The following is a 57,671-nucleotide window of genomic DNA, read 5'->3' on the forward strand; positions in this document are numbered from 1 at the left end:
GCAGGCGGAAGTTATCAGAATGTCCGTGCGTGGCCATTCGATCGCCGAGATCGCGCTCGCGCTTGGATGTCATCGTCGAACCATCAGTCGTCAAAAACGCGATGCAATGGCTAAACTCGGTGTCACCAACGATCCCGGCCTCTTTGCCTATATTCGTGTTCATGGAGTTCATGAAAGTTAAATCGCATAGCTAATCAATTATTAAAACGGTTCTCATCGGGCTATTTCGGAGCGATCTTATGTTTATCCTCCGAAATATGTTCAATGATCGCGACAGGGCCAGTTGCTTCGGAGAGAGCGACAGGGAATCTGGATACGGGGGAGAAAAAAGACAATGAACGATAACGCGGACTCAAGCACACCTGTTCGAACCATCATTGCGGACGATCATCCACTCGTTCTGTTGGCGATCGAGAATCTGATGGTGGGCTATCCGAATATGCAAATCGTCGGCCGTGCGGCCGACACCACAGAACTTTTCAATGAAGTCGATCGTATTCCATGCGACCTCGTTTTCATGGACCTCTACATGCCAGGAGGCATCCATGGCGACGGACTGGAAGCGGTCAGACAGTTCAAGGCACGCTATCCCGATGTTGCACTTGTTGTGCTCACCATGGAAACCGAAGCGGCCGCGCTGAGAAAGGTCGTCGCGCTCGGTGTCGACGGGCTGATCAGCAAACGCGACCGGATCGATCTGATTCACGTGGCCGCCGTCACGGCGTTGGCCCGCGAGTGCTATCTCGGGCCGGCGGTGCGCTCGCTGATTGCCGACGCAACGGTCGTGCAGCGGCTCGATTTTGTCCGGCAAATGCTGTCGCGCCGCGAACTGGAGGTGTTCACGCAATACGCTTCCGGGCTTGGCGTGACGGAGATTGCCGAGCGCTTCGGGCGCAGTGTCAAGACCATCAGCGCCCAGAAATGTACTGCGATGCGCAAGCTCGGCCTGCACAGCGACGCGGAATTGTTCCGCTTCGCCGTCGAGCATGGCGTGATCTCGGAGGATTGTTTGCAAAACCGGCGCTGAGCCGGCGAGGCGCCGCGCCGGTCTGGTGGCGTGGCGAACTGAAGATGCACCTGGCACATCCCGGGGAGGCACGTCGCGTGCAGGGAGTGCCAGTCGATAAGACAACAAAAAATGACACAAAAAATCCGAGTCATCGTGGCCGACGATCACGATTGCGTTCGTGTTGGCGTGATGCGCCTGCTGCAAGCGGCACCTCACATTGAGATAGTCGGCGAGGCACCGGATACCCAAACGCTGGCGGAGTTGCTCGACATCCATGTGTGCGACGTCGTCGTGTCGGATATCGGCATGCCGGGCATTGACGGTGCCAGCAACGCTGTCTCTTTTCTGCGCCGCCTGTTCCGGGAGCGGTCGCATCCCTGCGTCGTCGTGCTGACGATGATCTGTCATGCGCACCTGCTTTCGGGTTTATTGCACCTCGGCGTCGCAGGAATCGTCGACAAGCGCGATACCGCCGCGGCGTTGATCGAAGCGATCGAGGCAGCGGTTAGCGGCCGTATTTATCTATCGAATCAGGCGCGCGTCGCGATAAATGCAACCGATGCGCCGTCGCAGCCGCGCGCGGGCGTGCTGAGCGCGCGCGAATGGGAGGTCTTCCAACTTTATGTGCGAGGTCTGGCTGTTCACGAGATCGCGACACGTCTGCAACGCAGCGGCAAGACCATCAGCACTCAAAAGCGTAGCGCGATGCGCAAGCTCGGTCTCGAGACGGAAAACGATCTTATTGATTATGCGAGACAGATAGGGTTGGCCTGACAGCCGTGTGAGAGAACTGAACCTCGACCCAGGCGATGGTTCTCGGGATTTAGGAGTCTTCTGATTGGTTGGCCGACGCTGCCGTTTCATAGTTGTGAATTAACTGAGGCTCGACTTCCAATGCCCGTCTGGCGAATGCAGTCATTTCGCCAGACGCAGCAGTGACGAGCCTGGAAAATTCAGGCAGATGTCTAGCGGCTGGAGTGAGGCGCCGTCTGCCATTTGCACACGTGCAGGGAGGCGAGATGGTAGGGCTAGGCAAGCGGTTATGGGTCGAAGGGGTCGGGACGGCCTGGGTGGTGTTCATCGGCTGCGGCAGCATTGTATTGAACACCGGGGGCGCCCAGCAAGGTTACGGCGTGCTCGAGGTTTCACTCGCTTTCGGTCTTGCGCTCGTGACGGCGAGCTACGCATTCGGCGCCATCTCCGGCGCGCACTTCAACCCGGCTGTCACGATCGGCTTCACGGTCGCGCAGCGTTTTCCGGTTCGGGATCTGCTGCCTTACGTTGCCGCCCAGATTCTCGGGGCCGTCGGAGCCGCGGCGCTGCTTGCTTACGTGGCGAGCGGCCGCCCCGGCTTCGAACTGGCCGCGAGCGAATTTGCGGCGAACGGTTTCGGCGACCATTCTCCGGCCGACTATCAACTTCATTCTGCGCTGGTTGTCGAGCTGGCGCTGTCGTTCGCTTTCGTCATGGCGAGCCTGATGGTGGCCTGCCGGCGAAAGCTGCGGCCGATCGCGCCGCTGGTCGCCGGTGCGTGCCTGGCGATCGTGTACATGGTGTCGATTCCGGTTACCAACGGCTCGATCAATCCGGCTCGCTCCACCGGTCAGGCGCTGTTCGCCGGCGACTGGGCACTCGACCAACTCTGGCTGTTCTGGGCAGCGCCGTTGCTGGGTGGCGTCGCGGCCGGCGCACTGTTTTCCTTTCTCCTGGGCAAGTCCGGCCGTCACACCGTGTTGCTCGCTCGCGAGCAGGGCGAAGTCGCGTGAGCGCCGCCTGGTCTCATTTCATGATGCCCGCCATGAAACGCCAACGCCGCGCAGCAGTGTGGCGGATGGCACGACGTGTATCGCAGTGCCTGCTTGTTGTGTGCGCCCTTGCCCTCGCGCAGATGCAGCCAGCGGCGGCCCGGGCTTTTGCCGGCATGTCGCATCCGTCAGGCGGCGCCTTTCCTGCCAGGTTGACGGTCGGCGTTCTGGCTAATGGGTGGATGCCTTTCGACGGGCTTCAGAATGGTCAGCTAGCCGGTTTGAGCGCCGACTATCTGCGCGCGCTCGTTGGGCCGAACGTCGTAATTGAGTCCAAAGCGTATCCAGACATGCCGCAACTGTTGGCCGCGGCATGCGCAGGCAATGTCGACCTGGTCATGAGCCTCGCTCGTACACCCGAGCGGGAGCGCTGCCTCAGGTTCACTACGCCGTACTTTCGTGCATCCGCGTCGGTGGCGGTCCGCCGCGACGGGGATGCGTATGCGAGCGCCAGGCAGCTTGCCGGGGCGCGTCTCGCGATAGAGAAAGGCTTTGCGCTGGAACGCTCGTTGCGCGAGCGCTTTCCGCGCGCCCAGCTCGAAACTTTCGCGAGCACGCACGCGGCGCTCCAGGCAGTCGCGCAAGGCGATGCCGATGCCTATCTCGGTTTTACGCCGGCGGTTCAGTACGCGCTGGCCACGGAGGAATTCCGTGGGCTGCGCATCGCTTTCGAGGAAAGCGGCAGAATCGCTGACTTGCGCTTTGCGGTGCCGCGCAATCGGGCCGAGTTGCGCGACCAGTTCGACCGCGCGCTCGCGTCGATGAACCCGGTTGACGATACGGCCATTCGCGTGCGCTGGCTATCCGGCAGCTTCGACGCGCAAGCTGCGTCCACTGCGCGACGTCTCGTGCTGACACGGGAAGAGCAGGCCTGGCTCCGTTCGCTGCCACCGCTGCAGGTGGGTTTCGATAACGGCTGGCCGCCTTTCAGCTATGTCGACGACTCTGGCCATCCCGCCGGTATTGCCGCCGAATATCTCGACTATCTCAGCCGCGCGTTGGGCGTTGTGTTCAATCGTGCTAACACGGCCGACTGGCCTGCGACCATCGGCGCTTTCCAGCGCGGCGAACTGGCGATTCTAGCCACCTCCTCCAGCAACGATCCACGTCTGAAGAGCGCGCAGCACACCCGTGCCTACGAAACCTATCCGCTCGTGATCGTGGGGCGGGAAGACGAACCCGCCGCGCGCGCGCTCAGCGATTTCGCCTCGCGGCGCATTGTGGTCTCGTCGCATATCGCCGGCTCGATTCCGCTTGCGATCGACAATATTCCAGCCTCCAACATCGCTGTTGCCCCCAGTCTGGACGACGCGCTCAAGATGGTCGAGAAGGGCCAGGCAGACGTACTGGTTGGCAACGTCGCTGCCGTCGATATCTTGCTCAAGCAGCGCTATGCCGGTGTGCTCAAGATCCTCGGCACGGTCGGCGGGTCCGACGCGCTCGGCTTCGCCGTGCGCCCCGATCTCGGCCCGCTCGCGAGTTTGATCGACCGTGCATTGCTGGCCATGCCGCCGGCCGAGAAGCAGCGCATCCGGCAGAAATGGGTGACGGGCAGTACACGAGAGCAGGGAACATGGAGCGTTACCGCGGTACGCCTTTTGCCTTTGCTGATCGGCATCGGCCTCGTATTGCTGGTTACATTGCGCGCCTATCTGTTGCTGCAACGCGAAGTCAGGCTGCGCAAACAGACTGAACTCGAGCTGGCGCTCCAGCTGAACTTCCAGGAAACCATGATGGAGATGGTTCCCTATCCGCTCGTCGCCAAAGATCTGGATGGGCGTTACATCGCCATCAACCGGGCGTATGAAGAAGCCTGTGGTTTAAGCCGCGAAGCGGTGATCGGACGCATGGCCGTGGACGTCCAGGCATGGGGTGAAGCCAACAGTCACCTTCTGGATGACCTCACACGCAAGATGCTGATAAGCGGCGAACCGGCAAAGGCGGAACTCCAGTTTGACCGCGACACGGGCGATCTGCGGCACGGCCTGTTCTGGACACGGCTTTGTCGCGGCAGTGACGGCAAGCCGAGTTGCGTGCTCGGAACGATGGTCGACATAACCGATATCAGGCGTGCCGAAATGCTCGCACGTGAAACCGAGCGGCGCCTTTTCGACGTTACCCGCTCGTTGCCGGCTGTCGTATTTCAACTGCGCCGCACCGCAGACGGCGTCTATTCCTTTCCATACATCGGCGGCGATACGCGACATTTGCTGGGTGGCGACCACACCTCGCTGATGAGCCGCGAAGAGATCGATTTCAGACGTGTATGCGAAGAGGACCGGCCCTTTGTGCTGGCCGAACTTGAGCGATCGGCGCGTTGCGAAACGCCGGTGAACATGGAGTTTCGTTTCGATGTCGAGCTTGAACTCAAGTGGGCGCGCGCGGAACTGGTGCCGCGCCGCGAGAAGGATGGCAGCGTTGTGTGGAGCGGTTATTGGGTGGACGCAAGCGCCGAGCACGCACGGTCCGAGGAAATCGCGCGAGCGCGTGACGCGGCTGAAGCCGCCTCGCGCGCGAAAGATGATTTCGTCGCGATGATGAGTCACGAAATCCGCACGCCGATGAACGGCGTGCTCGGCCTCGTCGAAGTGCTGGAGCGCACGGCGCTCAACGCGGATCAAGGGGAAATGCTGAGCATGATCCACGAGTCGGCTGGGGCATTGCTGCAGATTCTGGACGACCTGCTCGATTATTCGAAGATCGAAGCGGGACGGCTAACGATCGAAGCCGAACCGATCGACATGCGCGAGCTGGTCGACAACGCCGTCGGCTTGCTCGCGGGCCGTGCCCACGAAAAGGGGCTGAAGGTGCGCGTGGATATCGCGCCCGAAGTTGCGGCTTCGCTACGCGGTGACAGCGTGCGATTGCGGCAGATCTTGTTCAATCTGCTCGGCAACGCCATCAAGTTCACGCCTGAGGGCGAGGTCGACGTGCAGCTTGCGATCGTCGATCAGACCGGCGACGCGCAGACGCTCGAGATAACTGTTCAGGACACCGGCATCGGCATTGCGCCGGACGTGCAGGCGCGCCTGTTCGAGCCCTTCGTGCAGGCGGAGTCGTCCACCACCCGCCGTTTCGGCGGCACGGGTCTGGGCCTGACGATCTGCCGCAAGCTGATCGACCTGATGAACGGCACCCTCGAATTGCGCAGCGAAGCTGGGGTCGGTACGCGCATTACGGTGCGCCTGACCATGCCTGTGGAGTCGCAGCGTTACTCTGCGAGCGCCTTGCGCGGCAAGCGCGCCGTCGTAGCGACGCGTGACGTACGGGTCGCGCAGGCGCTAATGCATTTCGGTCAGGCGCTCGGACTCGAGTTGCGCCGCGTGTCGCCCGACGTGGCCGCGCTCAGCGATCCGGCCGCGCTGACAGGAGTGGATATGATTTTCCTCGGTGAAGAGGTGGTGTTGCCCGCGAGCGTCGAGCCCGGAGCGCGGATCATCCGTCTGACAGAGAAGCCGAAGCCGACTGGCTACCGCATCCTCGATAACAACGTGCGCGTGAGCATCAATCCTATCTCGTGGCGCGGTCTCGGTGCGGCGTGCGCCGCGGCGGTGACGGGATTGTCTTCCGTGGCGCCGCGTTCCGCCGGCATGCCGCGTATTGCTGAAGGCACCGTCGTCCCGCCGGACCGCGAACGGGCCATTGCTACCGGAAGGCTGATCCTGGTTGCGGAAGACCATCCGGTCAATCAGGAGTTGATCCGTCACCAACTGGCCTTGCTCGGTTTTGCCTGCGACGTGACGAACGACGGCGTCGAGGCCTTGGCCGCGCTCGAACAAACCAGCTATGGATGTCTGATCACGGACTGCCATATGCCGAACCTGTCTGGCTATGAACTGGCGCGGCGCGTCCGGGAACGGGAACGGGAACAGGATGGCACGCAGCATCTGCCGATCTTGGGGATTACCGCAAACACCGCCCCGGAAGACCTGAAATTATGTCGAGACGCCGGCATGGACGATTGCCTCGTCAAGCCGACGCGGCTCGCTACGCTACGCGATTACCTGAGCCGTTGGTTCGGCACTGACAGCGCACGGCAAGCGGCACCCGCTGAAACGGCCAGCGCGCCGGCGGTTTCGGGGCCGGATGCACATGGCGCTCCCGAGCCATTCGTTCCCGTCGACCTCAGTCACATGACGCAGTTGTGGGGGAGCGAATCGACGGTTAAGGCATTGCTCGATTCGTTCGTTTCATCGGTGCGCGAAGATGTGCTGGCGTTGTCGCCGCTACTCGAGTGCGTGGAGGTCGAGCGTCTGCGCGAGTGGCATCATCGTGTGGCGGGGGCGGCGGGCGTGCTGCAGTACCCGCCGTTGCTCAGCGCGTTGGAAAACTATCGCCGGGACATCACCGTCAAGACGCGGGAGCGCTTGCGTAGCGATGGGCTGGTGTTGGCGCGCAAGTGCAACGCAATGTTGGACGGCATCGAGGAGCAGGCTGCATTGCTTGCATGACACTGTGTCGCAGTGCACTGCACTGCACTGCACGGCACCGCACCGCAGCTAGGCTAGACGGGACGGGACGAGACAACACGCGGCTGCAGCCTCGCTTGGGCAATCACGTTGGCACGAGCTCGCGAGCCAATCCAGGCGATGAATCGAGAGGGCAAAAAAAACGCGGCCGAAGCCGCGTTAAAGATTTGGAGACATCCCTCGATGAAGGAGTCACTTCTCGCACTTCGAATCATAACTGCGACTGCGCAAAAGATTCATTACGAATTGCGCAATTAACTTTTCGTAAATATCCATGAAAGCATCGCTCCGGCTCTGCTTCGGAAGCGTTTCCGTGGGAAGGAAACGCACCGAAGCACCGCTTGCGGTGCTTTTTTCCCTGGCACGCACGAGCGCCAGGCGCCGCGATGCCATTTGACCCCGACGCAAACCGCTGCAACGGATTTGCACTAGTATGTGGGGGCTCCGCGCGTGGCCGAAATGTCGGCGCGGCGGTGCGTCAAAGTCCGGAGAAGACCATGATTGCGCTTCGAAAACTGAATCTTGCCGTGGTGGTGTGGGCGTTGGCGTCGGGCGTTGCCTTTGCGGATGCGGTGGCGTTGAAGGCCGATCTCGAACCGTCGAGCGAAGTTCCGCCGCGCGTAAGTCACGGACACGGCATGTTGAACGCTACATTCGATACGTCGACCAAGTCCCTGCAGTGGACGATCACCTATGAAGGGCTGAGTGGTCCGGCAACCGCTGCGCACTTCCACGGTCCCGCGCCGGTCGGGCAGAACGCCAAGGTCCAGGTGCCGATCGGGAAGGACGCGCTCGCGAGCCCGATCAAAGGATCGGCGGCGCTCACCGAACAGCAGGTAACGGACCTGATGGCGGGACAGTGGTACTTCAACGTCCATACCGCCCAGAACCCGACGGGTGAGATTCGCGGGCAGGTTTTGCCGGCGAACTAGGCAAGAGGACAACGAAAAAAACGTTGCCCGATGACGCGGGCGTCTTTTCGAGATTAGAAGCCACCGTCCACCGGCGCGACGGCGAACGCACGTACCATGATGGGACACTATCGACGGAGCGTGTCCCAATGAGTTGGCAAAGTGCACTCGCGTGCTGGTATCTGCGCAGGCAGTTTCGACCGCAAACTCTCAAGCCGAGTATCAATGTCGACCAGGCGCGTGCGCTGACAGCCAAGCGCGTCTGGTCACCACGCGTGCCGGGAGGCTGGCGTCTGCGCGAGTCGTACGGACCAGACGATTGGCCGCTGCAGGGCGAGTGGATCGAGCGCGCTGACGGTGTGCCCGCTTCCGCTAACGGCCCGACTGTGCTGTATTGCCATGGTGGCGGCTACTATTTCTGTTCACCGCGTACGCATCGCTCGCTCGTATTCGGTCTCGCCACGCGTGCGAACGCACCGATCTTTTCCCTCGACTACCGTCTCGCCCCCGAGCATCGTTTTCCGGCCGCGCTCGACGATGCAACCGCGGCCTACCGTCAGCTGGTCGCGGACGGCACGCCTCCCGAGTCGATCGTCATCGCGGGGGACTCAGCGGGCGGCGGCCTTGCGCTCGCTACGCTGGTCGCCTTGCGCGACGCCGGTGATCCGCTGCCGGCAGGCGGCCTGCTGTTCTCGCCATGGACCGATCTGGCCGCTGCGGGCGCCACGATCCGCACCAACGACGGCCTGGATCCGATGTTCAGCGGTGCCGCGATTGCTCGGGCTGCGCAGGTTTATCTCGGCGACACGCCCGCGACGCATCCTTATGCGTCGCCCGTCTATGCCGACCTGCATGGTTTGCCGCCGCTCTTCATCGTGGCGGGCAGCACGGAGGTATTGCTCGACGACTCGCAACGCGTTGCCGACAACGCGCGCACGACGGGTGTCGACTGCGAATTCGAAGTGTGGAAGAAGATGCCACACGTCTGGCCCTTGTTCACGCCGTTCATCCCGGAAGGCGGCCGCGCGCTCGACCGCGCCGCGGCCTTCGTGCGGCGCGTGACGACAACGAGCGGGCGTGGCGTGACTGCTCAGCCGTCCAGGGTGACGTCGATCGCCTGATAGGCGGCTTCGACCGTATCCTGGCCGTATTGCCGCTCCAGCCGTCGCACGGTGAAGTGACCGTGTGCGACCTGCTGGAAGTGGTCGATGAACACCGTATTGACCATTGCGCCGAGCACCGCGCCGATCGCCGGAATCGACTTGGCGGCGATCTGCTCGCTCACTTGCACCGAAAAGCGTGCGGCAATGGTGTTGAGAAGGCGCAGCAAGGCCGCGGAGCCATGCGCGGTGAAGCCCTTCGTCGCGATTTCGGATGAAGCCTTCGATACCGCCTGCGCCAACGCGCCACGCATGATGAAGTAGCCCAGATCGGCGTCGTCGTCGGCTTTCGAGGTGCCGCCCATGCCGAGCACTGTCAGGCATTGCAACTGTGTGTCGATCGACGACAGATCCTCGCCCTCGCTGCGCGCGATGTCGCAGATCGAGCGAAACATCAACGTGGTTGTGACCGGCAACTCGACGGGTAGCGCGAACAGACCGAATGCGCCGCCCGCCGCGCCCGTGGTTGCCACGGCGAACTTGTGCAGGAGGTTGCTCGGCTTGTCGGGCACCACCAGGGGCGCGGCGCCAGCCTGCCGCCCCAGCGTGCGCAGCGCGATCGAGAGACACTTGCGCAACGCCAGTTCCGTCGCATCCGTGACCTTTTCGTTGGCAAAAGCCGGCATGCGCGAGAGCAGCTTCTCGAGCGGCGCGCCGACGATGCTCGCCAGTTTCATCGCCAGTGCGGGGCTCTCCAGTTCGTGCTTTGCGCGTCGCAGCGCGCTCAGGTCGTCGTCCGATAACGATTGTGCTGCGAGCGAACTCGGCTCCATGTGCCTCCCTGGCGTCATGTATTGTCGATTCTTCAGTCGATTGCCGACGCGATGAGCCGCATCGGCGGGCTCCAGCTTAGAGCATCGCCTCATGGTATGATTCCCAATCGTTTGACGAGTCAACTGTTGCTCCATCAAAAATGGCTGTCCATACCGCGGCCCACCACTCGAGTGGGCAAGTTCTACCTTTCCGCGAATCGCTCCTGGCGATGCTCGGCGTTTCCTTCGTTTCGATGCTGGTCGCTCTGGACCAGACCGTGGTCGGCACCGCGTTGCCCACCATCGTCGCGGAACTGAAGGGTTTCGAACTCTACGCGTGGGTCGCCACGTTGTATTTGCTGACCTCGGTGATCACCGTGCCGATCTTCGGCCGCCTTGGGGATTACTACGGGCGCAAGCCATTCGTGATCGCGTCGATCGTCGTGTTCACGGCGGCGTCGGTGCTCTGCGGCGCCGCCAACAACATGCTGTTCCTCGTGCTCGCGCGCGGCTTGCAGGGCATCGGCGGCGGCATGCTGGTCGGCACCGCCTTTGCGTGCATTCCTGATCTCTTTCCCGACTCGGTCATTCGACTGCGCTGGCAGGTGCTGATGAGTTCGGCGTTCGGGATTGCGAACGCGGTGGGGCCGTCGCTCGGTGGTTTTCTCACGCAGTACTACGGCTGGCGCTCGGTGTTTTATGTGAATCTGCCGGTCGGTCTGCTGTCGCTATTTTTCGTCTGGCGTTTCCTGCCGCATCTGCGGCACATCGAGCACAAAGGCAAGATGCGGCTCGATTGGCCGGGGGCGCTGTTGATCGCGGTGGCGCTCGGCTCGCTGCAATTGTTCGTCGAGATGCTGCCGAAGCACGGCGTCACGCTGGGCGCGTTCGTGTTGCTGGCCCTGAGCGTTGCCTCGGCATACGGCTTGTGGCAGTGGGAAAAGCGTTGCCCGACGGCGATTTTGCCGGTGGATATGTTTCGCAATCGCAGTCTGGCTGCGCTCTTCACGCTCGCCGTGCTGGGCGGCTTCACGATGTTCTCGTTGCTGTTCTACGCACCGTTGCTATTTCAGGGCGGCTTCGGGATGTCGCCGAAAGAAGCGGGGCTCGTCATTACGCCGCTTGTCGTGTTCATCACGATCGGCAGTATCGCCAACGGACGCATCGTCTCGCGTGTGCGCAATCCGAATCTGATGCTGTACGTCGGCTTCGCGCTGCTGGCGCTGGCGTGCCTCGGCGCGGTCGTCGCGACGCGCGCCATGCCGCAATGGCTGCTGATGTCGTTCATGGTGCTCGGCGGCCTCGGCCTCGGTTTCGTGATGCCGAATCTGACGATCTTCGCGCAACAGACAGCCGGGCGCGAACACCTTGGCATCGCCACCGCGCTGCTGCAGTCGCTGCGGATGATAGGCGGGATGATCGGCACGGCGCTTACCGGCACGCTGGTCAGCCATATGTACGCGAGCGGTGTGCGCAGTGCGCTGGAAAACGATCATGCGTCGCCATGGTTCGCCGATCTCGGCGACCCGCAAATCCTCATCAATCGCGACGCGCAAGCCACCTTGCTCGGCCAGCTGGCGCATGCGGGCCACAACGGCGCGATGCTGCTCGAGAGCGCGCGCGAGGCGCTCGTTGCCGCGATCCATCTGGGTCTCGCGCTGGCGGCGCTCATCGCTGTGGTGTCCGTGTGGCAGAGCCGCCGCGTGCCGCCGATCAAGCTTCAACGCAAGCTCGAGCCGGTGATTCACGCGGATTGATTTTTTAGCCTTACCGTTTTACTGACAGATCATGGAAGAACAGGACCGCGTCGCCGTCATGCAGCAATTCGGCCGCACTTATCGGGCGTTCATGTCGGCGTTCGAGGCCCAGGTGGGCCACCCGTTGCCGCGCTGGCGCATTCTGCTCGCGCTGCACGAACAGGACGGCGAATCGTCGCAGAAGCGGCTGGTCGAGCGCTTGCGCGTCGATCCGGGCGCGCTGACGCGGCAGTTGAAAACGCTGGAGGGTTTAGGCTGGATTGCTCGCAGCATGGACGCGCGCGACAACCGCGTGACCAACGTGCGGTTGACCGAAGCGGGGCAATCAGCGACCGAAGCCAGCCTGCCGCGCCGCAACGCATTTTTGCACGACACGATGGCGGCATTGCCGGACGAAGCGCTGAGCGCATTGTCGGGGGCGTTGAAAATGCTGGAAGTGCGGATCGGCGAAGTCGTGGCCGCAGCCGCTTCCCAGGTGCCCGACACGGCAGAGGCCGACCCGGCTCGCCAGGCTTAAGCCCGGTTCATCATGCCGGCGATTGCCGGAGCGCCCTGCGCGGAACCATTCAAACTTCGGCATGCGCCAAGACGCGCGCAGCGGCCAGAATTCGACGGAGATCGAGCAAGCCTATCAAGTGGGAAGGCCGCAACAAACGGCGCGCCACCTCGCGGTGAAGCGCGCCGTTTGCGTCAAGATCAGAAGAACGTTTCGATCACTTCGGTGACGCGATACGACGGATCGACCACCAGCACCTGGCGCCACTTGTCGAACGTCAGGCACGGATGCGAGATGTCGAACGCGATCATGTCGCCCACCTTCAGATCGGCGCCCACGGGAATCCGCAGATACGCGTGCTGATCCATCAAGCCGAAAATCTCCCAGCCTTCGCTTGCGGCGATGTCGCGCGGCGCTTCGGTGCCCGGACGATAGTGGCGCGACGGCTCCGGCATACCTGCGTCGAAAGCGGAATCGCGTTTTCCGAGGCCGATGATCGCGCGATCCGGTTCTGGAATCGATTGCACATACGCCCACAGTTGCAGCGCCGGAAGCAAGCCTTCGCCCATTTTTTTCGCGACCGGATTGCGCGCGAAGATGTCCGTCTGCGCCTTGCGGTAGATGCCGACGTCATGCGTCAGATAGCAGCCCGGTCGAAGCACGACCTCGACCTTGCCGGCCTCCGAGGCCTTCGCGAATTCTTCCGCGACCACGTCGTACCAGGCCGAGCCGGCGCCTGACAGAACGGCCGGCGTGCGGGCAAAACGTCCTTCATCGACAAGCGTGCGCGTCACAGCGACGGCGCTCTGCAGGAACTCGCGTACTTCGTGCTCTTCTTTCAGCACCCCTTCATACAGCTCGACACCCGCCAGCTTCAAAATATCCGGATAGCGCGCGATCGCCTCGAGCACCGCGTTGCGCTGCGCGTCGTCGCGCACGCCGGTGCGGCCGCCCGGCACACCGAGCTCGAGCAACACTTGCAGCGGCTTGCGTACCGACGTGAAAAACTGACCCAGCTGCTCGACGCCTTCGGCCGAATCGACGAGGCAGAAGAACTCGAAATCAGGGTCGCTCAGCAACTCGGCGATCATCATCATGTTGCGGCGGCCAACCAGCTGGTTGGCCATCAGGATCCGCGAAACACCGCCGTGATAGGCCGCGCGCACCTGATGCGCGGTGGCGAGCGTGAGACCCCATGCGCCGGTTTCGAGCTGGCGGCGAAACAGTTGCGGCGCCATGGTGGTTTTGCCGTGCGGCGCGAGCTTGACGCCGTATTCCGCGACGAACGCCTGCATCCACTTCAGGTTGTGTTCCACACGATCCGCGTACAGCACGGCGGCAGGCAGGCTCACGTCTTCATTCAGCAGGTTCCACTCGAGGCGCGCGGCATCCGTGAGTTGGATACTGGTGCCCGGAACCATGCCCAAGCCCTTGCTATAAGGATCAATCGTTGCGCCCTGATAGTTTGTAACTTTCATGTCTCCCAGCTCCATCGTCCAGTTAAATTGAATCAAAGTTGACTTTACCATGTTACAGAAAGTACGATGGTCGAAGAAATGTTATTTAGTACCACGGCTCGCACAGCGGCTCACATGAGCGATTGCGCGGTGTCTTACGATCTGCAATGAACTCTACCGCCGAACCGCTGGCCTTCGATATCGTCGCGCGCATCGCCGAGTGCGCGCCGGAACTGCGTTCGGCCGAACGCAAGGTTGCGGCGCTGATTCTCGACGATCTGACTGGCGCGTCGCGCGCCAGCATTGGCGCGCTCGCCCAGCAGGCGGAGGTGAGCGTCGCGACCGTAACGCGCTTTGCCAAGGCGGTCGGTTGCCGTGACGTACGGGAATTGAAGCTGCGGCTCGCGCAGGCGGCCGCGGTCGGTCAGCGCTTCCTGCAGGCGGCCGGACCCACCGACGCGCCCGAGCCGATCGCCACCCGCGTATTCGACGAGCTGCAGACCGCGCTTGCGCATAACCATCAACTGCTGCGGCAGGCGCCGTTGGACGAAGCGGCGGCCGCGTTGCGCGCCGCGCGGATGATCTACGTGTTCGGCATGGGCGGCGGCTCGACCGCGCTCGCCGACGAGATGCGCTTCAGGCTCGTGCGCCTCGGCCGGCCGGTTGCGACCTATCAGGACGGCTTGTTGCAGCGCATGGTGGCGAGCACCGTGTCGCGCGAGTGCGTGGTGATCGCGCTGTCCACCACCGGGCGCGTGCCCGAGATGGTCGAGAACTGCAAGATCGCGCACAGCTACGGCGCGACCGTGATCGCCCTGACCGCGCCGGCTTCGCCGCTGGCCAAACTGGCCGATTGGGTGATTCCGATCGTCGCCTTTGAAACGGATTTCATTTACAAACCGTCGTCGTCGCGCTACGCGATGATGATGGCGCTCGATGTGCTCGTCACCGAACTTGCCGTCAGCCAGAGTGACGAGAGCCGCGAATTGCTGCGCCGCATGAAGCACGCGCTCGACGCGCACCGCGGTGGTGGCGATCGACAACCGTTAGGAGACTGATCCATGCATTCGCATCCCGAAGCCGCCGATACGCTGATCGTCGGCGCGCAACTGTACGACGGCACGGGCGCGCCGCCGGTCGAACGCGACGTAGCGATCCGCGACGGCCGCATCGCTGCAATCGGCAATCTGTCGAACTGGCTTGCTGAAGAAGTGATCGAAGCCAACGGCCGCGCGTTGGCGCCGGGCTTCATCGACGTTCATACGCATGACGACACGCATGTGATCCAGTCGCCGCAAATGTTGCCGAAGATCACCCAGGGCGTCACGACAGTGATCGTCGGCAATTGTGGGATCAGCGCGGCGCCGGTGTCGTTGAAGGGCGATCCGCCTGATCCGATGAATCTGCTTGGCGAGCGCGACGCGTTCCAGTACCCGACTTTCGCTGCGTACGTCGAAGCGGTGAACGCCGCGCGTCCGGCGGTGAATGTCGGCGCGCTGATCGGGCACACGGCACTGCGCAGCAATCAGATGGACCGGCTCGATCGCGCGGCGACCGCGGCGGAAATCGACGGAATGCGCACGCAACTCGAAGAGGCGTTGTCGAATGGCGCGTTGGGTTTGAGTTCGGGACTCGCATACGGCTCCGCGTTCTCCGCGCCGACCGAAGAAGTGATGGCGCTGGCCGAACCGCTTGCCGCCGCCGGCGCGTTGTACACGACGCACATGCGCACCGAGTTCGACGCGATTCTCGACGCGATGGACGAAGCGTATCGGGTGGGCCGTCATGCGCATGTGCCGGTGGTCATTTCGCATCTGAAGTGCGCGGGGCCGTCGAACTGGGGGCGCAGTGTCGAGGTGCTGGAGTCGCTGGAAGGCGCACGTCGTCTGCAGCCGATCGGTTGCGACTGCTATCCGTACAACCGCAGTTCGTCGACGCTCGACGTGAAGCAGGTGACGGGCGACATCGACATTACGATCACGTGGTCCGAGCCGCATCCCGAGATGGCGGGCAAGCTGATCAAGGACATTGCCGCCGAGTGGCGTGTCACGCAGCAGGAGGCGGGCAAGCGTCTGCAGCCTGCGGGAGCGGTGTATCACAACATGTCCGAGGACGACGTGCGGCGCATTCTGTCGCATCCCGCGACGATGGTCGGCTCGGATGGTTTGCCGAACGATCCGCTGCCGCATCCGCGGTTATGGGGCGCGTTTCCGCGTGTGCTCGGCCACTACGCGCGCGATGCGAATCTGTTGCCGCTCGAAGAGGCGGTGCGCAAGATGACCAGCTTGTCGGCGCACCGGTTCGGTTTGGCGCAGCGAGGCGAGGTGCATATCGGTTATCACGCGGATCTGGTGTTGTTCGACCCGGCCAGGGTTCGGGACGCGGCGACGTTCGAGAATCCGCAACAGGCGGCCGACGGCATCGACGCGGTGTGGGTGAACGGCGTGTTGACCTACCGCGATGGCGCCGTGACCGGCGAGCGGGCAGGGCATTTCGTGGCACGCGGTGCGGCGTCGAAGGGTGATGCGCACGGCGCGTTTTGATTTCTTGTTTTCTGATTGATGTGGCAGGCGGTTGTGGCATTGCTCGCGCCGCGTGCCGGACTTTTTAAGGAGTTGGATGATGAAGCGATATGGCGTTGAAGGCGGCAAGGGTACCGGTGGTCAACATATGCCGTTTGCTCGGGCTGTCGAAGCGGATGGCTGGTTGTTCGTTTCCGGGCAGACGCCGATGGAAAACGGCGAGGTGATCAACGGCGGTATCGTTGAGCAATCGCACAAGGCGATTCAGAACGTCTTCGCTATCTTGAAGGAAGCCGGCTACGGGGCGGAGCATGTTGTTCGCTGTGGCGTGTGGCTCGACGATCCGCGTGATTTCGCTTCGTTCAACAAGGTGTTCCGGGAGTACTTCGGCGAGAATCCGCCGGCTCGGGCTTGCGTGGTTTCTTCGATGGTGATCGATTGCCGGGTCGAGGTTGATTGCGTGGCTTATAAGAAGCCTTCGGCGTAAAGTTTTCCGGTTCGCCGCAGGCGCTGTTTGATGCCTGCGGCGAAAAAACACGCTGCTATTTATTGACGCGCCAGCCGCATATTGTCCGGCATGGGCAAATTGTAGTTAGTGCGGAACGGATTGATATCCAATCCACCGCGCCGCGTGTACCGCGCATAAACCGCCAGCTTGACCGGCTTACAGGCCTTCATCACATCGATAAAAATCCTCTCGACACACTGCTCGTGAAACCCGGTGTGATTCCGATAGGAAATGATGTACCTCAGCAAGCCCGCATGATCGATCTGCGGCCCAACGTAATGAATCTGCACGCTGCCCCAGTCAGGCTGTCCGGTCACCGGACAATTCGACTTCAGCAAATTGGAGAACAACGTCTCCTCAACCGGCGCTTCGTCAAGCGCTGCCTTGAGCAACGAAGCATCCGGCTGATAGACATCGGCATCCAGATCGAGCCGATCCAGCGACAAACCCTCAAACTCTTCCATCTGCAGCTTGCCGAACTCGTGCGGCGCAGCCAGGTGAACAGACACCGTCGCGCCGCAAGAAGCGGAAACATCGCGCTTGATCGTGTCACGCACCATGTCCATCGACTCGAACGACGTCTGCGCAAATGAGCCCAGGTAAAGCTTGAACGACTTCGACTCGACGATATTCGGCGAATCGGCCGGCACGAAGAAAGTCGCCACCGCAATCTGCGGCTTGCCGCGCGCATTCAACCAGGAAAGCTCGTAGGCATTCCAGATGTCCGTGCCGAAAAACGGCAACTGCGCGCCAATCCCAATCGCTTCGCGGGCATTCTTCCGGGCAATCGGAAAGAGCAGCGAAGCGTCATAGTGTTCGGTGTAAGCGGAAGCCTTACCCAGCGGTGATTGTTCGGGTGTCATGATGCGTTCACGATGCCACTCAGCACGTGCCCCGTCGCCGTCACGACGCGGGCCGATTCGCAATGGCCAATTTGGTCGTCGAAGAAAAAGTCCGGCTCGAACTCGCGCAAAAACGCGCTCTTGTCGAGGCCGCCGAGGAACATCGCTTCGTCGATTTCGATGTTCCACGCCATTAATGTGCGGATTGCGCGCTCATGCGCCGGGGCCGAGCGGGCCGTCACCAAGGCCGTACGAATATGCATCGGTGCGGCTTCGTCCGCGAGTTTCTGCAGCCGGTGCAGTGCTTCGAGCAACGGCTTCAAAGGCCCATCCGCGAGCGGCAAATCCTTGTTGTGAATCTCGTGGCCGACGAACGCCCGCAGGCCATCTTTCTGAAACACGCGCTCGGCTTCGTCGGAAAACAGCACGGCGTCGCCGTCGAAGGCAATCCGGATCTCGTCCGGATACTTGCTCGCCATTTTCGCCGATTCGGGCAAGACGCGCGCGGCCGGAAATCCGGCGGCCAACGCGTCGCGCACGTCGTCCTGATTCGCGGACAAAAACAGCGAGGCGTTCAAGGGCTTCAGATAGCCGAATGGCGCGCGCCCACGCGTAAACACGCCACGCTCGATCGCCAGTCCGTACTCCCTGCACGAATGGAACGCGCGCAACCCGCTGATCGGATCGCTGCGCGACAGAATCACCACTTCGACTCGATGACCGCCGGCATTCAAGGCGAGCAGCTTGCGGATCAGCGGAAACGCGACACCCGGCTTGGCGGGCACGGCCAGCCGCTCGCGCTGCAACGCTTCATACGCCTGCAGGTTGCCTTTCTCGTACACGCAGTTCTCTTCCTCGAAGTCGAACAGCGCGCGCGACGAGATTGCCACCACCAGTTTGTCGACAAGCGAAAGAGCCATCTGCGCGTTTCAGTCCTGAGAGTTCAAGCGAGGAACAAGCGATAAACAGGGTTCTGCGTCTCTTCCCAGTACGGATACCCAAGCGTCGCGAGAAAGCGGTCGAACTCGCTGTTCTCGCTCTCCGGCACCTGGATGCCGACCAGAATCGAGCTGTAGTCCGCGCCCTGGTTGCGGTAGTGGAACAGGCTGATATTCCAGTTCGGCGCCATCGACGACAGAAACTTCATCAGCGCGCCCGGCCGCTCGGGAAACTCGAAACGGAACAGCCGTTCGTCGTGCGCCAGCGGCGAGCGGCCGCCGACCATGTAGCGGATGTGCTGCTTCGACAGTTCATCGAAGGTCAGATCGACGGTGGCAAAGCCGTGTGCTTCGAATGCGCCCGCGATCTGCGCCGATTCGCTGCGGTTGCGGATCTGCACGCCGACGAAGATATGCGCTGAATTCGCGTCCGCGATGCGGTAGTTGAACTCGGTGACGCTGCGCGTGCCGACCAGTTCGCAGAAGCGGCGGAAACTGCCGCGCTCTTCCGGAATCGTCACGGCGAACACCGCTTCACGCGCTTCCCCGACTTCGGCGCGCTCCGCCACGAAACGCATGCGGTCGAAGTTCATGTTCGCGCCGGACGTGATCGCAATCAGCGTCTGGTTCTCGATGCCTTCGCGCTCGGCATACTGTTTGGCGCCGGCCACGGCCAGCGCGCCCGCGGGTTCCAGCACGCTGCGGGTGTCCTGGAACACGTCCTTGATCGCGGCGCACAGCGCGTCGGTGTTCACGAGCAGCACGTCGTCGAGATATTCGCGGCACAGGCGGAAGGTTTCTTCGCCCACGAGCTTCACCGCGGTGCCATCCGAGAACAGCCCGACTTCGTTTAGCGTGACCCGTTCGCCTGCCTGTAAAGAAGCGGCCATCGCGCACGAGTCGTCGGTCTGTACGCCGATCACCCGGATCTCCGGGCGCACCGATTTCACGTACGCGGCCACGCCCGCGGCCAGCCCACCGCCGCCGATCGGCACGAAGATCGCGTGGATCGGGCCCTGGTGCTGGCTGAGAATTTCCATCGCGACCGTGCCCTGGCCGGCGATCACGTACGGATCGTCGAACGGGTGAACGAACGTCAGGCCGCGCTCTTCCTGCAGCTTCACTGCGTGCCCGTACGCGTCGCTATAGGACTCGCCGAACTGCACCACCTCGACCGTCGCTCCGCCATGCGCGCGCACGGCGTCGACCTTCACCTGCGGGGTCGTCACCGGCACCACGATGATCGCCTTCACGCCCATGCGGGCCGCCGACAGCGCCACACCCTGCGCATGATTGCCCGCCGACGCGGTGATCACACCCCGCTCCAGCGCATCCGCCGGAATATGCGCCATCTTGTTGTACGCGCCGCGCACCTTGAACGAGAACACCGGCTGGTTGTCCTCGCGCTTCAGATAAACCCGGTTGGAGAGCCGTGCCGACAGATTCGGCGCGCGTTCGAGTTCGGTCTCGCGGGCCACGTCGTAGACGCGCGCGGTCAGGGTTTTCTTCAGGTAGTCGTGGGAAGCCATGCGGGTGGCGCGGTGCGCGTTGTGAGACGGGAAAGGATCAATGATAGCGCCAACGGTGTGCACGCTGGACCTCGGTGAACCTTCGGCGTGCCCCGGGTGTCGCCCGCGAAGGCCCGCCCGACCGTTCGGTCGGAAAATTCTTCGCATGGACTGGCGGACGCTGTTCAAGCCGAAAACATCCAAAGTCCCGCCGCAGCCCCGATTTCAGGCGTCAACGCGCCGCTGGATCATGGGGTAGAATTCCATTTTGGAATAAGGATCGGAAGATGCACTGGCAGCCTCGGATCGCCCATTTGATGCCCGTCCCGCGTGAGTCTTGCCCCGCGGCGGAGCGTCACGTCCGTCACGCACGATCGTGTAGCTGTCTCTGAGCGCCGTGAAGCGACCGATGTGGGTAGGCCGTCGGTTGCGCTTCGCTCCCCAAGAAGATTTCCAGCATTGCGCTCCACGCGCACCGTCCGCCGACGCCTCACCCGTGAGCGCGCCTGGTTGACCCACCGAGTCGTCCGAACATGAACGCACCTCAAGTTTTCGATCCGCACGGCGCTGCCGTTGCGGTGGCCGCCGATCCCGAAGCGCGTCTGCGCGAAATTCCCTATAACTACACGTCGTTTTCCGATCGCGAAATCGTCATCCGTCTGCTCGGCGACGAAGCCTGGGCGGCGTTGGCCGAACTGCGCGCGGAACGCCGCACCGGCCGCTCGGCGCGGATGCTGTACGAAGTGCTCGGCGACATCTGGGTCGTGCGCCGCAATCCTTACCTGCAAGACGACCTGCTCGACAATCCGAAGCGCCGCGCGCTGCTGATCGAGGCGCTGCATCACCGTCTGAGCGAGATCGAGAAGCGCCGCCGCGCCGATCTGGTCGAGCATGGCGATGAAGCGGGCGTCGATCGGGCCGCTCGCGTGGAGACGCTGGTGGCGGCCGCGCGCCGCGCCGTCGACGATTTCGAGAGCGAATTCCAGAAGACCTTCGATCTGCGCCGTCGCGCGAACAAGGTGCTGGGCCGCGTCACGGAAAAGGACAACATCAAGTTCGACGGCTTGTCCCGCGTTTCGCACGTGACCGACGCGACCGACTGGCGCGTCGAGTACCCGTTCGTCGTGCTGACGCCGGATACCGAAGCCGAGATCGCCGGCATGATCAAGGCGTGTTTCGAGCTCGGTCTGACCGTGATTCCGCGCGGAGGCGGCACGGGCTATACGGGCGGCGCGGTGCCGCTCACGCCGTTCTCGGCCGTCATCAACACCGAAAAGCTCGAACAGCTGGGCGCCGTCGAGTTGACCGAACTGCCGGGCGTCGACCGCAAGGTGCCGACGATCTTCTCCGGCGCGGGCGTGGTGACGCGCCGCGTGACCGAAGCGGCGGAACAGGCCGGCTATGTGTTCGCAGTCGACCCGACCTCGCTGGACGCATCCTGTGTCGGCGGCAACGTCGCGATGAACGCGGGCGGCAAGAAGGCCGTGCTGTGGGGCACGGCGCTCGACAACCTCGCCTGGTGGCGGATGGTCGACCCGGAAGGGAACTGGCTCGAAGTCACGCGTCTGGATCACAACCTCGGCAAGATTCACGACATCGAAGTCGCGCGTTTCGAGCTGAAGTGGTTCGACGGCAGCCACGCGCCGGGCGAAAAGCTGCTGCGCACGGAAGCGCTCAACATCAAGGGCCGCGTGTTCCGTAAGGAAGGCCTCGGCAAGGACGTGACCGACAAATTCCTCGCCGGTCTGCCGGGCGTGCAGAAGGAAGGCTGCGACGGCCTGATCACGTCGGCGCGCTGGGTGCTGCACAAGATGCCGGCGCATACGCGCACGGTTTGCCTCGAATTCTTCGGTCAGGCCCGCGAAGCGATTCCGAGCATCGTCGAGATCAAAGACTATCTGTTCGAAACGTCGAAGCAGGGCGGCGCGATTCTCGCCGGCCTCGAGCATCTGGACGAACGCTATCTGCGCGCGGTCGGTTATGCCACCAAGTCCAAGCGCAACGCGTTTCCGAAGATGGTGCTGATCGGCGACATCGTCGGCGACGACGCGGACGCGGTGGCGCAAGCCACCTCGGAAGTCGTGCGCATGGCCAACGGCAAGAGCGGCGAGGGCTTCGTCGCGGTCAACGCCGAAGCGCGCAAGCGTTTCTGGCTCGACCGCAGCCGTACCGCCGCGATCGCCAAGCACACCAACGCGTTCAAGATCAACGAAGACGTGGTGATCCCGCTCGACCGCATGGGCGAGTACACCGACGGCATCGAACGCATCAATATCGAATTGTCGATCAAGAACAAGCTGCAACTGGTCGACGCGCTCGAAGCGTTCTTCAAGGGCGGCAAGCTGCCGCTCGGCAAGAGCGACGACGCCAACGAAATCCCGAGCGCGGAGTTGCTCGAAGATCGCGTGCAACAGGCGCTCGATCTGCTGAAGAAAGTGCGCGCGCGCTGGGAATTCCTGCGCGACAAGCTCGATCTGTCCTTGCGCGAGGCTCAGCACTATCTGGTCGGCCTCGGCTACGAAGCGCTGGCGGAGAAGTTTGCCGATCGCGTCGACGCGCAGCCGGATGCGACCGTGTTCCATATCACGCAGGACCGTACGGTGCGCGTGTCGTGGAAGGCGGAGATTCGGGCTGAGTTGCGTCAGATCTTCAACGGCGGCGAGTTCAAGCCAATCCTTGAAGAAGCTCAGGCAATCCACAAGCAGGTGCTGCGCGGTCGCGTGTTCGTCGCGCTGCACATGCACGCGGGCGACGGCAACGTCCACACGAACCTGCCGGTCAACTCCGACAACTACGAGATGCTGCAGGACGCCCACACGGCGGTTGCGCGCATCATGAAGCTGGCGCGTTCGCTCGACGGCGTGATTTCCGGCGAGCACGGCATCGGCATCACCAAGCTCGAGTTCCTGACCGACGACGAGATCGGTGAATTCCGCAAGTACAAGCAACGCGTCGATCCGCATGGCCGCTTCAACGCGGGCAAGCTGCTCGAAGGCGCCGACCTGCGCAACGCCTACACGCCGAGCTTCGGTCTGATGGGCTACGAATCGCTGATCATGCAGCAGTCCGACATCGGCGCAATTTCCGAGTCGATCAAGGACTGCTTGCGCTGCGGCAAGTGCAAGCCGGTGTGCGCGACCCACGTGCCGCGCGCGAACCTGCTGTACAGCCCGCGCAACAAGATTCTCGCCACCTCCTTGCTGGTCGAGGCGTTCCTGTACGAAGAGCAGACCCGCCGCGGCGTGTCGATCAAGCACTGGGACGAGTTCAACGACGTCGCCGATCACTGCACCGTCTGTCACAAATGCGTGACGCCGTGCCCGGTGAAGATCGACTTCGGCGATGTGACGATGAACATGCGCAACCTGCTGCGCAAGATGGGCAAGAAGAAGTTCAATCCGGGCAACGCGGCCGGCATGTTCTTCCTCAACGCGACCAATCCGCAGACCATCAACCTCGCGCGCACCGCGATGATGGGCATCGGTTACAAGGCGCAGCGCCTCGGCAACGACGTGCTGAAGAAGTTCGCGAAGAAGCAGACGGCGCACCCGCCGGCAACGGTCGGCAAGCCGCCGGTCACGCAGCAGGTGATCCACTTCATGAACAAGAAGATGCCGGGCAATCTGCCGAAGAAAACCGCGCGCGCGTTGCTCGATATCGAGGACAACAAGATTGTTCCGATCATCCGCAATCCGAAGACGACCACCGCCGATACGGAAGCGGTGTTCTACTTCCCGGGCTGCGGCTCGGAGCGGCTGTTCTCGCAAGTCGGTCTGGCCACGCAAGCCATGTTGTGGGAAGCGGGCGTGCAAACCGTGCTGCCACCGGGCTATCTGTGTTGCGGCTATCCGCAGCGCGGTTCAGGTCAGTTCGACAAGGCCGAGCAGATCGTCACGGATAACCGTGTGCTGTTCCACCGCGTCGCCAATACGCTGAACTACCTCGACATCAAGACCGTGGTGGTGTCGTGCGGCACGTGCTACGACCAGCTGGCCGGTTACGAATTCGAGAAGATCTTCCCGGGCTGCCGGATCATCGACATTCACGAGTTTCTGCTCGAGAAAGGCATCAAGCTCGAAGGCGTGAACGGCGTGCGCTACATGTACCACGACCCGTGCCACTCGCCGATCAAGACGATGGACCCGGTCAAGCTCGTCAATCAGCTGATGGGGTCCGAGAAGGACGGCTACAAGATCGAGAAGAACGATCGCTGCTGTGGCGAATCCGGCACACTCGCGGTGACGCGCCCGGACATTTCGACGCAAGTCCGTTTCCGCAAGGAAGAGGAAATGCGCAAGGGCGCCGCGAAGCTGCGTGGCATTCCCCTCGTAGCCGAGGCGGGTGCGAATGGGATCAATGCGGCGAATGCGTCGGCCGGCGCGGCGGGTGCGCCGAACGGCTCCGTGCTCAAGGCGGGCGACGGGCCGCAACCGAACGGCACCACCGACGTGAAGATCCTGACGAGCTGCCCGTCCTGCCTGCAAGGCCTGTCGCGCTACAACGAAGACGCGGGCACCGAGGCGGACTACATCGTCGTCGAGATGGCACGTCACGTGCTGGGTGAAGACTGGATGGCGGATTACGTCCAGCGGGCGAACAATGGCGGAATCGAGCGCGTGCTGGTTTAATGGCACGACTGACGATTTTTGCCTGAGGACGACGATGGACTGCGTTTTTTGCCGTGAAGATGGCGGTGATGTGCTGTGGCAGGACGACACCCTGCGTGTCGTCCTTGCCGACGAACACGACTACCCGGGCTTTTGCCGGGTGATCTGGAACGGGCATGTCGCTGAGTTTTCCGATCTCGCCGAGACCGACCGCGATCGCGTGATGCAGGCCGTGTACGCGGTCGAGCGGGCGATCCGGCGCATTCTTCAGCCGGTGAAGGTCAACCTGGCGAGCCTCGGTAACCAGGTGCCGCACGTGCATTGGCATGTGATTCCGCGTTTTTCGAACGACGCTCATTTCCCGCTGCCGATCTGGGCGCCGCGCCAACGCACGGTGTCCGAGGCCATGCTGTCGTCGCGCCGCGCGCAAGCCACCCTGCTGCGCGAAGCGGTGCGGCAAGAAATCGAACAGGCGTTTGGCTGAGCGCCCGGAACTGCCGCCTCGTGCGAGACCCTCAGCGGGCCATCCCCAAAGGGGCGTCCGCGGGGCCAAAGCCTTGCGGCGGCACGGCGTCTTCTTTATGAGGTCAACATGAGTGGACTGACTCCCGATACCCCGGTGCCGACGGGCGTGGTCGTGCATTCCAAATCCCGCGTGCTCGAATTGCAGTACGCAAACGGCGAAACGTATCGCCTGCCGTTCGAACTGCTGCGCGTGTATTCGCCGTCGGCGGAAGTGATGGGCCACGGGCCCGGCCAGGAGACGCTGCAAACCGGCAAGCGCGACGTCACGATCACGATGATCGAAGGCGTCGGCAACTATGCGGTGCAGCCGACTTTCTCCGACGGGCACGCCACCGGCATCTATTCGTGGGATCTGCTGTACGACATGGCCGTCCGCCAGGATGAACTCTGGCGCGACTATTTCGCCAAGCTGGAAGCAGCCAGCGTCGACCGCGATGCCCCCATGACGCCGGCCGGTGCTGCGCACGGGCATTGTCACTGATACGATTCGCCCTGATCGCCGCACTGATGCGGCGCAACATTTCAGAATACGCGAAAGGACGAGCGCGATGAGCAAAACCCACTTCGGCTTTCAATCGGTCGACGAACAGGAAAAAGCGCAGAAGGTGGCGGGCGTGTTCCACTCGGTCGCCTCCAACTACGACTTGATGAACGACCTGATGTCGGGCGGGTTGCACCGGGCGTGGAAGATGTTCACGATCGCCCAGGCGAATGTCCGGCCGGGCTTCAAGGTGCTCGATATCGCGGGCGGCACGGGCGATCTGTCGAAGGCATTCGCCAGACAGGCGGGCGACACCGGCGAGGTCTGGCACACCGACATTAACGAATCGATGCTGCGCGTGGGCCGCGACCGCCTGCTGGACAAGGGTGTGATTACGCCGGCGCTGCTTTGCGACGCTGAAAAGATCCCTTTTCCCGACAATTACTTCGACGTGGTGACGGTGGCTTTCGGCTTGCGCAACATGACGCACAAGGATGTCGCGCTAGCCGAGATGCGCCGCGTGCTGAAACCGGCAGGCCGTCTGCTGGTGCTGGAGTTCTCGAAGGTGTGGGATCCGCTTAAAAAGGTCTACGACGTCTATTCGTTCAAGGTGTTGCCGTGGCTCGGCGACCGCTTTGCGAAGGACGCCGAGAGCTACCGCTACCTGGCGGAATCGATCCGGATGCATCCGGACCAGGAAACTTTAAAAACAATGATGGAACAAGCTGGCCTGGACGGCGTCAAATATTACAATTTGTCAGCTGGCGTGGTAGCTTTACATGTGGGGACCAAATACTAGGGTTCCTAACCCATCGATTTTTAAAGGAAAGTACGAAAATGTCCGATTCAGGCGTGTTATCTCCCCGTAAGGTTAAGCGGTCGTTGGCGAGAAGAATCGGACTGATCGCGGTGGTCGGTCTGATCATGGCCGGCTCGCTCGCCTCGCTCGATGCGGAAGCCCGCCGCTTGGGCGGCAGCCGCAGCATTGGCCGCCAGTCGAACACGGTTCAGCAACAGTCGGCCCCGTCGCAACCTTCCCAAAGCAATCAGGCCATGCAGCAGCGCGCGCAGCCGGCACCGGCGCCCGCGCCGACGCCGGCCGCGGCGCCTAACCGCTCGCGCTGGCTCGGGCCGATCGCCGGTCTGGCGGCCGGCCTCGGTATTGCCGCGCTGTTGTCGCACTTCGGTCTGGGCGGCGCGTTCGCCGGCGCCATGGCCAACATCATCGTGATCGCGGTCATCGCGATGATCGGCATCTGGCTCATTCGCCGCTTCATGGGCCGCAAGCGCGATACGGCCCAACCGGCGTACGCCGGCGGCGCACCGTCGCTGAATGCGGGCGGCACCGGCTACACGCAGGAACCGCGTTACACCGCTCCGCCCACTGGCTCGTACCTTGAACCGCAAGGCAATCCGCTGACCACGCCCTCCATCAACGCCGCCCCGGCAGTGCCGGCCGGCTTCGATTCGGAAGCGTTCCTCCGCAACGCCAAGGTGTACTTCGTGCGCCTGCAAGCTGCGTGGGACGTCGGCAACATGGACGACATCCGCGAATTCACCACGCCGGAAATGTTTGCGGAAGTGAAGGTCGATCTGTCGTCGCGCGGTGCCGAGTCCAATCAGACGGACGTGGTGCAGCTGAACGCTGAGTTGCTGGGCGTTGAAGAACGTGCAACCGAATACTTCGCCAGCGTGCGCTTTTCCGGCTTGATCCGCGAATCGGCGGGTGCGGCGGCAGAGCCGTTCGTCGAGGTCTGGAACCTGACGAAGTCGAACCGCCCCGGCGAAGGCTGGCTGCTGGCCGGCATTCAGCAGGTGGCACAGCACTGAGGCGGCGGGACAGGGCCGGGGCAGTCCTGCTCGTCCTGACTTTGCACAAAGCATAGGCCGTTCGGCATAGCAGGCCGCGAAGCGAACGGACGTTACAATAGGAACCCGCGCGGGCACCTCGCCCGCGCGGGTTTTTTCTTGCCACTTTCAATGACCCTCGCCGCCAAGCCCTTCGCTGCTGCTGTCAATCATCTGCTCGCCCGCGAATCGTGGGCCCGCGAGCGCCTCGCACCGTACTCGGGCAAGACCGCCAGGCTATCCTGTCCGCCCGTCACGCTCATGCTGCTGGTGCAGCCGGACGGCTATCTGGGCGCGGTCGAGGAAACCGAGGCGCAACAGTTCGACGTGACCATCTCGGTGCCGTCCGATGCGCTGCCGGCCTTCGTGCAAGGCGGCCAGGCCGCCGTGATGAAGCACGTGAAGATCGACGGCGATGCCGAGTTTGCGACGGTGATCGCCAAACTCGCCGAGCATCTGCGCTGGGAGCCGGAAGAGGATCTGGCGAAGCTGATCGGCGACGGCCCGGCGTGGCGAGTCGCGTCGGTCGTGCGCACGGTCGGCGAACACGCGCGGCGTACCGGGCGCAATCTGCTCGATACGGCCGCGGAATATCTGCTCGACGAAAATCCGCAACTGGTGCGTCGCGCCGCGCTGGAAGACTTCAATGTCGAACTGGCCCGCGCCCGCGATGCTTTGGCGCGCGTGGAAAAGCGCATCGAGCGTCTTGAACAGAAGGTCGAAGCCCGCGGCGCCAATGCGCCGGGCGGCGCCGCCACGTCGCGCGGCACGCGCTAGTCATCGGGCACAACCATGCGTTTTCTGCGTTTCCTCAAGATTTTCTTCACGGTCATTCGATTCGGTCTCGATGAGATGATGCTCAGCCGCGTCAACGACCGGCGTGTGCGTCTGTTGCTGCGTATCACCACTATCGGCCGCAAGTTCGAGGCGCCGCCGGGCGTGCGCTTGCGGCTTGCGCTCGAAAGCCTTGGGCCGATCTTCGTCAAGTTCGGCCAGGTGCTGTCCACGCGGCGCGATCTGCTGCCGGTCGATATCGCCAATGAGTTGGCCAAGCTGCAGGATCAGGTGCCGCCGTTCGATTCGGCGGTAGCGATCGGGCTGGTCGAAAAGTCGCTTGGCGCGCCGGTCGACGTGCTGTTCGACGATTTCGAACGGGTGCCGGTGGCGAGCGCGTCGATCGCGCAGGTGCACTTCGCGACGGTGAAGGCGGGACAGCATGCCGGCAAGGCCGTCGCGGTGAAGGTGCTGCGCCCGAACATGCTGCCGGTGATCGACTCCGACCTCGCGCTGCTGCGCGACATCGCCGTCTGGGCCGAGCGCCTGTGGGCCGACGGCAAGCGCCTCAAGCCGCGCGAGGTGGTCGCCGAATTCGACAAGTATCTGCACGACGAGCTCGATCTGATGCGCGAAGCGGCCAACGGCAGCCAGTTGCGCCGCAACTTCGCCGGGCTCGATCTGCTGCTGGTGCCGGAAATGTACTGGGAGTTCTGCACGCCCACGGTGCTGGTGATGGAGCGCATGGTCGGCGTGCCGATCAGCCAGGTGGAGACGCTGCGCGCGGCGGGCGTCGATATTCCGAAGCTGGCGCGCGAGGGCGTCGAAATCTTTTTCACTCAGGTGTTCCGCGACGGTTTTTTCCACGCCGACATGCACCCGGGCAACATTCAGGTGAGCCTCGATCCGGCGCACTTCGGCCGCTATATCGCGCTCGACTTCGGCATCATCGGCGCGCTGTCGGACTTCGATAAGAATTACCTCGCGCAGAACTTCCTCGCGTTCTTCAAGCGTGACTACCACCGTGTCGCCACGCTGCATCTGGAGTCGGGCTGGGTGCCGCCCACGACGCGGGTCGAAGAGCTGGAAAGCGCGATTCGCGCGGTTTGCGAGCCCTATTTCGACCGCGCGTTGAAGGATATTTCGCTTGGCCAGGTGCTGATGCGCCTGTTTTCGACCTCGCGCCGCTTCAACGTGGAGATTCAGCCGCAACTGGTGCTGCTGCAAAAAACCATGCTGAACGTTGAAGGGCTCGGCCGCTCGCTCGATCCTGAACTGGATTTGTGGAAAACGGCCAAGCCCTATCTCGAACGCTGGATGAATGAGCAGATCGGCCTGCGTGGCTGGTACGAGCGGCTGAAGATCGAAGCGCCGCAGTGGAGCAAGACGCTCCCGCAGTTGCCGCGCCTGATTCACCATGTGCTGGCTCACCGCCATGACAATGCCCGCGGTACGAACGACGACATGATTCGGCAGATTCTGCTCGAACAGAAGCGCACCAATCGTCTGCTGCAAGGCTTGCTGATGTTCGGCGTGGCGGTCGGTGTCGGCGCGGTGCTGGCGCGGGCGTTTCTGGCGTTCGCTAACGGCGGGTGATCCCGAACCCTACGAGGCATCGCATGAGCGACCCGAACCAGCCGTCCGCACCGGACTTCGCGACGCGTGACCCCAACTCGCCAGAGTTTTGGGACGAGCGCTTCGAACATCACTTCACGCCGTGGGATCAGGCGGGCGTGCCGGCGGCGTTTCAGTCTTTCGCTATCCGGCATGGCGCCGCCGCCGTGCTCATTCCCGGCTGCGGCAGCGCCTACGAGGCGCTCTGGCTGGCCGAGCGGGGCAATCCGGTCCAGGCGATCGATTTTTCGCCGGCCGCCGTGGCGGCAGCGCGCGAGCAGTTGGGCGCGCAGCACGCGCAACGGGTCGAGCAGGCCGACTTCTTCACTTACGAACCGCCATTCACGCCGGGCTGGATCTACGAGCGCGCGTTCCTTTGCGCGCTGCCGACGGCGCGCCGTGCAGACTACGCGCAGCGGATGGCCGAGTTGTTGCCTGAGGGCGCACTGCTGGCGGGTTTCTATTTCATCGGCGCGACGCCGAAAGGGCCGCCGTTCGGCATCGAGCGAGCTGAACTCGACGCGTTGCTCAATCCGTACTTCGATCTGATCGAAGACGAAGCCGTGAGCGACTCGATTGCCGTCTTTGCCGGCCGCGAGCGCTGGATGACCTGGCGCCGTCGCGGTTGAGTGCGCCGCGCGGCCGTGGTCGATGGTGGCCGCGATGTTTGCTGGCCGATCGGGTTCGAGACGCAAGCTGCGAGCCGGAGGAATTAGCGTCGGCGTCCAGCCCCGGTGGCTCGGGCCGCACTTGATTCGATCGCGGCCGCCCCCATTTACGTGAACGGTGGCTGCGCCCGGCGTTTGTCCCCGAAATTCGCGGGTGTCTAGCCATATACGGCTATAATTCAAAGCTTTGCAAGCGTTTACAAGATTTCAGTAGGGAAAAGTTCATGCCGATCTACGCTTATCGTTGCGAGTCATGCGGCTTCGGGAAGGACGTGCTTCAGAAGATGAGCGACCCCCAGTTGACGCAGTGTCCCGAGTGCGGGAAAGACACATTCCGCAAGCAGGTGACTGCAGCCGGTTTCCAGTTGAAGGGCTCCGGCTGGTATGTAACCGATTTCCGCGGCGGTAACGGCGGCGCGGGCGCGCCGGCCAAGTCCGACGCGAATGGCGGCTCGAATGCGAATTCGGGGGAGAACGCCGCAACCGGGAATAACGGCGCAGCGAAATCCGACACGGCTTCGGCCAACGGCACGGCCGCCGCAACGCCTTCCGCCGCCGCAACGCCCGCCGCGCCCGCCGCATCGGCGAGTTCGAGCGGTTCCGGCAGCGCCTAGTGGGACAGCCGCCTTTCGGGGCGGCGCACACGCCGCGCGTCGGATATCGGCTCGCGCGGCTTTCTGGCGATACACATGACGACGAAAAAAACGACGCTCAAATCGGTGTTCCTGACTGGCCTGCTGGTGCTGGTGCCTCTGGCCATCACACTGTGGGTGCTCGGCCTGATCATCGGCACGATGGACCAGACGCTGTTGCTGCTGCCGACCTCATGGCAGCCGGAGCGCGTGCTGGGCTTCCGCTTGCCGGGGCTCGGCGCGGTGCTGACGCTGGCGTTCATCTTTGTCGTCGGGCTGTTGACGCAAAACTTCATCGGGCAGAAGCTCGTGAAGTGGTGGGAAGTCGTGGTTGCTCACATTCCGGTGGTCGGCCCGATCTACACCAGCGTGAAGCAGGTGTCGGACACCTTGTTGTCGAGCAGCGGCAATGCGTTTCGCAAGGCGCTCCTGATCGAGTACCCGCGCCGCGGTTCCTATACGATTGCGTTTCTGACCGGCATTCCGGGTGGCGACGTGGTCAACCACCTGAAAGAAGATTACGTCAGCGTATATGTGCCGACTACGCCGAACCCAACGTCCGGCTTCTTCCTGATGGTGCCCAAGAGCGAAGTGATCGAACTCGACATGACAGTCGACGCCGCGCTCAAGTACATCGTCTCGATGGGCGTCGTGGCGCCGTCCGCGCCTCCGGCGCTCGTGCGCCGCACGACAGTCGAGCCTCCGCTGTAATGCCGGCGCGCAGCGTTTATCGCCGCGCGCCGTCCAACCAATGCAAAACGAAAGACAAACATCATGTCGATGAGATCTGAATACTGCGGTCTGGTGACCGAAGAACTGCTGGGCCAACCCGTCTCGCTGTGCGGTTGGGTAAGCCGCCGCCGCGACCATGGTGGCGTCATCTTCATCGACTTGCGCGACCGCGAAGGCCTCGTTCAGGTCGTCTGCGATCCGGATCGCGCGGAGATGTTCAAGACGGCCGAAGGCGTCCGCAACGAATTCTGCCTGCAGATCAAGGGCGTGGTTCGCGCCCGCCCGGAAGGCACGACGAACGCCTCGCTGAAGAGCGGCAAGATCGAAGTGCTGTGCCACGAGCTGATCGTGCTGAACGCGTCGATCACGCCGCCGTTCCAGCTCGACGACGACAACCTGTCCGAAACCACGCGCCTGACGCATCGTGTGCTCGACCTGCGCCGTCCGCAGATGCAGCACAACCTGCGTCTGCGTTACCGCGTCGCGATCGAAGTGCGCAAGTATCTGGACTCGCTGGGCTTCATCGACATCGAAACGCCGATGCTCACCAAGAGCACGCCGGAAGGCGCGCGCGACTACCTGGTGCCGTCACGCACCAACCCGGGCCAGTTCTTCGCGCTGCCGCAATCGCCGCAACTGTTCAAGCAGTTGCTGATGGTCGCCAACTTCGATCGCTACTATCAGATCGTCAAGTGCTTCCGCGACGAAGACCTGCGCGCCGACCGTCAGCCGGAATTCACGCAGATCGACTGTGAAACCTCGTTCCTGTCGGAACAGGAAATCCGCGATCTGTTCGAAGCGATGATCCGTCACGTGTTCAAGGAAACGATCGGCGTCGAACTGGCCGAAAAATTCCCGGTCATGGAATATTCGGAAGCGATGCGCCGCTTCGGTTCGGACAAGCCGGACCTGCGCGTGAAGCTCGAATTCACCGACCTGACGGACGCGGTCAAAGACGTCGACTTCAAGGTGTTCAGCACGCCGGCCAACACGAAAGACGGTCGCGTCGCGGCGATTCGCGTGCCGAAGGGCGGCGAGCTCACGCGTGGCGACATCGACAGCTATACGGAATTCGTGCGCATCTATGGCGCGAAGGGCCTCGCGTGGATCAAGGTCAACGAGGTGGCGAAGGGCCGTGACGGTCTGCAAAGCCCGATCGTCAAGAACCTGCACGACGAAGCGGTCAAGGCGATCATCGAGCGCACCGGCGCGCAAGACGGCGACATTATTTTCTTCGCGGCGGATCGTGCGAAGGTGGTGAACGACAGCCTGGGCGCGCTGCGTCTGAAAATCGGCCATTCGGAATTCGGCAAGGCCAACGGTCTGGTCGAATCCGGCTGGAAGCCGCTGTGGGTGATCGACTTCCCGATGTTCGAATACGACGAGGAAGACAACCGCTACGTCGCCGCACATCACCCGTTCACGAGCCCGAAAGACGAGCACCTCGAGTATCTGGAAACGGATCCGGCGCGCTGCCTCGCCAAGGCCTACGACATGGTGCTGAACGGCTGGGAAATCGGCGGCGGCTCGGTGCGTATCCACCGTGAAGAAGTGCAGAGCAAGGTGTTCCGTGCGCTGAAGATCGGCGCGGAAGAAGCACAAGCCAAGTTCGGCTTCCTGCTCGACGCGCTGCAGTACGGCGCGCCGCCGCACGGCGGTATCGCATTCGGTCTGGACCGCATCATCACGATGATGGCCGGCGCCGATTCGATCCGCGACGTAATCGCGTTCCCGAAGACGCAACGCGCGCAGTGTCTGCTCACGCAGGCGCCGAGCGAAGTGGACGAGCGCCAGCTGCGCGAGTTGCACATCCGTCTGCGTCAGCCGGAACCGAAGGTCTAAGCCGGGCGAACGCCGGCTGGCTGAAAACCGGCAGCCGGCGTTACGCAGAGAAGCAAACGAAAAAGGCGCGCGTGCGCCTTTTTCGTTTTTTGCGTTACAGTCGCAGCAACCGGTCTCGACCGCTTATTCGACCACTCGCCGACATGTACCGCGCAAGCGTTGCGCCCAGTTTTTACGCCATGCCGAAACCGCCGAAGATCCCGCAATCCGTACTTGTCGTCATCCATACGCCCGCGCTCGACGTGCTGTTGATCCGGCGTGCCGATCACGCGGATTTCTGGCAATCGGTGACCGGCTCGAAAGACCGGCTCGACGAACCGCTTGCCGAAACCGCGGCGCGTGAAGTGGCGGAAGAAACCGGCATCATGATCGGCGGCAGGCTGGTGCCGCCTAGCGCGCTGTTCGACTGGCGGTACTCGATCGAATACGAGATTTACCCCCAGTTCCGGCATCGCTACGCCGAGGGCGTGATCCACAACACCGAGCATTGGTTCAGCCTGGAAGTGCCCGAGCAGCTCGAGGTGACGCTCGCGCCGCGCGAGCACACCGCGTTTCTGTGGCTGCCCTATGAAGAGGCGGCCTCGCGCTGCTTTTCGTCGTCGAATGCCGACGCGATCCTGCAATTGCCGAAACGGCTCGCCGGGCGCCTGAATGGCCGGCCCGAGGAGCGTGCCCGGTGAGCGTCGGCGGCGCGCGCCGTTTCGCGCGACTCCGGCAAGCGCTGCTCGGTCGCCGCTATTGGCAGCGCTACCGCTTCACCAGCGGCAACGAGGTCAAGCTGTTGCGTTCCGGCGACGAGTACTTCGCCGCGCTGATCGAACGCATCGACGCGGCGCAGAGCGACGTGGTTCTCGAAACCTATATCTTCTGTGACGACAGCGCGGGTCGGGCTGTCAGCACGGCCTTGCTGCGTGCAGCCTCGCGCGGCGTGAAGGTGCGGGTGATTACCGACGGCATCGGCACCGAGCGCCTGCCGATGTTCAACGAATGGCTGCTCGCCGGCGTCGACCATCGTATCTACAACCCGCATCTGTTCGGGCGTTTCGGCTTCTCGCGCACGCACCGCAAGATCGCGGTGGTGGACGATCAGTTCGGCTACTGCGGCGGCATCAACGTCGTCGACGACTACGAGAACAACGGCGAGAAGCTGCCTTACCGGCGCTGGGATTTCGCGGCGGAGCTGCACGGGCCGGTGGTCGCCGATATCCGCCAGGCGTTCGAGGTGCAGTGGCGGCGCATTCGCCTTGGGCATCGGCCACTGGATTCGCTTGGGCCCGATCTCGGGCCGAAGACCATGGCGTCGCTCGGCACCCTGCGCCGCCGGCGCCGCAACCGCAATGAGACGTTGTGGGCCGGCGGTCAGCCATGCGTGGCTTTCGTCGCACGCGACAACCTGATCAACCGGCGCGCCATCGAAAAGGCTTACCTGACCGCGATCGGCCAGGCCCGCAGCGAGGTGCTGCTGGCTAACCCGTACTTCATGCCGGGCCGCAAGCTGCGGCGCGCGCTGGTGTTCGCGGCGCGGCGCGGCGTCGACGTGAAGCTCATCATCGGGCGCAAGGAGTTCAAGGCGCTCGATTACGCGGTGCCGTTCCTGTATCGCGCGCTGCTCAAAGCCGGCGTGCAGATCGCCGAGTACGAGAAAACCATGCTGCATGGCAAGGTCGCGGTGGTGGATTCGAACTGGGGGACGGTCGGGTCGTCGAACCTCGACGCATTGAGTCTGATGCTCAATAACGAAGCCAATGTGGTGCTGGTGAACGACCCGTCGATCGGCGCGCTGCGCGAAGCGATCCTCACCGCCTTCAAGGATTCGCGCCGGATCGACGAAGCCCGCTACGAGGCCCGCCCCGCGGGCGAGCGCGCGCTCAACTGGTTTGCCTACACGACCTATCGGGCCTTGATGAAGCTATTGACGGTGGGTGGCTACGACTAGCGCTTCCCCCTCTCTCACATAAGCGCAAGGGCGCGGTGTCAATGAATGGAAACAGGAGAAGGCAAACGCCTCTAAAAAATCTCCTTCCTCTGATTGACGGATGCCGCAGAATTGAAGCCAGGTTAGAAACCGGTTTCTAATAAAGTCCTTGTTTCGCGGACGGCGGCACTCAATAATAGTACGGCCGTTCGATTTTCTTTCGGTCACATTAGAACGGTAAAAAGCTATGCGAAAAGGCGAACAAACACGAGCCGCGATTCTCGAAGCAGCACTCGATCTGGCAAGCCGCGACGGACTGGAAGGTCTGACGATTGGGTTGCTGGCCGAGCGCATGCAGATGAGCAAAAGCGGTGTGTTCGCGCATTTCGGGTCGCGCGAGGACTTGCAGGTCGAGGTCGTACGCGAATACCACCGTCGTTTCGAAGACGAGGTGTTTTTCCCGAGTTTGCGTGAGCCTCGTGGATTGCCACGCTTGCGCGCGATGATTTCCCGCTGGATCGAGAAACGCATCCAGGAAGTCACCACGGGGTGCATCTACATCAGCGGCGCCGTCGAGTACGACGACCGCGGGGACAACCCGGTGCGTGAGCAACTGGTGTCGAGCGTGACGATGTGGCGTGCGGCGCTCACGCGGGCAATTTCGCAGGCGATGGAAGAAGGGCATCTGCGCGCGGATACCGATCCGCAGCTGATGCTGTTCGAACTGTACAGCTTCACGCTCGGCCTGCATCACGACGCGCGCTTCCTGCACTTGCCGGACGCAGTGCGTCTTACGTGGGCCGCGTTGGAAAAATTGATTGTTTCGTATCAGAGCGAAAGCCGTTAGCAGAACCGCCGAACTTCAAGCAGATTCAGCGGCGCTGAAAGATCCGATCCACGGACTCAGCTAACAGCCTGGCTCCTTGTCAAACTTGGGAGAGAGAGTCATGGGACAGTACGCCGCGCCGCTGCGCGACATGCAATTCGTGTTGCACGAGCTGCTTAACGTCGAAGCCGAGATCAAGCAGATGCCGAAGCACGCGGATCTCGATGCGGACACGATCAATGCCGTGCTCGAAGAGGCCGGCAAGTTCTGCTCCGAAGTGCTGTTCCCGCTCAATCACAGCGGCGACCAGGAAGGCTGCACGTACGTCGGCGACGGCGTCGTGACCACGCCGAAGGGCTTCAAGGAAGCCTATAAGCAATATGTGGAAGCCGGCTGGCCGGCACTCGGCTGCGATCCGGACTACGGCGGCCAGGGCCTGCCCGCGTTCGTGAACAACGCGCTGTATGAAATGCTGAATTCGGCGAACCAGGCGTGGACCATGTACCCGGGTCTGTCGCACGGCGCGTACGAATGTCTGCATGCGCACGGCACGCCGGAGCTGCAGCAACGTTATCTGCCGAAGCTGGTCGCGGGCGTCTGGACCGGCACGATGTGTCTGACCGAACCGCATTGCGGCACCGACCTCGGCATCCTGCGCACCAAGGCAGAACCGAACAGCGACGGCTCGTACGCGATCAGCGGCACGAAGATTTTCATCTCCAGCGGCGAACACGATCTCGCCGAGAACATCGTTCACCTGGTGCTTGCGCGTCTGCCGGATGCGCCGAAGGGCACCAAGGGTATTTCGCTCTTCATCGTGCCGAAATTCATCCCGAACGAAGCGGGCGAACCGGGCGAGCGCAACGGCGTGAAGTGCGGCTCCATCGAGCACAAGATGGGCATTCACGGCAACGCAACCTGCGTGATCAATCTCGACAACGCGAAGGGCTGGCTGGTCGGCGAGCCGAACAAGGGCTTGAATGCGATGTTCGTGATGATGAACGCCGCGCGCCTGGGTGTCGGCATGCAGAGCCTGGGCCTGACCGAAATCGGCTATCAGAACTCGCTGGTGTACGCGAAAGAGCGTCTGCAAATGCGCTCGCTGACCGGTCCGAAGGCGCCGGAAAAAGCCGCTGACCCGATCATCGTGCATCCGGATGTGCGCCGCATGCTGCTCACGCAAAAAGCCTATGCCGAAGGAGCGCGCGCGTTCTCGTACTGGTCCGCGCTGCACATCGACAAGGAACTGTCGCACGCCGACGAATCGGTGCGCAAGGAAGCGGCGGATCTGGTCGCGCTGCTCACGCCGATCCTGAAGGCATTCCTTTCGGACAACGCGTTCGAAAGCACCAACCACGCCATGCAGATCTACGGCGGCCACGGCTTCATCGCCGAGTGGGGCATGGAGCAATACGTGCGCGACGCGCGGATCAACATGATCTACGAAGGCACCAACGCGATTCAGGCGCTCGACCTGCTCGGCCGCAAGATTCTTGGCGACATGGGCGCGAAGATGAAGAAGTTCGGCAAGCTGGTGTCGGACTTCGTCGAAGCCGAAGGCGTGAAGCCGGAAATGCAGGAGTTCATCAACCCGCTCGCCGACATCGGTGACAAGGTGCAGAAGCTGACGATGGAAATCGGCATGAAGGCGATGCAGAACCCGGACGAAGTCGGCGCTGCCGCCGTGCCGTATCTGCGCACCGTCGGCCATCTGGTGTTCTCGTACTTCTGGGCGCGCATGGCACGTATCGCGCTGGACAACGAAGCATCGGGCGATCCGTTCTACAAGGCCAAGCTCGCGACTGCACGCTTCTACTTCGCGAAGCTGCTGCCGGAAACGGCCATGACGATTCGCCAGGCACGCGCCGGTTCGAAATCGATGATGGACGTCGAAGAGTCGCTGTTCTAAGGCACGCACTTCTCGGCAAGCGCCACGCCCTCAAGCGGCGTGGCGCCTTCCACCGCCACAAGCCACACATCGCGAAACATAAGAGACACCTTCGCGACACCGCATAACTCCCCGGAGGAACGACGTGAGCAATCTGATCATTCGCAAGGTAGCCGTGCTCGGCGCCGGCGTGATGGGCGCGCAGATCGCGGCGCACCTGATCAACGCCAAGGTGCCCGTGCTGCTGTTCGACCTGCCTGCCAAAGAAGGCCCGAAAAACGCGATCGCGCTGAAGGCGATCGAGAATCTGAAGAAGCTGTCGCCCGCGCCGTTCGGCGTGAAGGACGACGCGCAATACATTCAGCCCGCGAACTACGACGACGACATCGAGAAGCTCGCCGAGTGCGACCTCGTGATCGAAGCGATCGCCGAACGCATGGACTGGAAGCACGACCTGTACAAGAAGGTGTCGCCGCATATCGCGCCGAATGCGATTTTCGCGACCAACACGTCGGGCCTGTCGATCACCGAACTGTCGAACGGTTTCTCGGATGAACTGAAGGCACGCTTCTGCGGCGTGCACTTCTTCAATCCGCCGCGTTACATGCACCTGGTCGAACTGATTCCGACCGCGACCACGCGTCCGGAAATCCTCGATCAACTCGAATCGTTCCTGACGAGCGTGGTCGGCAAGGGCGTCGTGCGGGCGAAAGACACGCCGAACTTCATTGCTAACCGCGTCGGTATTTTCTCGATCCTCGCGGTGATTACCGAAGCCGCAAAGTTCGGCCTGCGTTTCGACGAAGTGGACGACCTGACGGGCTCGCGTCTGGGCCGCGCGAAGTCGGCGACGTTCCGCACGGCGGACGTGGTCGGTCTCGACACCATGGCGCACGTCATCAAGACGATGCAGGACACGTTGAAGGACGACCCGTTCTTCCCGGTCTACGAAACACCGGCCGTGCTGGCTGAACTCGTGAAGAAGGGCGCACTCGGTCAGAAGACCGGCGGCGGGTTCTACAAGAAGGAAGGCAAAGCCATCAAGGTGCTCGACCCGAAAACGGGCGCGTACGTTGACGGCGGCGCGAAAGCGGACGAACTGGTCGGCCGTATTCTGAAGCGCCCGCCGGCAGAGCGTCTGAAGCTCTTGCGCGAATCGGAGCATCCGCAAGCGCAATTCCTGTGGTCGATTTTCCGCGACGTGTATCACTACATCGGCGTGCATCTCGAATCGATCGCCGACAACGCGCGTGACGTCGATCTCGCCATTCGCTGGGGCTTCGGCTGGAACGAAGGTCCGTTCGAAGGCTGGCAGACGGCCGGCTGGAAGCAGGTCGCCGAATGGGTGCAGGAAGACATCGCGGCAGGCAAGGCGCTCTCGAACGTGCCGCTGCCTTCGTGGGTGCTGGAAGGTCAGGTTGCCGAGAAGGGCGGCGTGCATACGAACGAGGGTTCTTGGTCGCCGGCGTCGAAGACGTTTGTGCCGCGTTCGTCGCTGTCGGTCTACGACAGGCAGGTATTCCGTGCACCGCTGGTCGGTGAAACCTCGGCCGATCCGAAGACCTACGGCAAGACGCTGTTCGAAACCGACGCCGTGCGCGCGTGGGTCGACGACCGTGCCGGCGAGAACGACGTCCTGATCGTGTCGTTCAAGAGCAAGATGAACACGATCGGACCGTCGGTGATCGACGGTCTGACGCAAGCCATCGAACTGGCCGAGAAGGACTACAAGGGGCTGGTCGTGTGGCAGCCCACGTCGCTGAAACTCGGCACGCCGGGCGGCCCGTTCTCCGCCGGTGCGAACCTCGAAGAAGCCATGCCCGCGTTCATGATGGGCGGCGCGAAGGGCATCGAGCCGTTCGTGAAGAAGTTCCAGCAAGGCATGCTGCGCGTGAAGTACGCGAGCGTGCCGGTGATCTCGGCCGTGTCGGGCATCGCGCTCGGCGGCGGTTGCGAACTGGCGCTGCATAGCGCGAAGCGTGTCGCGCACATCGAAAGCTACATCGGTCTGGTTGAAGTCGGCGTGGGTCTCGTGCCGGCGGGCGGCGGTCTGAAAGAAGCGGCACTGCGCGCGGCGGAAGCCGCAACCGCAGCCGGCGCGACCAACGACCTGCTGAAGTTCGTGCAGAAGTCGTTCGAGAACGCGGCGATGGCGAAGGTCTCGGCCTCGGCGCTCGACGCCCGCGCCATGGGCTACCTGAAGCCGTCCGACACGATCGTATTCAACGTGTTCGAACTGCTCGACATCGCGAAGAAGGAAGCGCGCGCGCTGTCCGCCGCGGGCTACCGTCCGCCGCTGCGTGTCACGCAGGTGCCGGTGGCGGGCCGCTCGGCGATTGCGACCATCAAGGCGTCGCTCGTCAACATGCGCGACGGCCGCTTCATCAGCGAGCACGATTTCCTGATCGCCGGCCGTATCGCGGAAGCGGTGTGCGGCGGCGATGTGGAAGCGGGCAGCCTCGTCGACGAAGAATGGCTGCTCAAACTCGAGCGTCAAGCGTTTGTCGATCTGCTCGGCACGCAAAAGACGCAGGAACGGATCATGGGCATGCTGCAAACCGGCAAGCCGGTGCGTAATTAACGCGGCGAGCGACCGCAATAAATTGCATGGGACCGGAGTAACCGCTAAAGCGGTAACTCCGGTCGACAACGGAGCTTTAAATGACAAAGCAATTGCAAGACGCATACATCGTCGCCGCGAGCCGCACGCCGATCGGCAAGGCGCCGCGCGGGATGTTCAAGAACACGCGCCCGGACGAACTGCTGGTGCACACGATCAAATCGGCCGTGGCGCAAGTGCCCGGCCTCGATACCAAGGTGATCGAAGACGCCATCATCGGCTGCGCGATTCCGGAGGCCGAGCAAGGCCTGAACGTCGCGCGGATGGGCGCGCTGCTGGCCGGCCTGCCGAACACGGTGGGCGGCGTCACGGTGAACCGCTTCTGCGCCTCGGGCCTGACTGCGCTCGCCATGGCGGCTGACCGCATTCGCGTCGGCGAATCGGACGCGATGATCGCGGGCGGCTGCGAATCGATGAGCATGGTGCCGATGATGGGCAACAAGCCGTCGATGTCGCCGCATATCTTCGATCGCAACGAAGATATCGGTATTGCCTACGGCATGGGCCTGACCGCTGAGAAGGTCGCGGAGCGCTGGAAGATCAGCCGCGAAGCGCAAGACGCGTTCTCGGTCGAATCGCATCGCCGCGCCATCGCCGCGCAGCAAGCCGGTGAATTCAACGACGAAATCGCCGCCTACACGATCACCGAGCGTTTCCCGGATCTCGCCACTGGCGAAGTGAAGGTGAAGACGCGTGAAGTCGCGCTCGACGAAGGTCCGCGTGCGGAAACGTCGCTGGAAGGTCTGGCGAAACTGCGCGCGGTGTTCGCGAACAAGGGGTCGGTGACGGCGGGCAACAGCTCGCAGACGTCGGACGGCGCGGGCGCGTTGATCGTCGTGTCGGAAAAGATGCTGAAGGAATTCAACCTGACGCCGCTCGCCCGTTTCGTCAGCTTCGCCGTGCGCGGCGTGCCGCCGGAAATCATGGGCATCGGTCCGAAGGAAGCGATTCCGGCTGCACTGAAAGCCGCCGGCCTGAAGATCGACGACATGGACTGGATCGAGCTGAACGAAGCGTTCGCCGCGCAATCGCTGGCGGTGATTCAGGACCTCGGTCTCGACCCGGCGAAGATCAACCCGCTCGGCGGCGCGATCGCACTCGGCCACCCGCTGGGCGCGACGGGCGCGATCCGCGCGTCGACGGTCGTGCACGGCCTGCGCCGCCGCAACTTCAAGTACGGCATGGTGACGATGTGCGTCGGCACCGGCATGGGCGCAGCGGGCATCATCGAACGTCTTTGATCATGTTCGCTCAGGTTCCCCCGGCGACCCTCGTAGCGATCCCCGCGGTTATCTCCGCGGTGATCCCCTAGGGACCGCAAAAACGGTTCGCAGGCTTTCCGGCTTGCGAGCCGTTTTTTCATTCGGCAGCAAACCGCAGTAACCAGGAGTACGAGGAGATGACAATGGATATTCTGGTCGAGCGCGCCAACGGCGTGCTGACGATTGCCTTCAACCGGCCCGACAGGAAAAACGCGATCACGGCCGCGATGTATCAGACGATGGCCGACGCCTTGGTCGAAGCGCAAGGCGATGCATCGATCCGGGCGATTCTGATTCGCGGCAGCGCCGGCATTTTCAGTGCCGGCAACGATCTCGAAGACTTCATGAAGAAGCCGCCAGGCGGCGAAGATTCGCCGGTATTCCAGTTCCTGCGTGCGATCAGTTCGGCGGAAAAGCCGGTGGTGGCGTCGGTGGCGGGGCCGGCAGTCGGCATCGGCACGACGCTCCTGCTGCACTGCGATCTGGTCTATGCGGCGGATGCGGCGAGTTTTTCGCTGCCGTTCACGCAACTCGGGCTGTGTCCGGAAGCGGCCTCGAGTTTGCTATTGCAGCGCGTCGCCGGTTATCAGGCCGCAGCGGAAAAGCTGCTGCTCGGCGAAGCATTCGACGCCGCCGAAGCGCACCGCATGGGTATCGTGAATCGCGTGCTGCCCGCGGCTGAAGTCGAAGCATTCGCAGCCGCGCAAGCGGCGAAGCTGGCGGCGCTGCCGGCGTCGTCGCTGCGGGTGACGAAGAGTCTGATGAAGCGCGCCAGCCAGCATGAGCTGCAAACGCAGATGACCGAGGAAGCGGTGCACTTCGGCAAGATGCTGCTCGCGCCGGAAGCGCGCGAGGCGTTCAAGGCGTTCTTCGAAAAGCGCAAGCCGGACTTCCGGCAGTTCGACTGACCGGCTGCGAAGCGGCTGCGTCCAGGGTACAGGCGCCTGAAAATCGTTCAGGCGCCGGGAGCGCTGTCTGGAGCGCTCAAGCTTGCGTCGGCTGCAAGGTGTCGTAGTCGACGTAGCTGGTTTCCCGGCAGAAGCTGACAAGCCGTACGCCCGCCTTGCGGGCGATCGCAATCGCCAGCGACGACGGCGCCGAAATCGTCGCGACCATCGGCACGTCGACGCGCGCCGCCTTGCGCACCAGCTCGTAGCTGGCGCGGCTCGACAGAAACACAAACCCTTCCCGGGTATCCACGCGATCGAGCACGAGTTGGCCGATCAGCTTGTCGAGCGCGTTGTGACGGCCGACGTCTTCGAACGCATAGCGGATCGCGCCTGCCGCATCGCACCATGCGGCGGCATGCAGGCCGCCGGTCAGACGCGTCAGCGCCTGGTGTTCCGGTAACTCGCGTGCGGCGCAAGCGATCGCGTCCGGTGCAAGCCGCTGCAGAAAGCCGGTGTCCGTCACGCGTTCCGGTTTCAGATCCAGCAGATCGATGCTTTCGATCCCGCATACGCCGCAGCCGGTGCGCCCGGCAAGCGCGCGGCGCTTTTCCTTCAGCGCGACGAAAGCCTGCTGCACCACTTTCAATTGCACTTCGGCATGCGGCAATTCGTCGTCGTCGTGCAGCTCGACCTCGATGTCCTGAATGTCGCTGCCGCGTTCCACGATCCCTTCCGAGATCGCAAAACCGACCGCGAACGCTTCCAGATCGCGCGGCGTGCACATCATCACCGCGTGCGAGATGCCGTTGAAGACGAGCGCCACCGGCCATTCCTGACCGACGTGATCGGTGACGGTTTCGACCGCCGCGCCGCGATGCCGCTGCACCTGGCGCTCCACGGCGCCGGGCTGCCCGGCTGTTTCCAGTTCGTTCAAGCTACGTCACTCCTTTCATGCTGCGCGCGTTCGAGCGGCTTGCAGCCTGGCGCGGCGGCGCGAAGCGGTGCCAGACCGCGCCGCTATCGCGCGAATAAGGTTCTAAAATACCTCAAGCTGGGCTTGCGTGTTGCCCGCCACCAAAGAGGAATACTGTCATGGGACTCAACGAAGCACCGCTTCTGTTCAACTTCGAAGTCGCGTCCTCGGAGAATTTCACTTACATCCCGATGTCGGTGCGCTTCAACCTCGATCGTTTCGGGCTGCGCATCAGCCTCGAGCAGTGGCAATTGCTGCCGCTCGAAGATCGCAAGCTGCTGGCGCGTTTTCCAGTCGAAGAAGACGCGGAAATCGAGCCGAATTTCGACCACGCATTGTTCGAGATGCTGCGCACGCACGCGAATATCGAGCCGGAGTGGTTCACGCCCGAGGAAGCGCCTGCCTGGCGCCGCACGGATGCCGTGCCGGACGGTGTCGTGCATCAGGCGGGGCTGGCTGGCCTGCCTACGCCGCGTGTCGCTCAGTGGGCCGAACTCGAGCCGTTCAAGCGCTACGTGCTCGCCAAATTGTCGCGCAAGCCGGAAAGCAACCACGACTTCATCCCTGCGATGAAGGAGTTTGGTGCGGCCGGCTAGGTGCGGACCGCCCGGAAATATCCCGGCGGGCGCTGCCACCCAGGCGCCGGCGGCTAGGCGCTCCCAGTTGGGCGTACCCGGCTCGATCCGCGAAATATTTCACCTCATCCCCTCAACCTGTTCCGAACCCTGCCGTTATCCATGGGTTGGCGCGTAAAGAAACTCGACTCGGTGCGACCCGGCGCACTGGAAGCGACCCCGCGCTCCCGCCCTCAGAACGATTGACGTTCGGAACCCATGACTCCTTTTTTATCGAAGCGGCTGCTGATCAATCTGGCAGTCGTCGCCGCGGCGGTCGGTGCGAACGCGTTCGTCGCCTATACGCAGATTTGCGGTCAGCGCGACGCCGACGCTCGCATGCTGCGCTCGACGAGCGTGCGTCAGAACCTCGACGCCTACCATACGGCGCTCGACGGCGGGCTGGCCGCGCTCGGCCGTTTCGAAGCTTCGGGCGTGGCCGCGCCTGTCAACGAGGCCGCCGCCATGACGGCGTCGCTGGCCGGTCTGGAGCGCGAGTTGCGCAAAGAGCTTGCGGGCGAACCGGCCATGCTCGAGACGCTCGCCAGGCTGAGCGCGGACAGTCATGCGCTGCAACGTGATATCGACGACGCGCTGTTGAAGAGCGCGAGCGCGACGCCGAACGAATCGCGCGCCTGGGCGGCGTCGACCTACACGCATCTCGGGCTGGGCCTCGGCCGTGTGGAAGACGGCCTGGCGGCGTTGCGCAAGCAGGAGAATGGGGCGTTGCGGGCGTCGCTCGCGAGTTCCGCGAACGAAACGCAGCGCGCCATGTTCCTGCTGATCGTGACAATGCTGGCCGGCAGCGCGCTTCTGATCTTCACGTTCGGGGCGCGCGAAAGCAGCGCGCGCGAGAAACTGCGCGCCGTTCGCGCGCTCGGCCGCAACGACGAGCGCTTCCGCGGCCTGTTCGACGATCATCCGGTGCCGATGTACATTTTCGATCGCGAGACGCTGCGCTTTCTCGCCGTCAACGCGGCCGCGATTCAGCAATACGGTTACTCGGAAAGCGAATTCCTCGGCATGACGATTCGCGCGATCCGGCCGAATTCTGAAAGCTCACGCCTCGAATCGCACCTGCAGCGCAGCGACGTCCTGCAACACGGCCGCACGATGGCGGGTGTCTGGCATCACCGGCGCAAGGACGGCTCGACGATCAGCGCCGATATTTCGTATCACGCGCTCAACTTCATGGGCCGCGCCGCCTTCTTCGTGCTGGCCGACGACGTCACCGAACAGATCAACACGGAAGCCGAAGCGCAGCGTTCGAACCAGATGCTCGAAACGGTGATGGACAACATCCCGCAGCGCATTTTCTGGAAGGATCGCGAGTCGCGCTATCTTGGCTGCAATATGGCGTTCGCACGCGACGCGGGGCTCTCTTACCCTGAGCAGGTGGTGGGCAAGAGCGACAGCGACATGCCGTGGCGCGCCTTCGCCGACCTGCTGAACGGGCACGACAAGGAGGTGGTGACCACCGGCGTGCCGAAGATGAGTTTCGAGGTCGACCTGGTGATCGACGGCGTGCACCGCACCACGGTCACGAGCAAGCTGCCGTTCACCGATAGCGACGGCCGCGTGATCGGCGTGCTCGGCTCGTATACGGACATCACCGAGCGCAAGCGCGCCGATCTGGCCTTGCGTCTGCAAAGCCGCGCGCTCGATGCGAGCGTCAACGCGATTCTGATTACCGCGCCGTCGCCGGCGGGCAATCTGATCGAATACGTAAACCCTGCGTTCATGCGGATCACCGGCTACGATCCCGCCGAAGTGATCGGTCACGACTGCCGTGTCCTGCAGCGCGACGACCGCAACCAGGAAGGCGTCGCGTTGATTCGCCAGGCGCTCGCCGCGAATCGCGAGGTGAGCGCCGTGGTGCGCAACTATCGCAAGGACGGCGCGCTGTTCTGGAATCAGCTGTTCATTGCGCCCGTGCCGAACGCGGAGGGCGTGATCACGCACCACATTGGCGTGATCAACGATGTGACGGATCTGATCCGCTATCAGGAACAACTCGAATATCAGGCCAATTACGACAGCCTCACACGGTTGCCGAACCGCAACCTGCTGCGCGATCGCTTGCAGCATGCGTTGATCGTCGCGCAGCGGCATCACAAGGGCGTCGCGGTCGTGTTCATCGATCTGGACGGCTTCAAGAACGTCAACGACAGTCTCGGCCATAGCGTCGGCGACCGCTTGCTGGGCGTGGTGGCTGAGCGGCTCGCCCGTTGCACGCGAACCAGCGACACGGTCGCGCGGCACGGCGGCGACGAGTTCGTGATCGTGATGACCGATACCGTCGACGAGCAGTCGCTGATCGCGTGGATGGAGCGGGTGCGCGCGTCGATTTCGGAGCCGGTATGGCTCGACGGCACCGAGTTGTATGTCGGCTGCAGCATGGGCGCGAGCCTCTTTCCGCAAGACGGCGAAGACGCGGAAACGCTGATGAAAAAGGCCGACCTCGCGATGTATCGCGCGAAGGACATGGGCCGCAATACGTTCCAGTTCTATCAGCCGGAGATGAATGCGAGCGCGGGCGCGCGCCTGAATCTCGAACGGCGCTTGCGCCGCGCGCTGCGTGACAATGAATTCCTGCTGCACTACCAGCCGCAGGTGGATATCCTGAGCGGTCAGATCGTCGGCACCGAGGCGCTGGTGCGCTGGCACGATCCCGACGTCGGCCTGGTGCAGCCGTCGTTGTTCATTCCGGTCGCCGAAGAGAGCGGCCTGATCGGGCCGCTCTCGGAGTGGGTCTTGCGCGAAGCGTGCCGCCAGAACAAGGCCTGGCAGGACGAAGGATTGCCGCCGGCGCGGGTGTCGGTGAATCTGTCGGCGCGCGTTTTTCAGCAGCGCGATATCGCGAAGCTCGTCATGCAGGTGCTCGCCGAGACGGGGCTCGAACCGCAGTATCTCGAACTCGAACTCACCGAAAGCACCATCATGCGCAACGCGGAGGAGGCGGTGTCGATGCTCAACGAGTTGCACGCGCTCGGCATCGGCCTTGCCATCGACGATTTCGGCACCGGCTATTCGAGTCTCAGCTATCTGAAGCGTTTTCCGGTGGACCGCTTGAAGATCGACCGCTCGTTCGTGTCGGATATCGGCGTGTCGGGCGACGATGAAACGATCACCTCGGCGATCATCGCGCTCGCGCATTCGCTGAAACTGCAGGTGATCGCTGAAGGTGTGGAGACGTCGGCGCAACTCGACTTTCTGAAAGAGCGTGCGTGCGACGAGATGCAGGGCTTCTACTTCGCGAAGCCGTTGTCGACGGATGCGATTTCGGCGTTGTTCCAAGGCCGAGTGGGGCGGGAAACGGAGACGGTGTAGTTCGGCTCCCCGCTCCCCCGCGGCCGGTATGTCAGACGGCAGGCGTGTCGAGGAACACCGGTAGTTGCTCGGCCACCTCGGAAAACGCCTGCAGGCGCGGATGGTCCGCCTTGGCGACGATCTCCGGCAGGAACATCTGCGTGAAATTCCACGCGATGGCCACCGTCACGTCCACCGCGCCAAAATGGTTCGGTTCGACCGGCAGCGGGGCCGACGCGAGTTCCTCTTCGAGTTCGCGGTACGCGGCGTGCAATTGCTCGGTCACGCGATTGACCCACGGCTCGTGCTGTTTGTCCGCCGGACGCAGCGTGCGTTCGTAGACGATCTGCACGCTCTTCTCGCAGGCGGCCAGCGCCAGGCCCGTGAGGCGAGCGGCGCGCAGGCAGTGCTCCGGCTGTGTCGGGAAGATCCGTTGGTCCGGCGCGGCGAGTGTGGCGACATACTGCAGGATCACCGACGAATCCATCACGCTCTGGCCGTTGTCGAGGATCAGCGTGGGCGCTTTCACGACCGGGTTGATCTTCGCGAACGCCTCATACGTGCTGAACACGGAAACCGACTGGTGCTCGAAGTCGAGCTTCAGCAACTTCAGGCAGATAGCGACGCGGCGCACGTAGGGCGAATCCAGCATTCCGATCAGTTTCATCTCATTTCCGTTAGAAGATCTACATGGCCGGCCTGGGCGGGCGAGTCGGCGGCTGTTCGCTTGCCAGACGGTGTTTATGATGCATCAGACCAATAGATTAAGGCGCTTGGCAAGGCAAAAAAAGCGACATTAATCGACGGTTTACGTCAGAATTTCTTACATGAAGCCAATCCCGCCCCTCACTGCTCTGCGCTGCTTCGAAGCCGTCGCCCGCTTGGGCGGCGTGACCCAGGCGGCGCGCGAATTGCATGTCACGCACTCGGCGGTGAGCCAGCAGATCAAGGTGCTGGAAGATTCGATGGGTGTCGCGCTGTTCGTGCGCGAAGCGCGCGGCCTGCGGCTTACCGAGGAAGGCCGGCTCTACGCGCTCGAAATACGGGCGGCGCTGCGCGACATTACGCGGGCGACGCGCCGCGCGCAGGCGCGCCCACACGCGAGCGAACTGGTCATCGCGACCGTGCCGTCGTTTGCGCAGCATTGGCTCGTGCCGCGCCTCGCGAGCTTCCGCGAGACACATCCGTACTACCGGATTCGTCTGCTGACGACGCTGCAGGTCGAGGATTTGCGCCAGGGTGTGAGCGATATGGGCATCCGCATGGGACAAGGCCATTGGCCGGACGTCGCGCAGCAGAAACTGTTCGATGACGACGTGCTGGTGGTCGCGGCCCCGCACTTCACGTTCGGGCCGGACGGCCGCTTTCCCGTCACCGCCGAGGACGTGATCGCGTGTCCGTTGATCTCCAGCCCCAACACGCCGTGGGCCGAATGGTGCGAGGCGGCACAGGTGGCGGCGCCGGCCGCCGAGGCGGTCGTGCTGTCTGCAAACGATTCGAACATCGTGCTGGGCGCGGTCTTGCTGGGGCAGGGCATCGCGCTCGAACGGCGCAGTCTGGTCGCGTATGCGCTGGCGCGCGGCGAGCTGGTGCAGATCACCGATGTCCGCGTGCCGTACCGGTATCCGTACTGGCTGGTGTGGCCGCAACGCGAAATTCTCAACGCGAAACAGGCCCATTTCGCGCAGTGGATCGAAGCACAGGTCGACGCCTATTTGCACGGCGGCGAGTGAGCGCCAGTCTCGCCTCGCGCCGCTCAGGCGGCACTCAGGCGGCACTTAGGCGGCGTTTCACCGTGCAAAGCGGTTTCCGGCCGGGTGGCAGTCGTATATATTCGTGATTCCCATCTCAGACTTCGCTGGGAACCATGAAGCATCGATTCACGTGGCGTTGCGCCCGCTTTTCGCTGCTCGCACTCGGTCATGGGCGTTTCGCCGTCGAATATCCGCCAATCCGACTGGAGAGAAAAATGACTTCTTCACCTGCAAAGAAATGGGCTGTGCTGTTCGCATCGGTTGTACTGAGCGTGGCTTCGGCTGCACCGGCGTTCGCGCAAAGCGGCGGTAGTGCTCCGGCGGGCGATCAGGCCACTGCCGCCCCCGCTGCCACACCGTCGGCCGCATCCAAGGCAGCCGCCAAGGCGCAACGCAAGGCTGCCCGCAAGCAGGCGCGGGCGAAGAAGAACGCCGAGTTGAAGCAACTGGAAAGCAACGGGTATAACCCGTCGCGCAACGATCCGAACTATCCGACGGATATCCAGAACGCGCAGAAGAAGGCCGCAGCGGGCGCGGCGGCGAGCCAGTAAGCGGCCGCGGGTCAGATGGAAGGTGCCGGCCCGGCCGTGCTTGCGCTGGGGATCTGGCCCAGGCGGCTCGGCGAACGCAGCCTCGCCAGGCACATCCCGGCAAAGTACGACGTATGAAGCTGAACGAGGCGCCGAGGCGTCTCGTTTTCGTTCAGTGTCCGCCGCTCAATCCAGCACGGGCAGCGCGCGCGGGCGGCGGTCGCTGTCGGTCGCGACGTAGGTCAGGGTCGCCTCGGTGACCTTCACGAGGTCTTCGGTCAGGCTCATGCGCTGCGCGTAGACCTCGACGGACACGGTCACCGACGTGTTGCCCGTCTTGACGATATCCGCGTAAAAGCTCAGCAGATCGCCGACGAACACCGGCTGCTTGAAGACGAACGAATTGACCGCGATGGTCGCCACCCGTCCGTTGGCACGGCGGCTCGCCGGAATCGAACCGGCGATATCCACTTGCGCCATGATCCAGCCGCCGAACACGTCGCCGTGGACATTCGCGTCGGACGGTTGCGGCACGACGCGCAGCGCGCAAGGCTTTTGCGGAAGTTGAAGGAGATTGGTCATGGGGGGAAAGCGGCGCCAGCCAGCTTCTGCGACAATAGAAAGATCAGGAATTGTACGGGAAAGCGCCCAGCCGGGTCGCGCGACATAAAGCAGGATGCCGGGTTGGCATGCTGCCGGTCGGCGCGCCGCTGCGAACTCCGTCGCTTCCACACTCTCCCCAGCCGATCCCATGCGCCGTACGCCTTCGTCCGAACCTTCCCCGATCTCGACCCAGCCGCGCAACGACTGGCAAACGATCCTGTCGCTGCTGCCTTACCTCGCCACCTATAAGTGGCGCGTCGGCTTTGCGCTGAGCTGCCTGATCGGCGCGAAGGTCGCCAATCTCGGCGTGCCGATCGTGATGAAACGGATCATCGACGGCCTTGCGTCGGTGAAGCATCTCACCGCGCTCGGCCGCGCGCACGATTCGCCGGGCATCGTGCTGCTTGGCGGCGTTGGCTTGATGGTGGTCGCCTACGCGGTGGTGCGGCTCTCCACCTCGCTGTTTACCGAGCTGCGCGAAATTCTGTTTTCGAAGGTGACCGAAAGCGCGGTGCGGCAGCTTGCGCTGAAAGTGTTCCGCCATCTGCATGCCCTGTCGTTGCGGTTTCATCTCGATCGGCAGACGGGCGGCATGTCGCGCGATATCGAGCGCGGCACGCGCGGCATCACGCAACTGATATCGTATTCGCTGTACAGCATCCTGCCGACACTGGTCGAAGTCGGTCTCGTGCTCGGCTTTTTCGTCGTCAAATACGAGGCGTATTACGCGATCGTCACGTTCGTTGCGCTCGCCGTGTACATCGCGTTCACCGTGAAGGTCACCGAGTGGCGCACGCATTTCCGCCGCACGATGAACGATCTCGATTCGAAGGCGAATTCGCGCGCGATCGATTCGCTGCTCAACTACGAGACAGTGAAGTACTTCGGCAATGAAGAGTGGGAAGCGCAACGTTACGACGAAAATCTCAAGCGCTATCGCACGGCCGCGATCAAATCGCAGCGTTCCTTGTCGGCGCTGAACTTCGGGCAGCAGGCGATCATCGGCACGGGGCTGGTGTTCATCCTGTGGCGCGCGACCGAGGGCGTGATGGCCGGGCGCCTTACGCTCGGCGATCTGGTGCTGATCAACACCTTCATGTTGCAGCTCTATATTCCGCTGAATTTTCTCGGCGTCGTGTATCGGGAACTGAAGCAAAGCCTCACCGATATGGACCGTATGTTCACGCTGCTTGGCGCGACCCGGGAGGTGCCCGATGTGCCGGACGCGCCCGAGTTGCGGGTGAGCGGCGCGCAGGTGCGCTTCGAGCATGTGAACTTCTCGTATGAGCCGGCGCGGCAGATTCTGCACGACGTGAGCTTCACGATTCCGGCGGGCGGCACCACGGCGGTGGTCGGTCATAGCGGTTCGGGCAAATCGACGCTCGCGCGGCTGATGTTCCGCTTCTACGACCTGGACCGCACAACGGGCGGCGCTATTACCATCGACGGCCAGGATATTCGCGACGTCACGCAGGATTCGCTGCGTGCCTCGATCGGCATCGTGCCGCAGGACACCGTGCTGTTCAACGATTCGATCTACTACAACATCGCCTACGGCCGGCCGTCGGCCACGCGCGAGGAAGTGATCGCGGCGGCGCGTGCGGCGCATATTCACGACTTCATCGAAGGGCTGCCGAAGGGGTACGAAACCGCGGTCGGCGAGCGTGGCCTGAAGTTGTCCGGCGGAGAAAAGCAGCGTGTCGCGATTGCCCGGACCATTCTCAAGAATCCGCCGATCCTGCTGTTCGACGAGGCGACGTCGGCGCTCGACTCGCGTTCGGAACGCGCGATCCAGCATGAACTCGATCAGATCGCCCGCGAGCGCACGACGCTGATCATCGCGCATCGGCTTTCCACGGTGGTGCACGCACAGCAAATCATCGTGATGGATAAAGGACGGATCGTCGAGCGAGGGACGCACGCCGAGTTGCTGAGTGCGAACGGCCTCTTCGCGCAGATGTGGGCGTTGCAGCAGCAACGTGCCGCGGAGGCGCCGGAGTCGGCGGAAACGGTGGCGAATGGCGGGCGGTGAGCAAGCGGCAGGCGCACAGCGCCTGCTTGTTGGATGACCCGTCGACCTGGGCATGTCGAATGTTCGACGCTGGGCGAGCGGCGTCGATCGCTCAGCCTGGAGCGTTGCTCGTCGCCTCACGTGCAGTATGGCGCCCCGTCGCTCAACGCCGTGTGGCCTGCAATTAGCGTGCGCTCAAACGCTGATCCAGACTCTGCAACTGCGCCGCTGTGCCGACGTTTTCCCACAGGCCCTCATACAACTCCCCACTCGCGAGACCACGCGCAATCGTCTCGCGATAGTAGGGCGTAAGCGCGCGCCGCGTGCCGCTCGGCAGATCGCGGAACATGCGCGTGTCGTAGAGTGCGATGCTGCCGAACGTCAAGCGTGGCTGCGCGTCGAGCGACAGCACGCCGTCGATCAGACCGAAATCGCCGTTCGGATGAAACGCCGGATTCGCCACCATCACCAGATGCATGCCCGGCTCGGGCAGCGCCTTCAGTGTGTCGACATGCGCGTTCAGCGTGGCGTAGTCGAAATCGGCGTACACGTCGCCGGCGATTGCGGCGAACACTTCGCCGGCGTCGTCATCCTCCAGCAGCGGCAGCGCGTGCGCGATCCCGCCCGCCGTTTCCAGCGCTTCATGCTCGGCCGAATAGCGCAGTTGCACGCCCCAGCGCGAACCGTCGCCGAGCGCGGCTTCGATCCGCTCGCCGAGCCATGCATGGTTGATCACAATGGTTTGAAAGCCGGCGCGCGCGAGGCGTTCGATCTGCCACACGATCAGCGGTTTGCCGCCCACTTCGAGCAGAGGCTTTGGGCACGTGTCGGTCAGCGGACGCATGCGCTCGCCGCGCCCGGCGGCGAAGATCATCGCTTTCTTCAGAGACATCGTCATCGGTCAGAACGTATAGCCGACTTCATTCGCGCGGCCTTCGAGATCGTCGAGCAGTTTTGCGAACGGACGCAGCAGCGCATAGCGCTCCGCCACCTTGCGGGCATAGCCGATGAAGCGCGGCAGATCCTTCATGTAATGCGGCTTGCTGTCGCGGTAGTTGATCCGGCAGAACAGCCCCAGCACCTTGATGTGCCGTTGCAACCCCATCCATTCGAGCTGACGGTAGAACTCGCCGAAATCCGGATCGACCGGCAGGCCGGCTTTTTTCGCGCGCTCCCAGTAGTACACGAAGCAATCCAGCTCGAACTCTTCGTCCCAGCCAAGGAACGCATCGCGCAGCAATGAGGCGACGTCGTATGTGATCGGGCCGTACACCGCGTCCTGGAAGTCCAGCACGCCGGGATTCAGCGGCGAGGGCGCCAGCTTCGGCGCGGCGGCGACCATCAGATTGCGCGGCATGAAATCGCGCAGCATGAACACTTGCGGCTGCGCCCGGGCGCTGGCGATCAGCAGCGCGAAGGTGCGATCGAGCAGCGCACGGGTCTTCTCGTCGACCTCGCGGCCCAGGTGGCGGCCGATGAACCACTCCGGCATCAGCTCCATCTCGCGGCGCAGGAAGGCTTCGTCGAACGGCGGCAGCACGCCTTCGCGCGACGTGAGTTGCCAGCGGATCAGCGCGTCGAGCGCGTCGCGCATCAACGTGCGGGCACGGCGCGGGTCATCGCCGCTTTGCGCCCCGGTCAGCGCGCCGAGGTACGAATCGGTGCCGAGATCGGTGACGAGCATGAAGCCGGTGTCGAAATCGACCTCGAGCACGCGTGGCACATGCACGCCGGCGGTGTCGAGCAACTGCGCGACCTGCACAAATTCGCGGCACTTTTCGGGCGGTGGGGCATCGACGGCGATCAGCGTGCCCGCGCTTTCGCCTTCCACCGCCTTACCGGCGACCCGGAAATAGCGGCGAAAACTGGCGTCGGACGAAGCCGGTGCAAGTGTGTCGAGATCGAGCGCATAGCGCGCTGCGCGGGCGTTCAGCCAGGCCTTGAGCAATTCGAGGCGGCTGTCGGAAGAATCCTGGGTAGCGTTTTTGGCAGGGAGCAGCGTCATGAAAACCGGCGGCAAATTCAGAGGGACAACGTCTTGCCATATAATACCCCACGACTTTTTTGACGCGACTCACGCCAGCTTTCGCGCGTTCCGCTTCACCGCCCGCCTCATCGTTCTACAGATTGTAAATATTGATGTGCAGCCGACTGTCACGGTCGGGGTGTGCAGGCGGTGGATCGTGACTGCAGAAGCTGATGGACGGGCCGATTCGCCAAACGATACATGCCGCCTAGACAGCTTTCCCAAACGACTCCCTCTTGTGCCGTAGTGCCGCGCAAAAGGCGGCTCGTCGCGGCGTTGATCGCCGTTCCGGGCCTGATGCCCGCGCTTGCGCACGCCCAGCTGGTGGGGGAAGCCGCGCAGCCGCAGCCTATCGACGCGCCATGGGGCATGCAGCTCGCCCCGCAGCTCGAAGAACATCCGTTGCAGGCCGGCCAGAAGGCGGCCACCTTCGTGCTCGGCGACACGGCGAGCGGCACCACCGACCAGGACATGGCCGCGAAAGGCTCGGCCGAGGTGCGGCGCAATACCTTCGTCATCAAGGCCGACGCGCTGCACTACGATCAGGACACGGACATGGCCGACGCCTACGGCCGGGTTCACCTGAACAACAACGGCGCCACGTTCGCCGGGCCCGAAGCGCATATGCGGGTGGACTCGAGCGAAGGCTACATGTCCGCACCGAAGTACCACTTCAACGTGACCGGTGGCTCGGGCAGCGCGGAGCGCGTGGACCTGCTCGACAATGAGCGCTCGGTGTTCACGAAGGGCACGTACACGGCTTGTGCGTGCGCGGACAATCCGGCGTGGTACATCAAGGGCAGCGAGTTCGATTTCGACACCGGCGCGGACGAAGGCGTTGCGTACAACAGCGTGCTGTTCTTCCAGGGCGTGCCGGTATTCGCTTCGCCGTGGCTGTCGTTCCCGCTGTCGGGCGAACGGCGCAGCGGCGTCTTGCCGCCCACGTTCTCGCTCAGTTCGTCGAACGGCTTCGAACTGTCGGTGCCGTACTACTTCAACATCGCGCCGAATCGCGACCTGACGGTCACCCCGCGTCTGATCTCGAAGCGCGGCGTGCAGTTGCAGTCGACCTTCCGCTATCTGTCGCCCACCTATTCGGGGTCGATCACCGGTGAATTCCTGCCTGACGACCACCTGACCAAGACTAACCGCTACGCGCTGTACATCCAGCACAACCAGAACTTCGGCAACGGGTTCGGCGGTTACATCTACTACAACAAGGTTTCGGACAACACCTATCCGGAAGACCTGTCGTCGTCGGTCAGTCAGTTCATGAACGGCACCCAGCTCCTGTATCAACAGGAAGCCGGGTTGACCTACAACAACGGTCCATGGTCCGTGCTCGCCCGTGAACAGCACTGGCAGACGCTGACGCCTTCGGTGGCGCCGTACGGCCGCGAGCCGCAGTTGAACGTGAAGTACGCGAAGTACAACGTCGGCGGCTTCGACTACGGCGCGGAAGCGGACTACACGAATTTCCGCATTACCACGGCGGACGCGACCCAGGGTCAGCGGGTGATGTTCAACCCGTACCTGTCGTATTCGGTGGTCGGGCCGGGTTACTTCGTCACGCCGAAGGTGCAGTGGCACTTTGCGTCGTACAACCTGAACAATATCGGCACCGACGTGCCGAGCGGCACGCCGAAGAATTTCACCGAATCGATCCCGACGCTCAGCTTCGACACCGGGCTGATTTTCGACCGTTCGGTGCGGATCTTCGGCGAGGATTACATCCAGACGCTGGAGCCGCGGCTCTATTACGTCTACACACCGTACCGCAACCAGGCGTCCGCGCCGCTATTCGATACGGCCGACTCCGACTTCGGGCTGGCGGAAATCTTCACGCCGAACACGTTCGTCGGCAACGACCGGATCGCCGACGCGAACCGTCTGACCGCGGCGATTACCACGCGCTTCATCAACCCGGCCACGGGCGACGAACGCGCGCGCTTCGTGATCGCGCAGCAGTACTACTTCCAGGATCAGCGCGTCACGCTGCTGTCGACGCAGACCAGCACGCAAGCCACGCATTCGGACCTGATCGCGGGTGCGTCGCTCAAGCTCGGGGCCGGTTTCGCGTCGGAAACGGCGTTCCAATATAATGCCGACAACAACCAGTTGACGAAGACCAGTATCGGCTTCGGGTTCAGTCCGGCGAGCGGCAAGGTGATCAACGTCGCGTATCGCTACACCCGCGCCAACACCACGCTGGACAACCAGCCGATCAACCAGGTGCTGATTTCGGGGCAGTGGCCGCTGACGCACCGTGTGTACGGGGTGGGTCGTTTCAATTACGACCTGGGCGGGCATCGGGTCGTCGACGGCCTGGTCGGCCTGCAATACGACGCCGACTGCTGGACGCTCGGCGCCGGGATCCAGCGCTACGCGAACGGTCTGAATACGTCGGGGCAGAATCAGTCGAGCACGCGGTTTCTCGCGCAGTTGACGTTCAAGGGCTTGTCGAGCGTCGACAACGGGCTGATTTCCGCGTTCCGCAGCAGCGTGGCGGGCTATACGCCGTTGCCGCCGCCGCCGCCGCCGGAAGCGCGTTTCACCAATTACGAATGACGCTCGCCCGATCATTCATAGCATG

The 57,671-nt window shown here is 63.0% G+C and carries 46 protein-coding genes (1 of these 46 only partly in view); 36 read left to right on the forward strand and 10 right to left on the reverse strand.

Going from position 1 to position 57,671, the window contains the following annotated elements:
- The 7 genes from DSC91_RS27900 to DSC91_RS27935 form a co-directional block, all read left to right on the forward strand.
- Nucleotides 1-181: the 3' end of a response regulator gene (locus DSC91_RS27900; protein ID WP_175172047.1), read on the forward strand. The gene continues 473 nt to the left of window position 1, outside the view; the window shows 181 of its 654 coding nt (coding positions 474-654); its start codon lies off the left edge, out of view; its stop codon occupies nucleotides 179-181.
- A gap of 153 nt (nucleotides 182-334) precedes the next feature.
- On the forward strand, nucleotides 335-1,027 hold the full coding sequence (locus DSC91_RS27905; protein WP_115781810.1) for a response regulator: 693 nt from the start codon (nucleotides 335-337) through the stop codon (nucleotides 1,025-1,027).
- A 111-nt stretch (nucleotides 1,028-1,138) separates the two neighbouring features.
- Nucleotides 1,139-1,783, forward strand: coding sequence for a response regulator (locus DSC91_RS27910; protein WP_115781811.1), 645 nt, complete (start codon nucleotides 1,139-1,141; stop codon nucleotides 1,781-1,783).
- A 245-nt stretch (nucleotides 1,784-2,028) separates the two neighbouring features.
- Nucleotides 2,029-2,775 carry an aquaporin Z gene (aqpZ, locus tag DSC91_RS27915; protein ID WP_115781812.1) on the forward strand — a complete coding sequence of 249 codons (747 nt, stop codon included), beginning with the start codon at nucleotides 2,029-2,031 and terminating at the stop codon, nucleotides 2,773-2,775.
- A 65-nt stretch (nucleotides 2,776-2,840) separates the two neighbouring features.
- Nucleotides 2,841-7,265 (forward strand): ATP-binding protein, encoded by a 4,425-nt coding sequence (locus DSC91_RS27920; RefSeq protein WP_167470525.1) that lies wholly within the window; start codon nucleotides 2,841-2,843, stop codon nucleotides 7,263-7,265.
- A gap of 515 nt (nucleotides 7,266-7,780) precedes the next feature.
- Nucleotides 7,781-8,215, forward strand: a complete 435-nt coding sequence (locus tag DSC91_RS27930; RefSeq protein WP_115781814.1) for a CHRD domain-containing protein — start codon at nucleotides 7,781-7,783, stop codon at nucleotides 8,213-8,215.
- A 128-nt stretch (nucleotides 8,216-8,343) separates the two neighbouring features.
- Nucleotides 8,344-9,315: an alpha/beta hydrolase gene (locus tag DSC91_RS27935; RefSeq protein WP_115781815.1), complete on the forward strand. Its 972-nt coding sequence runs from the start codon at nucleotides 8,344-8,346 to the stop codon at nucleotides 9,313-9,315.
- On the opposite strand, the gene DSC91_RS27940 is transcribed toward DSC91_RS27935, so the two are convergent.
- Complete coding sequence (locus DSC91_RS27940) at nucleotides 9,285-10,127, reverse strand: EcsC family protein (RefSeq protein ID WP_115781816.1); 843 nt, start codon at nucleotides 10,125-10,127, stop codon at nucleotides 9,285-9,287. The two genes, DSC91_RS27935 and DSC91_RS27940, sit on opposite strands and share 31 nt — an antisense overlap.
- Nucleotides 10,128-10,267: 140 nt before the next feature.
- Between DSC91_RS27940 and DSC91_RS27945 the strand changes: the two genes are divergently transcribed.
- Entirely contained in the window at nucleotides 10,268-11,863 is a 1,596-nt protein-coding gene (locus tag DSC91_RS27945; protein ID WP_115781817.1) for an MDR family MFS transporter, read from the forward strand.
- Nucleotides 11,864-11,894: 31 nt separating this feature from the next.
- Nucleotides 11,895-12,380, forward strand: coding sequence for a MarR family winged helix-turn-helix transcriptional regulator (locus tag DSC91_RS27950; RefSeq protein WP_115781818.1), 486 nt, complete (start codon nucleotides 11,895-11,897; stop codon nucleotides 12,378-12,380).
- Nucleotides 12,381-12,559: 179 nt separating this feature from the next.
- Here the strand turns inward: DSC91_RS27950 and DSC91_RS27955 are convergent, their stop codons facing one another.
- Nucleotides 12,560-13,837: an amino acid deaminase gene (locus DSC91_RS27955; protein WP_115781819.1), complete on the reverse strand. Its 1,278-nt coding sequence runs from the start codon at nucleotides 13,835-13,837 to the stop codon at nucleotides 12,560-12,562.
- Between the two features lie 146 nt (nucleotides 13,838-13,983).
- On the opposite strand from DSC91_RS27955, the gene DSC91_RS27960 reads away from it, so the two are divergent.
- The 3 genes from DSC91_RS27960 (at nucleotide 13,984) to DSC91_RS27970 (ending at nucleotide 16,825) form a co-directional block, all read left to right on the forward strand.
- A complete protein-coding gene (locus tag DSC91_RS27960; protein ID WP_115781820.1) occupies nucleotides 13,984-14,874 on the forward strand; it encodes a MurR/RpiR family transcriptional regulator in 891 nt (296 codons plus the stop codon).
- A gap of 3 nt (nucleotides 14,875-14,877) precedes the next feature.
- Nucleotides 14,878-16,359: an N-acyl-D-amino-acid deacylase family protein gene (locus DSC91_RS27965; RefSeq protein ID WP_115781821.1), complete on the forward strand. Its 1,482-nt coding sequence runs from the start codon at nucleotides 14,878-14,880 to the stop codon at nucleotides 16,357-16,359.
- Nucleotides 16,360-16,438: 79 nt separating this feature from the next.
- Nucleotides 16,439-16,825, forward strand: a complete 387-nt coding sequence (locus DSC91_RS27970) for a RidA family protein (RefSeq protein WP_028200605.1) — start codon at nucleotides 16,439-16,441, stop codon at nucleotides 16,823-16,825.
- A gap of 59 nt (nucleotides 16,826-16,884) precedes the next feature.
- On the opposite strand, the gene queF is transcribed toward DSC91_RS27970, so the two are convergent.
- From queF to ilvA, 3 genes are read right to left on the reverse strand one after another with little or no spacing between them, the layout of a single operon-like run.
- Complete coding sequence (gene queF / locus DSC91_RS27975; RefSeq protein WP_115781822.1) at nucleotides 16,885-17,709, reverse strand: NADPH-dependent 7-cyano-7-deazaguanine reductase QueF; 825 nt, start codon at nucleotides 17,707-17,709, stop codon at nucleotides 16,885-16,887.
- On the reverse strand, nucleotides 17,706-18,608 hold the full coding sequence (locus tag DSC91_RS27980; protein WP_115781823.1) for a 5'-nucleotidase: 903 nt from the start codon (nucleotides 18,606-18,608) through the stop codon (nucleotides 17,706-17,708). The genes queF and DSC91_RS27980 overlap by 4 nt, the downstream gene beginning before the upstream one ends.
- Nucleotides 18,609-18,631: 23 nt before the next feature.
- On the reverse strand, nucleotides 18,632-20,302 hold the full coding sequence (gene ilvA, locus DSC91_RS27985) for a threonine ammonia-lyase, biosynthetic (protein WP_279636319.1): 1,671 nt from the start codon (nucleotides 20,300-20,302) through the stop codon (nucleotides 18,632-18,634).
- A 365-nt stretch (nucleotides 20,303-20,667) separates the two neighbouring features.
- Between ilvA and DSC91_RS27995 the strand changes: the two genes are divergently transcribed.
- The 18 genes from DSC91_RS27995 to DSC91_RS28080 all read left to right on the forward strand — a co-directional run bounded on the left by DSC91_RS27995 (nucleotide 20,668) and on the right by DSC91_RS28080 (nucleotide 43,276).
- A complete protein-coding gene (locus DSC91_RS27995; RefSeq protein ID WP_115781825.1) occupies nucleotides 20,668-24,762 on the forward strand; it encodes a DUF3683 domain-containing protein in 4,095 nt (1,364 codons plus the stop codon).
- Between the two features lie 34 nt (nucleotides 24,763-24,796).
- Nucleotides 24,797-25,225: an HIT family protein gene (locus tag DSC91_RS28000; protein WP_115781826.1), complete on the forward strand. Its 429-nt coding sequence runs from the start codon at nucleotides 24,797-24,799 to the stop codon at nucleotides 25,223-25,225.
- 108 nt (nucleotides 25,226-25,333) lie between these two features.
- Nucleotides 25,334-25,747 (forward strand): gamma-butyrobetaine hydroxylase family protein, encoded by a 414-nt coding sequence (locus DSC91_RS28005; RefSeq protein ID WP_115781827.1) that lies wholly within the window; start codon nucleotides 25,334-25,336, stop codon nucleotides 25,745-25,747.
- Nucleotides 25,748-25,814: 67 nt separating this feature from the next.
- Nucleotides 25,815-26,546, forward strand: a complete 732-nt coding sequence (ubiE, locus tag DSC91_RS28010) for a bifunctional demethylmenaquinone methyltransferase/2-methoxy-6-polyprenyl-1,4-benzoquinol methylase UbiE (protein ID WP_115781828.1) — start codon at nucleotides 25,815-25,817, stop codon at nucleotides 26,544-26,546.
- Nucleotides 26,547-26,584: 38 nt separating this feature from the next.
- A complete protein-coding gene (locus DSC91_RS28015) occupies nucleotides 26,585-27,577 on the forward strand; it encodes a Tim44 domain-containing protein (protein WP_115781829.1) in 993 nt (330 codons plus the stop codon).
- Nucleotides 27,578-27,727: 150 nt separating this feature from the next.
- Complete coding sequence (locus tag DSC91_RS28020; RefSeq protein WP_115781830.1) at nucleotides 27,728-28,372, forward strand: ubiquinone biosynthesis accessory factor UbiJ; 645 nt, start codon at nucleotides 27,728-27,730, stop codon at nucleotides 28,370-28,372.
- 15 nt (nucleotides 28,373-28,387) lie between these two features.
- Nucleotides 28,388-29,965 (forward strand): ubiquinone biosynthesis regulatory protein kinase UbiB, encoded by a 1,578-nt coding sequence (ubiB, locus tag DSC91_RS28025; protein WP_115781831.1) that lies wholly within the window; start codon nucleotides 28,388-28,390, stop codon nucleotides 29,963-29,965.
- A 23-nt stretch (nucleotides 29,966-29,988) separates the two neighbouring features.
- Nucleotides 29,989-30,612: a methyltransferase domain-containing protein gene (locus DSC91_RS28030; RefSeq protein ID WP_115781832.1), complete on the forward strand. Its 624-nt coding sequence runs from the start codon at nucleotides 29,989-29,991 to the stop codon at nucleotides 30,610-30,612.
- 263 nt (nucleotides 30,613-30,875) lie between these two features.
- A complete protein-coding gene (locus DSC91_RS28035) occupies nucleotides 30,876-31,265 on the forward strand; it encodes an FmdB family zinc ribbon protein (protein ID WP_115781833.1) in 390 nt (129 codons plus the stop codon).
- Nucleotides 31,266-31,340: 75 nt separating this feature from the next.
- Nucleotides 31,341-31,994 carry a DUF502 domain-containing protein gene (locus tag DSC91_RS28040; protein WP_115781834.1) on the forward strand — a complete coding sequence of 218 codons (654 nt, stop codon included), beginning with the start codon at nucleotides 31,341-31,343 and terminating at the stop codon, nucleotides 31,992-31,994.
- 63 nt (nucleotides 31,995-32,057) lie between these two features.
- A complete protein-coding gene (gene aspS, locus DSC91_RS28045) occupies nucleotides 32,058-33,857 on the forward strand; it encodes an aspartate--tRNA ligase (RefSeq protein ID WP_115781835.1) in 1,800 nt (599 codons plus the stop codon).
- A 179-nt stretch (nucleotides 33,858-34,036) separates the two neighbouring features.
- Nucleotides 34,037-34,537, forward strand: coding sequence for a dihydroneopterin triphosphate diphosphatase (gene nudB, locus DSC91_RS28050; RefSeq protein ID WP_115783535.1), 501 nt, complete (start codon nucleotides 34,037-34,039; stop codon nucleotides 34,535-34,537).
- A complete protein-coding gene (gene clsB / locus DSC91_RS28055; RefSeq protein WP_115781836.1) occupies nucleotides 34,534-35,793 on the forward strand; it encodes a cardiolipin synthase ClsB in 1,260 nt (419 codons plus the stop codon). The genes nudB and clsB overlap by 4 nt, the downstream gene beginning before the upstream one ends.
- A gap of 226 nt (nucleotides 35,794-36,019) precedes the next feature.
- A complete protein-coding gene (locus DSC91_RS28060; RefSeq protein WP_115781837.1) occupies nucleotides 36,020-36,619 on the forward strand; it encodes a TetR/AcrR family transcriptional regulator in 600 nt (199 codons plus the stop codon).
- A gap of 100 nt (nucleotides 36,620-36,719) precedes the next feature.
- Nucleotides 36,720-38,507, forward strand: a complete 1,788-nt coding sequence (locus DSC91_RS28065; protein WP_115781838.1) for an acyl-CoA dehydrogenase C-terminal domain-containing protein — start codon at nucleotides 36,720-36,722, stop codon at nucleotides 38,505-38,507.
- Nucleotides 38,508-38,631: 124 nt separating this feature from the next.
- Entirely contained in the window at nucleotides 38,632-41,067 is a 2,436-nt protein-coding gene (locus tag DSC91_RS28070) for a 3-hydroxyacyl-CoA dehydrogenase/enoyl-CoA hydratase family protein (RefSeq protein WP_115781839.1), read from the forward strand.
- 80 nt (nucleotides 41,068-41,147) lie between these two features.
- On the forward strand, nucleotides 41,148-42,347 hold the full coding sequence (locus tag DSC91_RS28075; RefSeq protein WP_115781840.1) for an acetyl-CoA C-acyltransferase: 1,200 nt from the start codon (nucleotides 41,148-41,150) through the stop codon (nucleotides 42,345-42,347).
- Nucleotides 42,348-42,505: 158 nt separating this feature from the next.
- Complete coding sequence (locus tag DSC91_RS28080; RefSeq protein ID WP_115781841.1) at nucleotides 42,506-43,276, forward strand: enoyl-CoA hydratase; 771 nt, start codon at nucleotides 42,506-42,508, stop codon at nucleotides 43,274-43,276.
- 76 nt (nucleotides 43,277-43,352) lie between these two features.
- Here the strand turns inward: DSC91_RS28080 and fdhD are convergent, their stop codons facing one another.
- The gene (gene fdhD / locus DSC91_RS28085; RefSeq protein WP_115781842.1) at nucleotides 43,353-44,192 is read right to left on the reverse strand and encodes a formate dehydrogenase accessory sulfurtransferase FdhD; all 840 of its coding nucleotides are present in this window, start codon (nucleotides 44,190-44,192) and stop codon (nucleotides 43,353-43,355) included.
- Between the two features lie 158 nt (nucleotides 44,193-44,350).
- Between fdhD and DSC91_RS28090 the strand changes: the two genes are divergently transcribed.
- Together DSC91_RS28090 and DSC91_RS28095 are read left to right on the forward strand one after the other, a co-directional pair.
- Nucleotides 44,351-44,827 carry a nitrate reductase associated protein gene (locus DSC91_RS28090; RefSeq protein ID WP_115781843.1) on the forward strand — a complete coding sequence of 159 codons (477 nt, stop codon included), beginning with the start codon at nucleotides 44,351-44,353 and terminating at the stop codon, nucleotides 44,825-44,827.
- 237 nt (nucleotides 44,828-45,064) lie between these two features.
- Nucleotides 45,065-48,175 carry a sensor domain-containing protein gene (locus DSC91_RS28095; RefSeq protein WP_115781844.1) on the forward strand — a complete coding sequence of 1,037 codons (3,111 nt, stop codon included), beginning with the start codon at nucleotides 45,065-45,067 and terminating at the stop codon, nucleotides 48,173-48,175.
- 31 nt (nucleotides 48,176-48,206) lie between these two features.
- On the opposite strand, the gene DSC91_RS28100 is transcribed toward DSC91_RS28095, so the two are convergent.
- Nucleotides 48,207-48,821 carry a glutathione S-transferase gene (locus DSC91_RS28100; protein WP_115781845.1) on the reverse strand — a complete coding sequence of 205 codons (615 nt, stop codon included), beginning with the start codon at nucleotides 48,819-48,821 and terminating at the stop codon, nucleotides 48,207-48,209.
- 160 nt (nucleotides 48,822-48,981) lie between these two features.
- On the opposite strand from DSC91_RS28100, the gene DSC91_RS28105 reads away from it, so the two are divergent.
- Nucleotides 48,982-49,887: a LysR substrate-binding domain-containing protein gene (locus tag DSC91_RS28105; protein ID WP_115781846.1), complete on the forward strand. Its 906-nt coding sequence runs from the start codon at nucleotides 48,982-48,984 to the stop codon at nucleotides 49,885-49,887.
- Between the two features lie 236 nt (nucleotides 49,888-50,123).
- Nucleotides 50,124-50,459, forward strand: coding sequence for a DUF4148 domain-containing protein (locus DSC91_RS28110; RefSeq protein WP_115781847.1), 336 nt, complete (start codon nucleotides 50,124-50,126; stop codon nucleotides 50,457-50,459).
- A 165-nt stretch (nucleotides 50,460-50,624) separates the two neighbouring features.
- On the opposite strand, the gene DSC91_RS28115 is transcribed toward DSC91_RS28110, so the two are convergent.
- Nucleotides 50,625-51,020, reverse strand: coding sequence for an acyl-CoA thioesterase (locus DSC91_RS28115; RefSeq protein ID WP_115781848.1), 396 nt, complete (start codon nucleotides 51,018-51,020; stop codon nucleotides 50,625-50,627).
- A gap of 169 nt (nucleotides 51,021-51,189) precedes the next feature.
- Here DSC91_RS28115 and DSC91_RS28120 point away from each other — a divergent pair, with 169 nt between their 5' ends.
- Nucleotides 51,190-53,073 carry an ABCB family ABC transporter ATP-binding protein/permease gene (locus tag DSC91_RS28120; RefSeq protein WP_115781849.1) on the forward strand — a complete coding sequence of 628 codons (1,884 nt, stop codon included), beginning with the start codon at nucleotides 51,190-51,192 and terminating at the stop codon, nucleotides 53,071-53,073.
- A gap of 163 nt (nucleotides 53,074-53,236) precedes the next feature.
- On the opposite strand, the gene murU is transcribed toward DSC91_RS28120, so the two are convergent.
- Nucleotides 53,237-53,950 (reverse strand): N-acetylmuramate alpha-1-phosphate uridylyltransferase MurU, encoded by a 714-nt coding sequence (gene murU, locus DSC91_RS28125; RefSeq protein WP_115781850.1) that lies wholly within the window; start codon nucleotides 53,948-53,950, stop codon nucleotides 53,237-53,239.
- A 3-nt stretch (nucleotides 53,951-53,953) separates the two neighbouring features.
- Nucleotides 53,954-55,057 (reverse strand): aminoglycoside phosphotransferase family protein, encoded by a 1,104-nt coding sequence (locus DSC91_RS28130; protein ID WP_115781851.1) that lies wholly within the window; start codon nucleotides 55,055-55,057, stop codon nucleotides 53,954-53,956.
- A gap of 222 nt (nucleotides 55,058-55,279) precedes the next feature.
- Here DSC91_RS28130 and DSC91_RS28135 point away from each other — a divergent pair, with 222 nt between their 5' ends.
- On the forward strand, nucleotides 55,280-57,646 hold the full coding sequence (locus DSC91_RS28135) for an LPS-assembly protein LptD (RefSeq protein ID WP_115781852.1): 2,367 nt from the start codon (nucleotides 55,280-55,282) through the stop codon (nucleotides 57,644-57,646).
- Nucleotides 57,647-57,671 lie beyond the last annotated feature (25 nt).

Origin of the sequence: Paraburkholderia caffeinilytica, assembly GCF_003368325.1 — a bacterium.
GTDB classification, from domain to species: Bacteria; Pseudomonadota; Gammaproteobacteria; order Burkholderiales; family Burkholderiaceae; genus Paraburkholderia; species Paraburkholderia caffeinilytica.

Bases quoted from the DNA above. Each gene is read 5' to 3' on its own strand.
- DSC91_RS27905 (WP_115781810.1), top strand. From the start codon at position 335: ATGAACGATAACGCGGACTCAAGCACACCTGTTCGAACCATCATTGCG.
- DSC91_RS27910 (WP_115781811.1), top strand. From the start codon at position 1,139: ATGACACAAAAAATCCGAGTCATCGTGGCCGACGATCACGATTGCGTT.
- aqpZ (WP_115781812.1), top strand. From the start codon at position 2,029: ATGGTAGGGCTAGGCAAGCGGTTATGGGTCGAAGGGGTCGGGACGGCC.
- DSC91_RS27920 (WP_167470525.1), top strand. From the start codon at position 2,841: ATGGCACGACGTGTATCGCAGTGCCTGCTTGTTGTGTGCGCCCTTGCC.
- DSC91_RS27930 (WP_115781814.1), top strand. From the start codon at position 7,781: ATGATTGCGCTTCGAAAACTGAATCTTGCCGTGGTGGTGTGGGCGTTG.
- DSC91_RS27935 (WP_115781815.1), top strand. From the start codon at position 8,344: ATGAGTTGGCAAAGTGCACTCGCGTGCTGGTATCTGCGCAGGCAGTTT.
- DSC91_RS27940 (WP_115781816.1), bottom strand. From the start codon at position 10,127: ATGGAGCCGAGTTCGCTCGCAGCACAATCGTTATCGGACGACGACCTG.
- DSC91_RS27945 (WP_115781817.1), top strand. From the start codon at position 10,268: ATGGCTGTCCATACCGCGGCCCACCACTCGAGTGGGCAAGTTCTACCT.
- DSC91_RS27950 (WP_115781818.1), top strand. From the start codon at position 11,895: ATGGAAGAACAGGACCGCGTCGCCGTCATGCAGCAATTCGGCCGCACT.
- DSC91_RS27955 (WP_115781819.1), bottom strand. From the start codon at position 13,837: ATGAAAGTTACAAACTATCAGGGCGCAACGATTGATCCTTATAGCAAG.
- DSC91_RS27960 (WP_115781820.1), top strand. From the start codon at position 13,984: ATGAACTCTACCGCCGAACCGCTGGCCTTCGATATCGTCGCGCGCATC.
- DSC91_RS27965 (WP_115781821.1), top strand. From the start codon at position 14,878: ATGCATTCGCATCCCGAAGCCGCCGATACGCTGATCGTCGGCGCGCAA.
- DSC91_RS27970 (WP_028200605.1), top strand. From the start codon at position 16,439: ATGAAGCGATATGGCGTTGAAGGCGGCAAGGGTACCGGTGGTCAACAT.
- queF (WP_115781822.1), bottom strand. From the start codon at position 17,709: ATGACACCCGAACAATCACCGCTGGGTAAGGCTTCCGCTTACACCGAA.
- DSC91_RS27980 (WP_115781823.1), bottom strand. From the start codon at position 18,608: ATGGCTCTTTCGCTTGTCGACAAACTGGTGGTGGCAATCTCGTCGCGC.
- ilvA (WP_279636319.1), bottom strand. From the start codon at position 20,302: ATGCGAAGAATTTTCCGACCGAACGGTCGGGCGGGCCTTCGCGGGCGA.
- DSC91_RS27995 (WP_115781825.1), top strand. From the start codon at position 20,668: ATGAACGCACCTCAAGTTTTCGATCCGCACGGCGCTGCCGTTGCGGTG.
- DSC91_RS28000 (WP_115781826.1), top strand. From the start codon at position 24,797: ATGGACTGCGTTTTTTGCCGTGAAGATGGCGGTGATGTGCTGTGGCAG.
- DSC91_RS28005 (WP_115781827.1), top strand. From the start codon at position 25,334: ATGAGTGGACTGACTCCCGATACCCCGGTGCCGACGGGCGTGGTCGTG.
- ubiE (WP_115781828.1), top strand. From the start codon at position 25,815: ATGAGCAAAACCCACTTCGGCTTTCAATCGGTCGACGAACAGGAAAAA.
- DSC91_RS28015 (WP_115781829.1), top strand. From the start codon at position 26,585: ATGTCCGATTCAGGCGTGTTATCTCCCCGTAAGGTTAAGCGGTCGTTG.
- DSC91_RS28020 (WP_115781830.1), top strand. From the start codon at position 27,728: ATGACCCTCGCCGCCAAGCCCTTCGCTGCTGCTGTCAATCATCTGCTC.
- ubiB (WP_115781831.1), top strand. From the start codon at position 28,388: ATGCGTTTTCTGCGTTTCCTCAAGATTTTCTTCACGGTCATTCGATTC.
- DSC91_RS28030 (WP_115781832.1), top strand. From the start codon at position 29,989: ATGAGCGACCCGAACCAGCCGTCCGCACCGGACTTCGCGACGCGTGAC.
- DSC91_RS28035 (WP_115781833.1), top strand. From the start codon at position 30,876: ATGCCGATCTACGCTTATCGTTGCGAGTCATGCGGCTTCGGGAAGGAC.
- DSC91_RS28040 (WP_115781834.1), top strand. From the start codon at position 31,341: ATGACGACGAAAAAAACGACGCTCAAATCGGTGTTCCTGACTGGCCTG.
- aspS (WP_115781835.1), top strand. From the start codon at position 32,058: ATGTCGATGAGATCTGAATACTGCGGTCTGGTGACCGAAGAACTGCTG.
- nudB (WP_115783535.1), top strand. From the start codon at position 34,037: ATGCCGAAACCGCCGAAGATCCCGCAATCCGTACTTGTCGTCATCCAT.
- DSC91_RS28060 (WP_115781837.1), top strand. From the start codon at position 36,020: ATGCGAAAAGGCGAACAAACACGAGCCGCGATTCTCGAAGCAGCACTC.
- DSC91_RS28065 (WP_115781838.1), top strand. From the start codon at position 36,720: ATGGGACAGTACGCCGCGCCGCTGCGCGACATGCAATTCGTGTTGCAC.
- DSC91_RS28075 (WP_115781840.1), top strand. From the start codon at position 41,148: ATGACAAAGCAATTGCAAGACGCATACATCGTCGCCGCGAGCCGCACG.
- DSC91_RS28080 (WP_115781841.1), top strand. From the start codon at position 42,506: ATGACAATGGATATTCTGGTCGAGCGCGCCAACGGCGTGCTGACGATT.
- DSC91_RS28090 (WP_115781843.1), top strand. From the start codon at position 44,351: ATGGGACTCAACGAAGCACCGCTTCTGTTCAACTTCGAAGTCGCGTCC.
- DSC91_RS28095 (WP_115781844.1), top strand. From the start codon at position 45,065: ATGACTCCTTTTTTATCGAAGCGGCTGCTGATCAATCTGGCAGTCGTC.
- DSC91_RS28100 (WP_115781845.1), bottom strand. From the start codon at position 48,821: ATGAAACTGATCGGAATGCTGGATTCGCCCTACGTGCGCCGCGTCGCT.
- DSC91_RS28105 (WP_115781846.1), top strand. From the start codon at position 48,982: ATGAAGCCAATCCCGCCCCTCACTGCTCTGCGCTGCTTCGAAGCCGTC.
- DSC91_RS28110 (WP_115781847.1), top strand. From the start codon at position 50,124: ATGACTTCTTCACCTGCAAAGAAATGGGCTGTGCTGTTCGCATCGGTT.
- DSC91_RS28115 (WP_115781848.1), bottom strand. From the start codon at position 51,020: ATGACCAATCTCCTTCAACTTCCGCAAAAGCCTTGCGCGCTGCGCGTC.
- DSC91_RS28120 (WP_115781849.1), top strand. From the start codon at position 51,190: ATGCGCCGTACGCCTTCGTCCGAACCTTCCCCGATCTCGACCCAGCCG.
- murU (WP_115781850.1), bottom strand. From the start codon at position 53,950: ATGACGATGTCTCTGAAGAAAGCGATGATCTTCGCCGCCGGGCGCGGC.
- DSC91_RS28130 (WP_115781851.1), bottom strand. From the start codon at position 55,057: ATGACGCTGCTCCCTGCCAAAAACGCTACCCAGGATTCTTCCGACAGC.
- DSC91_RS28135 (WP_115781852.1), top strand. From the start codon at position 55,280: ATGCCGCCTAGACAGCTTTCCCAAACGACTCCCTCTTGTGCCGTAGTG.